The sequence below is a fragment of the Haemophilus sp. HMSC071C11 genome, from assembly GCF_001837655.1.
Lineage (GTDB): Bacteria > Pseudomonadota > Gammaproteobacteria > Enterobacterales > Pasteurellaceae > Haemophilus > Haemophilus influenzae.
Genome location: NZ_KV833444.1, coordinates 1 through 57,671, shown reverse-complemented (window position 1 = coordinate 57,671; position 57,671 = coordinate 1). Strand labels below are relative to the sequence as shown.

At 37.1% G+C, this 57,671-nt stretch carries 50 protein-coding genes, 1 tRNA gene and 2 pseudogenes (1 of these 53 running past the window's edge); 31 read left to right on the top strand and 22 right to left on the bottom strand.

Translation table 11 applies throughout. The annotated features are described in order from the left end of the window. The 4 genes and pseudogenes from rph to HMPREF2644_RS07615 all read left to right on the top strand — a co-directional run. A protein-coding gene (rph, locus tag HMPREF2644_RS07630) for a ribonuclease PH (protein ID WP_005632808.1) crosses the window boundary here: on the top strand, positions 1–374 show its 3' portion. Its footprint begins 343 nt before the window's first position; the window shows 374 of its 717 coding nt (coding positions 344–717); its start codon lies beyond the left edge, outside the window; it ends in the stop codon at positions 372–374. A gap of 23 nt (positions 375–397) precedes the next feature. Further along, positions 398–1,039, top strand: coding sequence for an orotate phosphoribosyltransferase (gene pyrE, locus HMPREF2644_RS07625; protein WP_005644452.1), 642 nt, complete (start codon positions 398–400; stop codon positions 1,037–1,039). Positions 1,040–1,117: 78 nt separating this feature from the next. Beyond that, complete coding sequence (djlA, locus tag HMPREF2644_RS07620) at positions 1,118–1,984, top strand: co-chaperone DjlA (protein ID WP_005686695.1); 867 nt, start codon at positions 1,118–1,120, stop codon at positions 1,982–1,984. After that, positions 1,984–2,411: pseudogene (locus HMPREF2644_RS07615) on the top strand (tRNA-dihydrouridine synthase). Before djlA ends, HMPREF2644_RS07615 begins: the two are co-directional and overlap by 1 nt. A 39-nt stretch (positions 2,412–2,450) precedes the next feature. Here HMPREF2644_RS07615 and rpoH read toward each other — a convergent pair. The 4 genes from rpoH to plsY form a co-directional block, all read right to left on the bottom strand. After that, the gene (gene rpoH / locus HMPREF2644_RS07610) at positions 2,451–3,296 is read right to left on the bottom strand and encodes an RNA polymerase sigma factor RpoH (protein WP_005694033.1); all 846 of its coding nucleotides are present in this window, start codon (positions 3,294–3,296) and stop codon (positions 2,451–2,453) included. Positions 3,297–3,421: 125 nt separating this feature from the next. Further along, a complete protein-coding gene (gene murB / locus HMPREF2644_RS07605) occupies positions 3,422–4,447 on the bottom strand; it encodes a UDP-N-acetylmuramate dehydrogenase (RefSeq protein WP_070828370.1) in 1,026 nt (341 codons plus the stop codon). A 9-nt stretch (positions 4,448–4,456) separates the two neighbouring features. Beyond that, positions 4,457–6,160 (bottom strand): nitrate/nitrite two-component system sensor histidine kinase NarQ, encoded by a 1,704-nt coding sequence (gene narQ / locus HMPREF2644_RS07600; protein ID WP_070828369.1) that lies wholly within the window; start codon positions 6,158–6,160, stop codon positions 4,457–4,459. 41 nt (positions 6,161–6,201) lie between these two features. Then, on the bottom strand, positions 6,202–6,801 hold the full coding sequence (gene plsY, locus HMPREF2644_RS07595; protein ID WP_048951400.1) for a glycerol-3-phosphate 1-O-acyltransferase PlsY: 600 nt from the start codon (positions 6,799–6,801) through the stop codon (positions 6,202–6,204). 82 nt (positions 6,802–6,883) lie between these two features. Here plsY and folB point away from each other — a divergent pair, with 82 nt between their 5' ends. Further along, the gene (folB, locus tag HMPREF2644_RS07590) at positions 6,884–7,240 is read left to right on the top strand and encodes a dihydroneopterin aldolase (protein ID WP_070828368.1); all 357 of its coding nucleotides are present in this window, start codon (positions 6,884–6,886) and stop codon (positions 7,238–7,240) included. A 95-nt stretch (positions 7,241–7,335) separates the two neighbouring features. On the opposite strand, the gene HMPREF2644_RS07585 is transcribed toward folB, so the two are convergent. The 4 genes from HMPREF2644_RS07585 to HMPREF2644_RS07570 all read right to left on the bottom strand — a co-directional run bounded on the left by HMPREF2644_RS07585 (position 7,336) and on the right by HMPREF2644_RS07570 (position 15,372). Further along, positions 7,336–10,080 (bottom strand): filamentous hemagglutinin N-terminal domain-containing protein, encoded by a 2,745-nt coding sequence (locus HMPREF2644_RS07585; RefSeq protein WP_070828367.1) that lies wholly within the window; start codon positions 10,078–10,080, stop codon positions 7,336–7,338. 11 nt (positions 10,081–10,091) lie between these two features. Beyond that, positions 10,092–11,786 carry a heme/hemopexin-binding protein HxuB gene (gene hxuB / locus HMPREF2644_RS07580; protein WP_050397187.1) on the bottom strand — a complete coding sequence of 565 codons (1,695 nt, stop codon included), beginning with the start codon at positions 11,784–11,786 and terminating at the stop codon, positions 10,092–10,094. 75 nt (positions 11,787–11,861) lie between these two features. Beyond that, positions 11,862–14,003 (bottom strand): TonB-dependent hemoglobin/transferrin/lactoferrin family receptor, encoded by a 2,142-nt coding sequence (locus HMPREF2644_RS07575; RefSeq protein ID WP_005656201.1) that lies wholly within the window; start codon positions 14,001–14,003, stop codon positions 11,862–11,864. Positions 14,004–14,328: 325 nt separating this feature from the next. After that, entirely contained in the window at positions 14,329–15,372 is a 1,044-nt protein-coding gene (locus HMPREF2644_RS07570) for a glycosyltransferase family 9 protein (RefSeq protein ID WP_005656199.1), read from the bottom strand. Between the two features lie 76 nt (positions 15,373–15,448). Between HMPREF2644_RS07570 and HMPREF2644_RS07565 the strand changes: the two genes are divergently transcribed. From HMPREF2644_RS07565 to HMPREF2644_RS07550, 4 genes are all read left to right on the top strand, one after another. Continuing rightward, positions 15,449–16,174 carry a 3-deoxy-D-manno-octulosonic acid kinase gene (locus HMPREF2644_RS07565; protein WP_070828366.1) on the top strand — a complete coding sequence of 242 codons (726 nt, stop codon included), beginning with the start codon at positions 15,449–15,451 and terminating at the stop codon, positions 16,172–16,174. Between the two features lie 12 nt (positions 16,175–16,186). Continuing rightward, positions 16,187–16,774: an RdgB/HAM1 family non-canonical purine NTP pyrophosphatase gene (gene rdgB / locus HMPREF2644_RS07560; protein ID WP_005689434.1), complete on the top strand. Its 588-nt coding sequence runs from the start codon at positions 16,187–16,189 to the stop codon at positions 16,772–16,774. 114 nt (positions 16,775–16,888) lie between these two features. Further along, the gene (locus HMPREF2644_RS07555) at positions 16,889–17,785 is read left to right on the top strand and encodes a glycosyltransferase family 8 protein (RefSeq protein ID WP_070828365.1); all 897 of its coding nucleotides are present in this window, start codon (positions 16,889–16,891) and stop codon (positions 17,783–17,785) included. 182 nt (positions 17,786–17,967) lie between these two features. Then, a tRNA-Ser gene (locus HMPREF2644_RS07550) sits at positions 17,968–18,057 on the top strand. Between the two features lie 430 nt (positions 18,058–18,487). Here the strand turns inward: HMPREF2644_RS07550 and hpf are convergent. The 3 genes from hpf to dapA form a co-directional block, all read right to left on the bottom strand. Next, positions 18,488–18,811 (bottom strand): ribosome hibernation-promoting factor, HPF/YfiA family, encoded by a 324-nt coding sequence (gene hpf, locus HMPREF2644_RS07545; protein ID WP_005653397.1) that lies wholly within the window; start codon positions 18,809–18,811, stop codon positions 18,488–18,490. A 189-nt stretch (positions 18,812–19,000) separates the two neighbouring features. Then, positions 19,001–19,630 carry an outer membrane protein assembly factor BamC gene (gene bamC / locus HMPREF2644_RS07540; RefSeq protein WP_070828364.1) on the bottom strand — a complete coding sequence of 210 codons (630 nt, stop codon included), beginning with the start codon at positions 19,628–19,630 and terminating at the stop codon, positions 19,001–19,003. Positions 19,631–19,740: 110 nt separating this feature from the next. Continuing rightward, positions 19,741–20,637, bottom strand: a complete 897-nt coding sequence (dapA, locus tag HMPREF2644_RS07535) for a 4-hydroxy-tetrahydrodipicolinate synthase (protein WP_050846026.1) — start codon at positions 20,635–20,637, stop codon at positions 19,741–19,743. 100 nt (positions 20,638–20,737) lie between these two features. Here dapA and bcp point away from each other — a divergent pair, with 100 nt between their 5' ends. The 4 genes from bcp to HMPREF2644_RS07515 all read left to right on the top strand — a co-directional run bounded on the left by bcp (position 20,738) and on the right by HMPREF2644_RS07515 (position 23,077). After that, complete coding sequence (bcp, locus tag HMPREF2644_RS07530; RefSeq protein ID WP_005668209.1) at positions 20,738–21,205, top strand: thioredoxin-dependent thiol peroxidase; 468 nt, start codon at positions 20,738–20,740, stop codon at positions 21,203–21,205. Between the two features lie 168 nt (positions 21,206–21,373). Then, the gene (gene exbB / locus HMPREF2644_RS07525; protein WP_005648856.1) at positions 21,374–21,826 is read left to right on the top strand and encodes a TonB-system energizer ExbB; all 453 of its coding nucleotides are present in this window, start codon (positions 21,374–21,376) and stop codon (positions 21,824–21,826) included. Between the two features lie 3 nt (positions 21,827–21,829). Further along, on the top strand, positions 21,830–22,273 hold the full coding sequence (gene exbD, locus HMPREF2644_RS07520) for a TonB system transport protein ExbD (protein WP_005694050.1): 444 nt from the start codon (positions 21,830–21,832) through the stop codon (positions 22,271–22,273). A 9-nt stretch (positions 22,274–22,282) separates the two neighbouring features. Further along, positions 22,283–23,077 (top strand): energy transducer TonB, encoded by a 795-nt coding sequence (locus tag HMPREF2644_RS07515; protein WP_005692201.1) that lies wholly within the window; start codon positions 22,283–22,285, stop codon positions 23,075–23,077. 177 nt (positions 23,078–23,254) lie between these two features. On the opposite strand, the gene HMPREF2644_RS07510 is transcribed toward HMPREF2644_RS07515, so the two are convergent. Then, complete coding sequence (locus tag HMPREF2644_RS07510) at positions 23,255–23,761, bottom strand: single-stranded DNA-binding protein (RefSeq protein WP_012054898.1); 507 nt, start codon at positions 23,759–23,761, stop codon at positions 23,255–23,257. Positions 23,762–23,914: 153 nt separating this feature from the next. Between HMPREF2644_RS07510 and uvrA the strand changes: the two genes are divergently transcribed. From uvrA to secF, 10 genes are all read left to right on the top strand, one after another. Further along, positions 23,915–26,746 (top strand): excinuclease ABC subunit UvrA, encoded by a 2,832-nt coding sequence (gene uvrA, locus HMPREF2644_RS07505; protein WP_070828363.1) that lies wholly within the window; start codon positions 23,915–23,917, stop codon positions 26,744–26,746. A gap of 318 nt (positions 26,747–27,064) precedes the next feature. Continuing rightward, a complete protein-coding gene (gene hap, locus HMPREF2644_RS07500) occupies positions 27,065–31,240 on the top strand; it encodes an adhesion and penetration autotransporter Hap (protein ID WP_070828362.1) in 4,176 nt (1,391 codons plus the stop codon). Between the two features lie 142 nt (positions 31,241–31,382). Then, positions 31,383–31,829, top strand: coding sequence for a hypothetical protein (locus HMPREF2644_RS07495; protein ID WP_005660622.1), 447 nt, complete (start codon positions 31,383–31,385; stop codon positions 31,827–31,829). Between the two features lie 123 nt (positions 31,830–31,952). Further along, a complete protein-coding gene (queA, locus tag HMPREF2644_RS07490; RefSeq protein WP_005660620.1) occupies positions 31,953–33,044 on the top strand; it encodes a tRNA preQ1(34) S-adenosylmethionine ribosyltransferase-isomerase QueA in 1,092 nt (363 codons plus the stop codon). Positions 33,045–33,388: 344 nt separating this feature from the next. Next, positions 33,389–34,537, top strand: a complete 1,149-nt coding sequence (gene tgt, locus HMPREF2644_RS07485) for a tRNA guanosine(34) transglycosylase Tgt (RefSeq protein ID WP_005645731.1) — start codon at positions 33,389–33,391, stop codon at positions 34,535–34,537. A gap of 64 nt (positions 34,538–34,601) precedes the next feature. Continuing rightward, a complete protein-coding gene (locus HMPREF2644_RS07480) occupies positions 34,602–35,120 on the top strand; it encodes a hemerythrin domain-containing protein (RefSeq protein ID WP_005656166.1) in 519 nt (172 codons plus the stop codon). Then, positions 35,117–35,338, top strand: coding sequence for a sulfurtransferase TusA family protein (locus HMPREF2644_RS07475; RefSeq protein ID WP_005653410.1), 222 nt, complete (start codon positions 35,117–35,119; stop codon positions 35,336–35,338). The genes HMPREF2644_RS07480 and HMPREF2644_RS07475 overlap by 4 nt, the downstream gene beginning before the upstream one ends. Positions 35,339–35,445: 107 nt before the next feature. Continuing rightward, positions 35,446–35,739 (top strand): preprotein translocase subunit YajC, encoded by a 294-nt coding sequence (yajC, locus tag HMPREF2644_RS07470; protein WP_005645638.1) that lies wholly within the window; start codon positions 35,446–35,448, stop codon positions 35,737–35,739. Between the two features lie 69 nt (positions 35,740–35,808). Beyond that, positions 35,809–37,659, top strand: a complete 1,851-nt coding sequence (secD, locus tag HMPREF2644_RS07465) for a protein translocase subunit SecD (RefSeq protein WP_005653411.1) — start codon at positions 35,809–35,811, stop codon at positions 37,657–37,659. Between the two features lie 10 nt (positions 37,660–37,669). Beyond that, positions 37,670–38,644: a protein translocase subunit SecF gene (gene secF / locus HMPREF2644_RS07460; protein ID WP_005656163.1), complete on the top strand. Its 975-nt coding sequence runs from the start codon at positions 37,670–37,672 to the stop codon at positions 38,642–38,644. A gap of 113 nt (positions 38,645–38,757) precedes the next feature. On the opposite strand, the gene HMPREF2644_RS07455 is transcribed toward secF, so the two are convergent. Continuing rightward, positions 38,758–39,807: an AI-2E family transporter gene (locus HMPREF2644_RS07455; protein WP_005656162.1), complete on the bottom strand. Its 1,050-nt coding sequence runs from the start codon at positions 39,805–39,807 to the stop codon at positions 38,758–38,760. 78 nt (positions 39,808–39,885) lie between these two features. On the opposite strand from HMPREF2644_RS07455, the gene arsC reads away from it, so the two are divergent. The 3 genes and pseudogenes from arsC to HMPREF2644_RS07440 all read left to right on the top strand — a co-directional run bounded on the left by arsC (position 39,886) and on the right by HMPREF2644_RS07440 (position 40,866). Continuing rightward, positions 39,886–40,236: an arsenate reductase (glutaredoxin) gene (arsC, locus tag HMPREF2644_RS07450; protein WP_005648814.1), complete on the top strand. Its 351-nt coding sequence runs from the start codon at positions 39,886–39,888 to the stop codon at positions 40,234–40,236. 67 nt (positions 40,237–40,303) lie between these two features. Next, positions 40,304–40,550 (top strand): annotated as a pseudogene (locus HMPREF2644_RS07445) (alternative ribosome-rescue factor A). 19 nt (positions 40,551–40,569) lie between these two features. Next, positions 40,570–40,866 carry a DUF5377 family protein gene (locus HMPREF2644_RS07440; protein ID WP_005648811.1) on the top strand — a complete coding sequence of 99 codons (297 nt, stop codon included), beginning with the start codon at positions 40,570–40,572 and terminating at the stop codon, positions 40,864–40,866. A gap of 133 nt (positions 40,867–40,999) precedes the next feature. Here HMPREF2644_RS07440 and HMPREF2644_RS09325 read toward each other — a convergent pair whose 3' ends face one another. The 5 genes from HMPREF2644_RS09325 to pnp form a co-directional block, all read right to left on the bottom strand. Then, positions 41,000–41,152 (bottom strand): hypothetical protein, encoded by a 153-nt coding sequence (locus HMPREF2644_RS09325; RefSeq protein WP_005648810.1) that lies wholly within the window; start codon positions 41,150–41,152, stop codon positions 41,000–41,002. Positions 41,153–41,156: 4 nt separating this feature from the next. Further along, positions 41,157–42,605 carry a membrane-bound lytic murein transglycosylase MltF gene (mltF, locus tag HMPREF2644_RS07435; RefSeq protein WP_070828361.1) on the bottom strand — a complete coding sequence of 483 codons (1,449 nt, stop codon included), beginning with the start codon at positions 42,603–42,605 and terminating at the stop codon, positions 41,157–41,159. Positions 42,606–42,722: 117 nt separating this feature from the next. Next, positions 42,723–44,564, bottom strand: a complete 1,842-nt coding sequence (locus HMPREF2644_RS07430) for a DEAD/DEAH box helicase (protein ID WP_070828360.1) — start codon at positions 44,562–44,564, stop codon at positions 42,723–42,725. Positions 44,565–44,683: 119 nt separating this feature from the next. Further along, positions 44,684–45,628, bottom strand: coding sequence for a lipoprotein NlpI (nlpI, locus tag HMPREF2644_RS07425; RefSeq protein WP_005694062.1), 945 nt, complete (start codon positions 45,626–45,628; stop codon positions 44,684–44,686). Between the two features lie 81 nt (positions 45,629–45,709). Continuing rightward, positions 45,710–47,839 carry a polyribonucleotide nucleotidyltransferase gene (gene pnp / locus HMPREF2644_RS07420; protein ID WP_005660601.1) on the bottom strand — a complete coding sequence of 710 codons (2,130 nt, stop codon included), beginning with the start codon at positions 47,837–47,839 and terminating at the stop codon, positions 45,710–45,712. Positions 47,840–48,111: 272 nt separating this feature from the next. Here pnp and HMPREF2644_RS07415 point away from each other — a divergent pair, with 272 nt between their 5' ends. Both HMPREF2644_RS07415 and nanQ read left to right on the top strand, forming a co-directional pair. Next, positions 48,112–48,558, top strand: a complete 447-nt coding sequence (locus HMPREF2644_RS07415; RefSeq protein WP_005660599.1) for a glycosyltransferase family protein — start codon at positions 48,112–48,114, stop codon at positions 48,556–48,558. A 26-nt stretch (positions 48,559–48,584) separates the two neighbouring features. Continuing rightward, on the top strand, positions 48,585–49,052 hold the full coding sequence (gene nanQ / locus HMPREF2644_RS07410) for an N-acetylneuraminate anomerase (RefSeq protein ID WP_005660595.1): 468 nt from the start codon (positions 48,585–48,587) through the stop codon (positions 49,050–49,052). 107 nt (positions 49,053–49,159) lie between these two features. Here nanQ and brnQ read toward each other — a convergent pair whose 3' ends face one another. Then, positions 49,160–50,470, bottom strand: coding sequence for a branched-chain amino acid transport system II carrier protein (brnQ, locus tag HMPREF2644_RS07405; RefSeq protein WP_005648793.1), 1,311 nt, complete (start codon positions 50,468–50,470; stop codon positions 49,160–49,162). A 187-nt stretch (positions 50,471–50,657) separates the two neighbouring features. On the opposite strand from brnQ, the gene nhaA reads away from it, so the two are divergent. Next, on the top strand, positions 50,658–51,860 hold the full coding sequence (gene nhaA / locus HMPREF2644_RS07400) for a Na+/H+ antiporter NhaA (protein ID WP_005660593.1): 1,203 nt from the start codon (positions 50,658–50,660) through the stop codon (positions 51,858–51,860). Positions 51,861–51,898: 38 nt separating this feature from the next. On the opposite strand, the gene HMPREF2644_RS07395 is transcribed toward nhaA, so the two are convergent. Beyond that, entirely contained in the window at positions 51,899–52,360 is a 462-nt protein-coding gene (locus HMPREF2644_RS07395) for an Lrp/AsnC family transcriptional regulator (RefSeq protein ID WP_005648788.1), read from the bottom strand. 119 nt (positions 52,361–52,479) lie between these two features. Between HMPREF2644_RS07395 and rarD the strand changes: the two genes are divergently transcribed. Continuing rightward, on the top strand, positions 52,480–53,370 hold the full coding sequence (rarD, locus tag HMPREF2644_RS07390; protein ID WP_070828359.1) for an EamA family transporter RarD: 891 nt from the start codon (positions 52,480–52,482) through the stop codon (positions 53,368–53,370). Between the two features lie 61 nt (positions 53,371–53,431). Here the strand turns inward: rarD and guaA are convergent, their stop codons facing one another. Together guaA and guaB are read right to left on the bottom strand one after the other, a co-directional pair. Then, entirely contained in the window at positions 53,432–55,003 is a 1,572-nt protein-coding gene (guaA, locus tag HMPREF2644_RS07385) for a glutamine-hydrolyzing GMP synthase (RefSeq protein ID WP_005656137.1), read from the bottom strand. A gap of 109 nt (positions 55,004–55,112) precedes the next feature. Then, on the bottom strand, positions 55,113–56,579 hold the full coding sequence (gene guaB, locus HMPREF2644_RS07380; RefSeq protein ID WP_070828358.1) for an IMP dehydrogenase: 1,467 nt from the start codon (positions 56,577–56,579) through the stop codon (positions 55,113–55,115). Positions 56,580–56,708: 129 nt separating this feature from the next. On the opposite strand from guaB, the gene birA reads away from it, so the two are divergent. Then, positions 56,709–57,614 (top strand): bifunctional biotin--[acetyl-CoA-carboxylase] ligase/biotin operon repressor BirA, encoded by a 906-nt coding sequence (gene birA, locus HMPREF2644_RS07375; RefSeq protein WP_042593485.1) that lies wholly within the window; start codon positions 56,709–56,711, stop codon positions 57,612–57,614. The last annotated feature ends 57 nt before the right edge of the window (positions 57,615–57,671 follow it).

Below are 57,671 nucleotides of genomic sequence, written 5' to 3'. Positions count from 1 at the left end.
ATTGTGATGTTATTCAAGCGGATGGCGGCACACGAACTGCATCCATTACTGGTGCTGCAGTCGCATTATGTGATGCGATCAATGGTTTAATTGAGAATGGCACGTTAAAAACTAATCCAATTAAAGGGCTAGTTTCGGCAATTTCTGTAGGGATTGTTGATGGTCAAGCTGTTTGTGATTTGGAATATGTGGAAGATTCTGCAGCGGAAACCGATATGAATGTTGTGATGATGGAAGATGGTCGAATGATTGAGGTGCAAGGCACTGCAGAAGGCGAGCCATTTAGCCATGAAGAATTATTAACATTATTAGATTTAGCGAAACAAGGCTGTAATCAAATTTTTATCGCTCAACGCGAAGCGTTAGGCTTATAAACACAGTTTATAGGAGTTAAAAAATGGAACAATATAAACGCGATTTTATCGAATTTGCTTTAAGCCGAAATGTATTGAAATTCGGCGAGTTTACTTTGAAATCGGGGCGTAAAAGTCCGTATTTCTTTAATGCAGGTTTGTTCAATACGGGGGCAGATTTAGCGCGTTTAGGCGAGTTCTATGCTGCGGCAATTCAAGCAAGTGCGGTAGATTTTGATGTGGTTTTTGGCCCTGCTTACAAAGGCATTCCAATTGGCACTTCAGTTTCGGTGGCGTTATTTAATCGTTATGGTATTGATAAACCCGTGTGTTTTAATCGCAAAGAAGTGAAAGATCACGGAGAGGGCGGCAATTTAATTGGTAGCCCATTGCAAGGAAAAATTTTGCTTGTGGATGACGTGATTACGGCTGGCACTGCAATTCGTGAATCTATGGAATTAATCAGTGCAAATAAGGCAGAGCTTGCGGCGGTATTGATCGCTCTAAACCGTAAGGAACGAGGAAAAGGCGAGCTTTCTGCAATTCAAGAAGTAGAACGTGATTATCAATGCCAAGTGCTATCAATCATTGATTTAGATGATTTGATGCAATTTATCGAACAAGATCCTCGATATAGTAGCCATTTGCCAGAAATGCGTGCTTATCGTGCCGAATTTGGCGTATAAAACTTGAGAAATAAATTTTTATCATCATTATAAATAACATTATAAAAATAACCGCACTTTGACTTAACAGGGGAAAGAATGGGATTTATTGGGAAAATTATAGGCGTATTTTTAGGTTGGAAAGTTGGTGGATTTTTTGGTGCGATTGCTGGTCTCATTTTAGGCTCTATTGCAGATAAAAAATTGTATGAGCTTGGCTCGGTAAGTTCTAGTTTCTTTAAAAAGAAAACAACACGTCAAGACTTGTTTATGCAAACCACCTTTGCGGTGTTAGGACATTTAAGTAAATCGAAAGGGCGTGTAACAGAAGAAGATATTCAATTAGCTAATCAATTAATGATTCAGCTTAAACTGGATGATGCTGGGCGTAAATTAGCGCAAGATGCGTTTCGTCGTGGTAAAGAATCTGATTTCCCGATTCGTCAAGTTATCCGTGAATTTCGCATTGGTTGTGGGCAACGTGCTGATTTATTGCGAATGTTCTTACAAGTGCAAGTTCAAGCGGCTTTTGCCGATTCAGAACTTCACGAAAATGAGAAAGAAGTGCTTTATGTGATCGCTGAAGAACTTGGGCTTTCTCGTATGCAATTTGAACAAATGATTGCGATGGAAATGGCTGCTCGAGCTTTTACTCAAGGCGGTTTTTATCAGCAATATCAACAAGGTGCATATCAAGGTGGCTACCAATATCAACAACAAAATAGTGGTGGTTACCAACATGCTTCTGGCCCAACTTTAAATGATGCCTATAAAGTATTGGGTGTGACTGAGTCCGACGAGCAAAGCACGGTTAAGCGTGCTTATCGTCGTTTAATGAATGAACATCATCCAGATAAACTTGTGGCGAAAGGTTTACCGCCAGAAATGATGGAAATGGCAAAAGAAAAAACTCAACAGATTCAAGCCGCTTACGATTTAATTTGTAAAGCAAAAGGCTGGAAATAGTGCGTGTTATTCTTGCGCCTATGCAAGGGGTTCTAGATCCCTTTGTACGCCAACTTCTCACCGAAGTGAATGACTACGATTTATGTATAACAGAATTTGTTCGCGTAGTTGATCAATTTCTCCCTGAAAAAGTATTTTATCGTTTATGCCCTGAATTAAAAAATCAGGGCTTTACTTCTTCTGGTACGCCTGTGCGAGTGCAGTTGCTAGGGCAGCATCCAGAATGCCTTGGTATGAGATTCAAAAAATCTTGCAAAAATATGCTAATGTCGAAAATGAATATGACAGCGGTTTTTACCATGTGGCACGAATTAAACAGTGGTTACGTTATTTGAATAAGGAATATGACGAGGCGAACCAAGTGTTTGATAAGATTAAGACCTGCCAAACTGCTGAAGATTTGAAATTACGGTTAAATGAGAAATAAAAAACCTGCTAATCAGCAGGTTTTCTTTTTCTAAATTATTTAAAAATTCACCGCACTTTTTAATTTTTTCAGTGCATTAGTTTCTAATTGACGAATACGTTCCGCAGAGACATTATATTTTGCTGCCAAATCGTGCAATGTGGCTTTGTTATCATCTAACCAACGAGCTTTGATAATATCCTGACTACGTGCATCTAGACTTTGTAACGCTGCACCTAATTGCTCGGTTGCTTGGCTTTCAAAGTTTTCATTTTCAAGCTCTGCTGCGAAATTAGAACTTTTATCTTCCAAATAAAGGGCTGGAGAATAGGTCTCTGTTTCTGCATCATCAGTAGGTAAATCAAAACCGACATCCGCACCGCTCATTCGAGACTCCATTTCGATCACATCTTCTTTGGAAACACCCAATTCATTTGCGACCATATCAACTTCATTTTCATTGAACCAACCTAAACGTTGTTTAGTTTTACGTAGGTTGAAAAATAATTTACGTTGAGCTTTCGTGGTTGCGACTTTTACGATACGCCAGTTACGAAGAACATATTCGTGGATCTCAGCTTTAATCCAATGCACGGCGAATGACACCAAGCGTACACCAACTTCAGGGTTAAAACGTTTGACCGCTTTCATTAAACCGATATTGCCCTCTTGGATTAAGTCAGCTTGTGGCAAACCATAGCCAGAATAGCCACGTGCAACATGGATCACGAAACGAAGATGCGACAAAATGAGTTTTTTCGCTGCATCTAAATCCTCGTGATAATACAAACGTTCTGCCAATTCCTTTTCTTCCTCTGCGGTCAGCATCGGATATTCATTTGCTGCACGAATATAACCTTCGATACTGCCTTGAGGAACTAACATCATTTGTGTTTCTTTATCCATCGTTTCCCTTCTTTATTTTGGCTTTTGCCAATCAATGTACTTAGTTATAGCACAATAAGCTATCTTATTGAACTAATTTGTCAATAAGACAGATTTTATCAATTGAAAGTTCAATTATTATAAAATTACGTGATAATTTGCTCGCTATTTACTTCGCCAGTTGCACTGATAAATCTTACTTCAGGTTGCAAATATACACCGAATTTTTCTGCAACAGTTTGGCGAACGTGATGGGCAAGTTTAACTACGTCTTGTCCTGTTGCCCCACTTTTGTTAATTAACACTAATGCTTGTTTTTTATGAACCGCAGCCCCTCCTATTTGAAAACCTTTAAGATTACATTGATCAATCAGCCAGCCTGCCGCTAATTTCACTGAGCCATCTGCTTGTGGAAAGTGCGGTAGATTTTTGTGATGTTTTTTGATTTCCTCAAAATGTTCTGAACTGACAACTGGATTTTTAAAGAAACTCCCTGCATTACCCGTTTCATTTGGATCAGGTAATTTACTTTGACGGATATGACAGACTTCATCAAAAATTTGTTTAGCCGTGATAGTTTTTGGATCGAAGTCTACAAGCGAACCATATTTTAGAATAGGCTGCCAATCTTTTTTAAGCTTTAATCCAACCGCTGTAATCACGTAACCTTGCTGATAACGATGTTTAAAAGTACTTTCACGATAACCAAATTCGCATTGTTCTGTGTCGAGTCTAAAGGTTTCATTCGTGTTTAAATTAAGTACATCCACATAATCGCACACATCTTTAAATTCAACGCCATAAGCACCGATATTTTGAATAGGCGCAGATCCTGCACAGCCAGGAATTAAAGCCAGATTTTCTAAGCCATAAATACCATTATTAATAGACCATCCCACCAATTTATGCCAATTTTCCCCACCATTGACGTGAAGATAGTGAAAATTTGCATTTTGTTCGTGCGTAATCCCCATTAAACGATTTAAAACCACCACGCCATTAAAATCATCCAGAAACAGAACATTACTGCCTTGACCTAAAAAAAGTACGGGTAAATTTTCTGATTTAGAATACGCCCACACTTGTTGTAACTGTTCGATGCTATGTGCTTCAATAATTTCACGTGCATTAGATTGAATGTGGAAAGTATGAAAAGGCTGTAAATTTTGCATTTTGATGTCCTAAAATAATGTATGCGGCAAAGTGATTTTTACCTGCGTACCACCTTGCTCACGGCGATGAATATGCAATTGTGCATTAAGCTGACGACAGCGTTCCGCCATAATATTTAAGCCGTAATGCCCTTCTGGTTCTTCAAGATTTGGAATGCCAACCCCATCATCTTCAACTAAAATTTCATACTCGCCTTCCGCATTAATTCTTGCGCTAATTTCAATTACCGTGCCTTGAGAATGCTTGATCGCATTGGTGGTGGCTTCACGTACAATTTGCAGAACGTGAACCAGCTGTTGAGGGTTCAAACTTTGCGATGGTAATTGACAATTCACATTCATTTGCATTGTTGTTTGCGAGCGTAATGAATCAATCACTTGTTTTAGTGCAAGCTGTAAATTCGCTTCTTGTATGGTTAAACGGAAAGTGGCTAAAAGCTCACGTAACTGTGCATAACCACCAGAAAGGGCTTGTTCAAAATTGGCAATAATTGCCAAACTCTTTTCTTTTGATTGTTCGTCTTCTTTCTTCAGGTTATGTTTGAGCAAAGTAAGTTGAATTTGTAAAAATGATAAGACTTGAGCCAAAGAATCGTGCAACTCTCGCGCAATAATTGAGCGTTCTTCCATTAATAAAATCTGTTCTTTCTGACGTAAATTTTTATGGAAATAAAGCGCACGAGCAAGCATTTGCGCTAAATTTTGCATAATTCGGGGATCTGGACAAGGTAATCCTGCTTGCCAAGAGAGTACACCTAATTCTTCGTTATCCACAGAAAGGGTTTCGATTTGTAGTTCATTATTAGCATCTTGCTTACCCAATGTAATATCCCAATGTTCAGCCCCCATCACTTCCACTTTAACGAAGTTCAAATGGTCGCTAATAAAAATGTAATTCAAAACTTGATTTAAAATTTTATCGTTAATTGTGTTTGTATTCAGAAGTTGAGCACTTTGATAAAGAGTGCTTAAAGTGCGGTTAGTTTGACGCAACTTTTGCGTTTTTTCGTTTACAGCTTCTTCTAAACGCGAATAAAGCTGTCCCAGTTCTGTGGACATTTGTGTAAATACGCGAGCCAGTGTGCCAAGTTCGTTTTGTTTCCTTGTGTCAAGTGGAATATGATTGAATTGACGCATTTGCACTTGCATACTGGCTTTTGTCATTAAATGCAAAGGTTTCACAACTTCTCGGTTTGTGTACCAAATCACATAAGACACCATCAGCAAAATTAACAACATCGCAAAACCTAATACTGAAACGCCTAAAATCCATTTCTGCTCGCTAAAACGTTGTAATTCAAACACAAAATAATCAACATCTGCCACATAGTCAGTAAGCTGCTTACTATAGTTTTTTACATCCTGTTGGCGCGCATATTTTTCCATGTTCGTCCAACGTTGCAAAATGTTTTGATAGGAATGTTTTAATACATTCGGTGTGAAAAATTGATTTTGAACTTCTAGTAAAGCAGATGAATGAAGGCTTATATGATAACGGCGTAAGTTCGTTTCCACGCTTTCTGGTTGTTCTTGCATTTCATAAAGTAAGCGATAACTTTGCATACGCAAAGAACCTGAAATATTAATGGCTTCGGCATCATATTTATTACTGCTCATAATTGCCAAACTTAGAGAACTAATCACACCAGCAACGATAAGAATGATAAATAAATATTTCGCAATACGGGTGGAAACGGAACCTTTAGTATACACAGGAAACTCCAGTGGAAATTTAGAAAAGTGCGGTAAAATTTTTATTTCTTTTTAAATTTAGCCCAAACTTTATCTTCTTGACCACGCCATAAGCGTTGAATGTTATCGTGATGACGATAAATTAATAGGCAACATACCAAGGCAACAGGAAAAGTAAATTCTGGTTTAAACCACCACACATAAAAAGGCACGACTAACGCCGTAAGTACCGCACTTAACGAAGAATAGCCACTAATAAGAAAAACAAGGATCCAAGTACCAAACATTGAACCTGCAACAGCCCAAGAAATCGGTGCGATTGCTCCAAAGGCAGTTGCAACACCTTTGCCACCTTTAAATTGAAAAAAAATGGGGAAAATATGCCCTAAACAAGCACCAAGTGCGACCATCCCTAATTCAAATTGGGTTAAACCTAAATAATAACCTGCCCATACAGGAATCATCCCTTTTAACATATCAAAAATAAGCACCGCCAAGGCAGACTTACGATTTCCAATACGTAATACATTCGTCGCACCAGGATTGTGTGAACCATTTTGACGAGGATCAGGCAATCCAGTAAGGCGACAAATTAAAATCGCACTGGAAATAGAGCCTAAAAGATAGGCAAAAAGCATATAAAAAAGGGCGAAAAGGCTCATTTTGTACTCCAGCAAGAAAAACTGTTCGTTATTTTACCCAAAGTTGATAGCATACGCCTACAATAATTTTAGAGGAAACCTTATGGATCGTATTTTTATTGAAGAATTGACTGTTTTTGCACAAATCGGTGTATATGATTGGGAACAGCAAATAAAGCAAAAACTCGTGTTTGATTTGGAAATGGCGTGGGATTGTAAACAAGCAGCGGAAACGGATGATGTTGCCTATTGTTTAAATTACGCTGAAGTGAGCCAAGTGATAATTGATTATGTGGAAAGTAAACCTTTCTTGTTGATTGAGCGAGCGGCTTATGAAGTGGCAGAGTTGCTTGAATCACGTTATCAACTTCAAGGATTAAAAATTAAACTGAGCAAACCAAAAGCCGTCGCACAAGCTAGAAATGTTGGCATATTGATTATACGTGGATGTTTAAAATAATGTAGCGACAATGGCTATTAAAAAATCTGACAGGCACGCAATTTAATTGGTGTCTGTCAGATTGGCTTTATGCTTTTACCTTGTGTTCTGAATAGTTATTGTTCAGCTTCTAACTCTCCAACACTCACCTTAGTATTATTACCTTTATCGCCGAATTGTTGTTCTTCGCAACCTTTACCTGCATCACAAACTGCAACAGAAACAAGTTTTTCAACATCTAAGCTACTCACTAAATTTGTATTAATGATTTTTTCGCTTGCGTCCGTAACATTCAATTGCTCAGCAGACAAGTTGGTGGCTCGCACACCGTTAATTTTGTCATAAAGTCTAGCAAAACCACGTTCACTGAGTTTGGTAGAATCGCCTTTAATTTTTGTCTGATTAAAGTTTTTCTCACGAGGAAGTTCAAAGAATGTGAAATCCGAATTTGGTTTTACATCAATTTCTACCCCTTTGGAGCTTAAATAAGCTGTTCCACCGTTAGGTGCTAAGGCAGTAATTTCAGCATTTTCAATGGTTGTTTTAGTATCTGCGTTATCACCAATAGTAAATGCCATATTGGCAATATTAGCATCATTATCAATTGAGCCTGGCGCACCATTAATGATCACTTCTTCCCCAGTTCTTCCTCCAGTGTTAATTGCGGTAATTTTCAAGTCATCTTTGCTGTATTTACCTGCAATTTTTGTATCGCCATCAGTTCTAAAGGTGTAACCCTGATGAGATTTCACAAAAATAGAACTTTTTTCCCCTATTAATTCCCCGATTAAAAACATCGTAGCATAAGGTGCTTTTGGAGATATATCGCTTTTCTCATCGCCCACGATTTTGATATGTGAGTTTACCATTGAGACTTTACCATTCATTCCTAAACGGTTAATTTGAGTTGCAATATCTTGTTTATCAAAGGTAATATCAATCTTGCTATTATCTAACTTAATTTTTTCTGCCAGTAAATGCACAAATCCATTTTTTAGGTTGATATTACTGTTAGAAATATTAATTTCCGTGTCTTTAATCGTTGATCGCCCCGTATTTTTGGTAGCAAACATATCAAAACGATACCAATAGGCTCTGTTCATATCTAACTCTAAATCTTCTGTATATGACTTACGGTAATATTTCCAACGGCGTCTGCCTTGATCTAACTCTGACAACTGTGTACGATGGTCTAAATCTAACACTCCGTATTCATATTTCGAACTCACACCATTTCTATTACGGGATATACCCCCATCAATGTAAAAATTCGTCTGTCCTGTGGCGGTGATGTTATCTAAATTAACATTTTTAAATCCACCCACTAAAATCACTTCATCAACCTGATCAAATACTACATTACGCATATTTACATTAAACTTCTTACGTTGTGAGCGTTCTGTTTTCTGATATCTGTTATCATAGTCATCTTCATTGGCACTACGCCCCAATCCCATCGCTCCGTTACCAAGATTTATTTTGCTGTCAGTAATTGTAATATTTGATTTAAAATCTTCCTCATTCTGCAAACTCGTTACAACAAATAAACGATATTTTGAGTGAATATCCGCATGATCAATATTAATATGACCTTGGTTAGTCAGCTTTAATAGCGAATCTGTACCTCTAAAGGAATCTATATTGATATTGCCTGAAATATTAACCTCATTTCCTTTAAGATTCACTTTTCCATTATTAGCCAGTAATGAACTTAACGCCTCTGTTTGTATAAATGAACCCGTACTCGCATTATTTTTATCTGCAATATCCGCAATACGAATATTTTCAGTGTTTGGCACGTCAATATTAACTTCTGTATTTAATGTTTTATGTTCATCATTATAGTGCGTTCCACTATTTTCACGTCCAAAGTTACCATTGATATTAACGCTTTTACCTTTAAAGTTGATTTGAGGCGAGGTAACTTTTGATCCAGTTTGAGAAGTGATTTTAAGTTTTTTATCTTCATTTGAGGTAACTTCAGTCCCAAAATTGACGATCTCCCCTTTAATATTACTTTTACTATTCAACTGAACATTGTCAGCAGATAACACAATTTTTCCGTTTGTATTTCTGACTTTAGTTGCTTCTAACACTCCATTATTCACAACCAAACTATCTAATGCTTGGTTACGCCCTTTCGCACTTAGCGTAATCTCTCCTGCTTTAATACTCCCTTCATTTTTAACAATACCTTCATTTTTAACAATACCCTGTACTGTATTATCTTCTAATGCCACACTTATACCGCTATCTGATAAGGTAAATGTGAAATTATAGCCTGAGGATAAATACACCTCGCCATTTTTTGCAGCGTTTTTTTCAACGTTAATTTCCCCTTCATTAATAACTTGATCGCCATTAAGTACCACGAAATCTTGCGCCGTAATTTTCCCTTGATTGAGAACTTGACCTTCTTGTGTTAATTTACGGGTAAATTTATTATTGCCATTTTCACTGATTCTCTCTAAATCTTTAGTTGTTGCAAATAAACCAGCGACATTGATTTCTGCCCCTTCGGTAATAATAACCCCATTAGGGTTTGCTAAATAAACCTTACCGTTTGCCTTCAATTTCCCTTGAATTTGACTAGCATTCCCGCCAGTTACACGGTTATATGCCACAGCGCTTGTGCTGGGTTGTTGAAATTCCACTTCTTTATTTTTGCCGATGTCAAAACTCTTCCAGTCTATTTGAGTTGTGGGGGTTTCTTGATTAATCGTCATTTTATTTTCAGTTTGAGTAACACTTGCCCTCCCAACAACTACAGTGCTATTTTGTGGAAAATCCTGTGTAGAGGCATACGCCGCACCACTGCAAGTGGTCAAAATGATAAGAGAAATTACATTTAATTTATACATGACATATCTCCTTAGAAAGTTTTAATCATAGAAAGCCAAAATTGGTGTTTATCGGCATTATTAATATTGTTATCAAGCGGTTTAGCGATACTAGCGTTGATGGCATAGCTGCCTGCATCTGAAAAAGAAAGTCCTGCACCAACGCTTTGTAATTTCACGCTATTTTTCACGCCTTTTTCGAGAAATTGGCCATGTTTATAAGATTTCCCAAAACCATAGTCATAGAACAATGAACTAACTAGGACACTTTGGGAAAAGACTGGTAAATAATGTTTGAATTCTGTTTGTATCACATGCCCTTCATCCACAGAAGCCGCACCAGCTTGATGTCCACGCACGCCAGACAGACCACCAAGCAACATTTTCTGTGAGCTTTCAAGGTTTTTATCAGCAAACTGACCGTTTATACCAATATTGAAAGCAAAAGATTTTGGTAAAATTTGCTCGTGAGACAAGTGGTAGTTATATACCGTAAAATGCGATTTTGGTTGAAAATCCTCTGTCGCATTATGTTTTCTTTCATTAGTTTGATTCGCTAAATTACCGAACAAGGTAGATAATGAAAAATAAGTTGTCCCATCTTTAATAAGATTCCAAGAACCGTCAATCCCTGCAGTTAAACTGTTTATTTTCCGTTTTTGTTTCACAGAAACCGCTTGTTGTTTATCCGTAAGGTTTTGATGATTAAAGCTCACTTTAGTACTTAAACGAAAATTTGGTGTACGGATTGTTGGGTGCAACAAATAAGCCCCTAGGGTATGGGAATGCCCTTGAGATTGTAATGATTTAAAATTACCACCTAATTTGTAGTCGAGATAGTTAGCAGTTACACCAAAACGCGTAGAATAACCATCAATTAAAGAGGAATAATCTATACGAGCATTTTTTAAATTAGCCTGATTAGAACTCAGTAAATCCAGTTTCAATTCATCGCCCCAGCCATTCAAATTACTGACTTTTGTCCCCGCAGCCAAACGGTAACGCCCAGTATACTTGTTGCCTTGGTTATCTACTGAAACATAACCAGAAAAACGTTTTGCATCGTTAATCTTAATCAGTAAATTTGCTTCGCCGACTTTTTTGCCTGCGGAGAGTTGCAAACCAGCATTTACCCCTGGAACATCGTTTATTGTTAAAGCAAATTTTTCTAACTCATCTTTCAAAATAAATTCGGACGTATTCACTGTTGTATTAGAGAGACGGGATACAAATTTATTGCTTAATGCGCTGTGATTTTGCAAGCGTATTTCGCCTACATTACCTTTGAGTAACAAAATTTTTACCGTACCTTGCTCAATTTCCTGCGGTGGTAAAATTGCTTTTGCCACTAAATAATTATTATGACGATAAAATTCGCTGATCTCATTTGCCAAATTACTTAAATCTGACAGCGATACCTCTTTTCCTACATAATTTTTTAAAATATGTGCAAGCTCGTCTGTGACGACTTCTTGATTGTTTCGATCTAAAATCTGTACTTGCGTAAGTGGAAATTTCAGTCCTTGTTTATACTGTGCGGTATAAGGCGATTTTGCTGCTTGATTAAATAATTCGCCACTAGGTTTGGCTTCTGGTTGAATTTGACGCTGTTCTAGTTCACGGTTCAATGATCCAGCATTTGGCACTAATGCCATCACTGAATTACTCAAAACAAAGCCTAAACTGACCGCACTTGCAATAACAGAATAACGAGGTCTCATTTTCATTCCTTATGTCCTATTAATTGATAAAATTACAAAAATTGAGGGAAAACAGCTTTAGGGCGTTTTTCCAAAGTAAATTTAGAAGCTATAAACTGCACTAATTTTCGCATTACGACCAGTGCCTTCCATTAAACTAAATGCTGGTTGATATTTTCTATCAAACAAGTTTTCCAGCGCAAAATCTAAACGCAGGTTTTTCCATTCGCCTTTTAATGGCGCATAGGTAGCACGAAGATCGGTCAGTATATAACTTGGGTAGGTAACAGCGTGATCTTTAGGCACTCGATTTTGGGCAGCGTAATGGGTTATTGTCGCTCCTACAGTGAATTTGTCTTTTACTAAAGCATAATCTGCCCCTACGCCGATTTTGCTTGCGGCAATGTTTGATAAGGCTTCGCCGCTATCTTTATCTCTACCTTTGGTGCTGCCATAATTAGTAAATAGCGTTAAACGTTCTGTTTGGTATTGGGCTTGCAACTCAATACCACTTAAACGGGCATTAGCTATGTTTTGATACTGAGAACGTGTTGGTAATAGCTGCGATGGGCTATTTTCATTCGGGTTATTAAATGTTTTTAAGTTAATTAAATCTTTCACATCATTGCGGAAATAAGTCGCTTCAATTTTGAATTTATCGTCTTGTTTAAACAGGCTATCAAAATGTAGATTTGCGGTAATTTCTTTATTTTTCGCTGTTTCAGGGCGCAAATTTGGGTTTGCTACAAATTTATTTATCTGATTTGCTCCTCGAATATCTGCCCCAAAGTGAGAACCACTCACAAACCGTTCTTGCATAGATGGGGCTCGAAAAGCTTCATTATATTTAGCAGAAAAATCTAACCAATTGGTCACTTTCCAAGTTAATTTTGTGGCAGGCGATAAATGATTATCCTTATATTTTACGGTTTTACTTGAGGTATCGTAGTGGTCATAACGTACACTTGGCGAAACTAGCAATTTTTCCCCAAATAGCGGAATATGAGCGATTAAATAAACGCCTGTAGTGTTTGAATTCGCATTATAGGGGTCCGCTCGAAACTTCGCATCTTTATCGTTTGTGCCTCGTTCGGTACGGATTTTATCTCGCATATAATCCACCCCATAAACAAAGGAAATGTGAGATAATTCGGAAGAATTACGTAAATTTATACCTCGGGTAGTCAATTTAGTCTGATCTTTCACACCACTGACTTTACGCTGTTCTTTCTCAATAGTTTTATTGTTATACAGTGCGATATGCGTATTTAGATAAGAATTATCTGGCGTTAAATAATAGTTAAATACCGTGCTTTGATCAGGAATTTGTTGATCAGTTAAATAACTGACACTGCCAAAACGTGTTTTCACTTTAGAGTAAAACGCTGATGTTTCTGATGATGGTTTTGCTCTCTGTGGTAAACCGTTGTTTGAGCCGTGGAACTCGTTGATTTGATCTATAATTTTTTCATTGGTAAGTTCGTTTTCCACCTCATTATTGCTTGGTGCTGTTTGTTTAAAACGAGTTTCGCGGTGGGATAATTCCACACGGTTCGCATCATTGATTTGCCAACCAAATTTTGCTAAGCCCCCAAACTGTTTATAGGCTGTATTATTCAGCTTGTTGCCTTTACCAGTGCGTAAATTATCCGCATTATTATAGAAAGCACTAATAAGAACATCGAATTTGTCATTTGCCGCAAATACAGAAGCATCCCTTTCCGATAAATTATTAGCAGTTTGATAACCTTGGCGAATTTTAACTCCGAATTTGTCATTATTTTTCAATAAGTCTAAAGCATTTGGCGTACGCATTGCCACAACACCACCCAAAGCACCGCTACCCCATAAGGAGCTACTTGGTCCTTTGATTACTTCAATTTCTTGAATAAGTGACATTGGAAGAAAATAAGAACCTCTATGTGCTAAATCAAAATTTTGTCTCACGCCATCAATGACTTGCACAACACGATTATCACTTACCCCTCGAATATTAGGTTTTTGAGCAATGCTTCTCGAACCGCCTCTAATATCAACATTGGGAATGTCTTCTAACGCTGCTGCAACACTAGTAGCTTGTTTGGAAAGAAGACTATCTTTAGATTGTTTTTCTGGCGTATAAGCAAACCTACTTGGATCTCGTGTCGCAATAACGTTGATAGAGTCTAATTCAATGGATTGTGCTAGCACATTTGCTGTCACTAAGGTTGTAGCAACCGCAAGGGAAAGTTTAGAAAATCGCATCTGTTTTCCTTATTGTAATAATTAAAAATAGGAGAATGGCGATGATAATAATGATAATAATCAATTGGTTTATTTATAATCATTTGCATTTAGTAGCGTAAAATTTAAACTAATTTTGGATTTCAATCTGTACCTGCAAAAATTGGACTAAATAAGCAAGAGATTAAGGTATATATTTTTATGACTAAATATAAACTAATTTAACAACAAGTTATTGATTTTTAACTTAAAAAATAAAGCTCTTACTTTCCAAAAACAACTTTCAAGTTGGCTATATTAAAACGTTTAACTTAACCATCTAACTTTTGAGATGCAGATCATTTTTTCAAAATAATCCCAATTTTTTCATTTGTTCAATGACGGGTTCGACTTGAATCTCTGCCATCAAATTTTTCCCTTTTAGTTTGGTTGCCCAAGGTAGTTCAGAAGACGGTTTGCCAAATTCTTTTTGGGCATTTTCTTCATATACAGATACCACGTTATCTAAATTATTATAAGGTGCAGTCCGCAAAGGATTGTGATAGGCATACAAGCCAATAACGGGTGTTCCTTGTGTTGTCGCAATATGGGCAGGGCCAGAATCTGGCGAAAGTACCAAATCAACCTTAGAAATTAAAGCGGTAAGCTGTTTTAGGTTTGTTTTTCCTGCAATATTGGTTGGCGTGAAATGGCAAAGTGCGGTAATTTTTTCGACTATTTCTAATTCACGTTTGGCTGGCGAACTGCAGAAAATCACATTGACATTATGCTGATGGGCAATATTGGCAACCTCTGCATAACCTTCGATTAGCCAATCTTTTTCTGCTTTGCTAGAACAAGGGGAAATCAATAAATTTTTACGAGAAAAATCAATAAATTGATCGGCAAATTTATAATCATCTTCTGAGATAGCTAATTCCCATTTCGGTTCTGCTTTCGGTACGCCAATATATTCAGCGAAAGCCATAAATCCATCTAATACGTGAGGGGAAAAAGGATCTGCGATACGACGATTTACAAATAGCCATTGTCCTTCGCGAGAACGTTTTTCTCCAAATCCAATTTTGAATTTTGCTTTAATTCCTAAAGAAAGGATTGATGCACGAAATGCTGTTTGCATATTTAATAGCGCATCAAATTGTTTATTTTTTAGTTGTTTCCAGAGTGATAAAATACCTTTCCATCCTGCTTTTTTATCGTAATGAAGGAGCGTGACATTAGGAATGCCCGAAAGCAAACCCATTTCAGTTTTGCCTACAATCCAAGTAATTTCTGTTTGGGGATAATATGCCTGAATGTGCTGAACCACCGCTAAGGCGTGGCAAACATCGCCTACAGCTGACAATCGGAGAATACAAAGAGATTTTGGAGCTTCGGTAAAAAGTGGCATTAACGTTCCTTTATCATTTAATTTGTGCCTATTTTAAAGTAGAATGACCCCATTTTCTATTCATAACAACGTTCTAATGCAGCAATTCCAACAAGATAACCAATATTTTATCTTTAATTTTGACCGCACTTTTGAGCAAGCAACCGAGTTTTTCCAAGCGGAATTTTGGCAAAAACAAGAACGAGTGATAGGAAGTGCAAAAGGTCGAGGCATCACTTATTTCTTGCAAACGGAAGATTGGTTTGGTGTAAATTGTGCGTTGCGTCATTATTATCGCGGTGGACTTTGGGGTAAACTGAACAAAGATCGTTATCGTTTTTCTGCTCTTGAAACTACCCGTAGTTTTGCTGAGTTTCATTTGTTGCAACGTTTGTATGAAGCGGGGTTACCTGTGCCTAAACCCATTGCTGCACGTATTCAAAAAGGCAAGTTAGGTATTTGCTATCAAGCGGATATTTTGACGGAAAAAATCGAAAACGCGCAGGATTTAACCGCACTTTTACAAACACAAACATTGCCAAAAGCAACTTGGATGCAAATTGGTCGTTTGATTCGAAAACTACATGATTTACAGATTTGCCATACAGACTTGAATGCACATAATATTTTGCTTCAACAAACTGAACAAGGGCAAAAATGTTGGTTGCTCGATTTTGATAAGTGCGGCGAAAAATCTGGAGATTTTTGGAAAGTGCAAAATCTGAACCGTTTAAAACGTTCCTTCGAAAAAGAAGTTGGACGAATGAATATTCAATTTACCGAGCAAAACTGGGCTGATTTAACGTCAGCTTATCATCAATAAAAGGACTAATTTATGAAACAAAAAATCGTACTTGCTACAGGCAATAAAGGCAAAGTGAAAGAAATGGCTGATGTTCTATCTGATTTTGGCTTTGAAGTGATTGCACAAACAGATCTAGGCATTGAAAGCCCAGAAGAAACTGGCTTAACTTTCGTTGAGAATGCCTTATTAAAAGCACGCTATGCCTCAGAGAAATCAGGTTTGCCTGCTATTGCGGATGATTCTGGCTTAGTAGTTTCCGCACTTAATGGCGCACCAGGCCTGTATTCTGCACGTTATGCTGGCGAAGAGGGTAATGATGCTAAAAACCGTGAGAAATTATTGGCAGAGCTTGCACATATTGCACAAGATAAACGCCAAGCCAAATTTGTGAGCTGTATCGTGTTTTTACAGCATCCAACAGATCCATCGCCAATTATCGCCGAAGGTGAGTGTCACGGTGTGATTGGTTTTGAAGAAAAAGGCGAAAATGGTTTTGGTTATGACAGTTTATTCTTTAGTCCAGAACAAGGTTGTACATTTGCTGAATTAGAAACAGCTGAGAAGAAAAAAATTTCTCATCGTGCAAAGGCATTGAGCGTTTTAAAAAATAAATTATAAAGTTAATAAAAGTATTTAATCTATTAATAAAAAATAATTGACACGTTAATCAGAAGATAATTTTATGACAGACAGACAGACAGACAGACAGACAGACAGACTGTCAGTCAGACGATGAATATTATATTTTCATCTGACAACTATTATGCACCTTATTTAGCTGTAAGTATTTTTAGCATTATTAAAAACACACCTAAAAAAATAAATTTTTATATTCTTGATATGAAAATAAATCAGGAAAATAAGACCATAATAAATAATTTAGCAAGCGCATACTCTTGTAAAGTATTTTTCTTGCCAGTTTGTGAGTCAGATTTTCAAAACTTTCCAAAAACAATAGATTATATATCTTTAGCTACTTACGCTAGACTAAATTTAACTAAATACATAAAGGATATAGAAAAAGCTATTTATATTGATGTGGACACATTAACAAACTCTTCACTTCAAGAACTTTGGAATATAGATATAACGAACTATTATTTGGCAGCATGTCGAGATACTTTTATTGATGTAAAAAATGAAGCTTATAAAAAAACAATTGGTTTAGAAGGGGATTTTTATTTTAATGCGGGCATATTATTAATTAATTTAAATAAATGGAAAGAAGAAAATATTTTCCAAAAATCAATAAATTGGATGAATAAATACAATAATGTTATGAAATACCAAGATCAAGATATTCTAAATGGTATCTGTAAAGGAAAAGTAAAATTTATTAATAATAGATTTAATTTTACACCAACGGATCGAGATTTGATTAAAAAGAAAAATTTATTATACGTAAAAATGCCAATAGTTATTTCTCATTATTGTGGTCCAAATAAATTTTGGCACAAAAAATGCAGTCACTTAAATTGTCATATAGGAAATTTACTTTTAAAAGAAATGGATAAAGTTATTGATATACCATCATCTTGGTATGATCATTTTGAGAAAATCCCTTTTTTAATTAAAATAAAAAGATTAAGAAAGAGAATAAGAGATAAATTAATATATGGTATCTATTAAAATCAACTGTTTTAATAATTATCAAGGTTACATCTTACTAAATTATTAGTATCTTCTAACTCTGAATTAGCTCAATAGCTTTTATTGCCTATTTTTTAACTAATCTTTTAAAGATTTTTATTTTTTAGAGTAAAAAACTTGACTAAACCAGAGTAAATCTTTATAGTTTGCGAACCTTTTACGGTGAGATGTCCGAGTGGTTGAAGGAGCACGCCTGGAAAGCGTGTATGTGGGAAACTGCATCAAGGGTTCAAATCCCTTTCTCACCGCCATTAATCCCGTCAAATAATATCTATTTCGTTAAAAAATATAAATTTAATCTGTATCTTTCATTAGTCTCTATTTTTATTAAAAGCAATTTAAGAAAAAGTTAATCAAACGCTTAGGAAATTCATACGTATTTGCCGAGCGGTTTTGGTGTGTTTTATAAAATAAAATTTAGCTCTGTAGGGCATTGTTTAAGTTTATGAAGTTATTGAAGATAAAGTTGTCGTTTATGTTCTTGTAGTGGATAAGCGTGAATGTACTGAAGTTTACATCGCCGTGCAGGATAGGTTAAATTAATCTATATTTAATAAAATATTATTAATATTTTGAGTTAATATCATCAATTTTTAGTGATTTAATTGTTTCATCTAAAATTAATCTGACAGACATATCATTTTACAATAAGACTGCCAGATTAGATTTTATCTACAGTATTTAGTTTTCAAAAGAATCTTTTAAACGTTCATCAGCTCGGCGAGATTCACTTTTATGTTGAAGTTTATTAAGCTGACGTTCTAATTTTTCTTCCACTTCATTAATTGCTTTATACATATCATCTGAAGTTGCACTGGCTAATAAATTGCCTAAGGGTGTGCCAATAGAGGCTTCGACACTAAATCCATTAGGTACTTTGTTTAAAACAAAATGTGGGCTAATTAACTGCGTTTGCCACTTACCTAACTTCGCAAGTCTTTCCTCCAAGTGTTCACGAATTGCAGGAGTGATGTCCATTTGTTTACTGGTAATATTAAGTGTCATAGCATTTACCTCTTTGTTGCGTGATTTAAATTCTAGTTAATAACAAAATAGTGTTCTTATTTTAGATTTTCAAGTGTTTTAAAGATAAATATCAGAGTAATTTTCAAAAGGATGATCTATGTCTCATTTTTAAACATTTATTATTTTAGAGAAATTATTATATGACGCCCCCTATTGAATTAAAGTACTTTATAAATCCTGTAATTGTTTGTTATACGCGGTAGTGAGTGTTAAAACAATGCGATTTAAACGTTCCGAAGTATAATATTGTTTATCTGATACATTTGGTGTAAAAATAATACCATCTCGGCGCATATGTAAAATAGATACGGTAAGCGCACTTACATCAGCTGTCATAACTTGTTCTATTTGATATTTTATTTCTATAGATTTATCGCCAATTCGTTCTGTTTTTGCCCAATCAGTTGTTAAAATCGAACCATCTGTTGTTGATGAAATACCCTCATCTTTCAATAAACGCTCAACTTGCTGAAGATTATATAGTTTTGCCTGTTGTTTTGGATAGACAATCAACGAACGTTCGCCATCAAATTTTGTTATTGAATTTTGAATAATAGCGAGAGGGATTAATGGTGGGCGAATATCAATATCTTCCCCTTTTTTCACTTCAATATTAGGTAATGAATAGGCATCATCAGCTTTTGGTAACTGTACCCCTCCAGTAGCCAAAGGGGAAAAATGGGGAATGCTCGTCTCAGATTTTTGAAATGAATCGTTGGTTGCTTTTAAGGTTTCAGGATTAGACGAACAACCAGCTAGAATAATAGCCGTTACTAAATTCAATATTATTTTTTTCATATATTAACCTTAACTAAATTGAAAATTTGATAAATTCTGACCGCACTTTTTGATCATTTTACTGATCTATAATACATAAAAGTGAGGGGTAATTACTTACCCCTTTATTTTTATAACAATCCTGCGATTTTTAGCGCATCTTCTACTTTTGGTTGAATTTCTTCACTAAGTGTTGTAAGTGGCAAGCGTAAATGTGGCGATTTAATTAAGCCTAAGCGATAAGCTGCCCACTTCACTGGAATTGGATTAGATTCAATGAACAGGTCGTGATGTAAACGCATTAAACGAGCATCAATTTCTTCCGCTTTATCAAAATCTCCCGCAAGTGCATAACGGCACATATCAGCCATATCTTTTGCTGCAATGTTATTTGTTACTGATATTACTCCCTCAGCACCTAATTTTATTGCTTCTAAGCCTGTTGCATCATTGCCACTTAAAACAATAAAATTCTTACCTGCAAGCTGCTTAATTTTAACTATTCGGCTAACATCTCCCGTTGCTTCCTTAATGCCTACAATATTTTCAATTTCAGCTAAACGAGCAACTGTTTCTGGTTTCATATCACTGCCTGTGCGAATAGGAACATTATAAAGAATCTGCGGTAAATCAGTACATTCCGCAATGGCTTTAAAATGTTGATACATTCCCTCTTGGGTTGGTTTATTATAATAAGGCACAACAGATAAACATCCTGCTACACCACTGTCTCGTAATAATTTGGTCATTGTAATTGCTTCACTCGTCGCATTTGCACCCGCTCCCGCAATAATAGGAATACGTCCTTTGGCAAATTCAACAGTCTTTTCAATGACTTTTACATTTTCTTCAATACTTAGCGTGGCGGATTCTCCCGTTGTACCCACAGAAACAAGCGCATTAGAACCAGCTTCAATATGATGTTCTACTAATTTTTCTAAACAGGAAAAATCGACTTCGCCATAATGATTCATTGGCGTAACAAGGGCAACTATGCTACCCGAAAATAAAGGATTTTGCGCTGACATATAACCTCCGTCGGTTTTTAATTTTATTATTTGGTTTCACTTGTTATAGTCGCTAAAATAACGTTAATTTGCAAATTTTTTTTCATTAAAGGAGTTTTTTATGAATCCATTATCTGTTGGTAATCAAGCACCTGCTTTTACCTTATTAAATCAACAAGAAAAATTTGTTTCTTTAAATGATTTTCGTGGTAAAAAAGTTTTAATTTATTTTTATCCAAAGGCTCTCACTCCAGGCTGTACCACACAAGCCTGCGGATTGCGCGACAGTAAATCTGAATTAGATGCACTAGGTTTAGTTGTACTTGGTATTAGTCCTGATGCCCCGAAAAAATTAGCTCAATTTATTGAGAAAAAAGAACTTAATTTCACATTGCTTTCTGATCCTGATCATCAAGTTGCGGAGCAATTTGGCGTATGGGGCGAAAAAAAATTTATGGGGAGAACTTACGACGGTATTCATCGAATTAGTTTTTTAATCAATGAAAGCGGAAATATTATGCAAGTATTTGATAAATTTAAGATAAAAGACCATCATCAAATGATCATTGATTATCTTCGTTCCCTATAATATTTCAAAAAATAACCGCACTTTTCCACATAAAGTGCGGTAAAAAATTCAGAAATTTTTAAATTCAAGGTTTACGCATTATTCAGCCTTTGCTAGAATTCCCCGAGTGATTGAAATTCATTCTCAATTATATTCTCAAAAAAATTTCTCAAATAACAAGGAAAAAAAATGGTACAACTTTTTGATTTTTTACAACAGTACAGTGATTATTTTATCATCGGTTTATTATTACTGATGAGCATTATTATGCTTGCGATGGTAATTGAACGTTATCTTTTTTTAAGAAAGGTAAGCGTGGCACATTATTCTACTATTCATGCATTAGATATTGATTTAAACCGTAATATGACAGTGATTTCTACCATCGGTGCAAATGCGCCTTATGTTGGATTACTTGGTACAGTTATCGGGATTTTATTAACTTTCTATCAAATCGGTCACGGCGGTGGCGATATTGATCCAAGTGTAATTATGTTGCACTTATCTTTAGCATTAAAAGCAACTGCATTAGGTATTCTAGTGGCTATTCCCTCTATGGTGTTTTATAACGGTTTGGGGCGTAAAGTTGAAGTTAATCGTTTAAAATGGAAAGTATTAAGCGAACAAAAAGATAAGGAATAATTCGTGAAAAAATTCGATGAAATCAACATTATCCCTTTCATTGATATTATGTTGGTGCTACTTACTGTGGTGCTTATTACTGCATCTTTTATCTCTCAAGGTAAAATTCAAGTAAATGTACCAAAAGCTAGTACAGCGGTCGCATTTAAATCTGACGAGCTAGCTAAATTATTGACAGTGACAGCGGATAAACAACTCTATTTTAATGATAAACCTATTTCTCAAGAAGCTCTAGAGGCAGAAATTGCTCAATGGAATAAAGATCAGAAAGTAACTTTAAAAATTGATGCCGAAGCCTCTTTCCAAGATTTTGTGACGATTACAGATATGCTTTCTAAAAATGAAATCAAAAATGTGGCAATTGTTTCTATGAAAGATAAGGGAAAAAGTGCGGGTAAAAATTCTCAAGAATCTACTCCTTCTCAATCTGTACCAACTACGCCGTAAGGAATAATTATGCAGCAAACAAAACGTTCGCTATTGGGTTTGCTTATTTCTTTGATCGCACACGGTATTGTTATAGGATTTATCTTATGGAATTGGAATGAGCCAAGTGATAGTGCAAATAGCGCACAAGGCGATATATCTACAAGTATTTCTATGGAGCTATTACAGGGCATGGTGTTGGAAGAACCTGCTCCAGAGCCAGAAGATGTACAAAAAGAGCCAGAGCCTGAGCCAGAAAATGTACAAAAAGAGCCAGAACCAGAAAAACAAGAAATTGTAGAAGATCCAACAATAAAACCTGAACCGAAAAAAATCAAAGAACCGGAAAAGGAAAAGCCAAAACCAAAAGAAAAGCCGAAGAAGAAACCTAAAAAAGAGGTTAAACCACAAAAGAAACCAATCAATAAAGAGCTACCAAAAGGCGATGAAAATATTGATTCAAGTGCCAACGTAAATGATAAAGCAAGTACAACAAGTGCAGCTAATAGCAATGCACAGGTAGCAGGAAGTGGAACGGATACGAGTGAAATAGCGGCTTACCGTTCTGCAATCCGCCGTGAAATTGAAAGCCATAAACGTTATCCAACTCGAGCGAAGATAATGCGCAAACAAGGAAAAGTGAGTGTATCTTTTAATGTAGGAGCTGATGGTTCATTAAGTGGTGCTAAGGTTACAAAATCCTCAGGCGATGAAAGTTTAGATAAGGCGGCATTAGACGCTATTAACGTATCTCGCTCTGTTGGAACAAGACCCGCAGGATTTCCTTCGAGTTTAAGTGTGCAAATTAGTTTTACTCTTCAATAAAATGTGATATGGAAGATAAATGGTAGCAATTAATCTTCCCTAAAACTAAAGCTATAAAATTAAGGGCTAAATCTATAATCATAGATTTAGTCCTTTTAATTAGTAAAATAAAAAGAGAAGCTCTCTTTTATTCAGCTTCTCTTTGATTTTTATCATTTACTTTTCAATCTATGTAATTTAGAACGGAATATCGTCATCAAATCCATCCATTGGTGGCTCAGCCTGTGGTGCAGCTTGTTGTGGAGCTGGGCGAGATGATTGATAACTATTACCATTGTTAGTTTGACGAGCTTGGTAAGAAGGTTGTGGTGAAGATCCCATCTCATTAGAGAAACCACCTGCGTTTTGATTACGCCCACCAAGCATTTGCATTACATCGCCTTGAATTTCTGTGGTGTAGCGATCTTGACCGTTTTGATCTTGCCATTTACGTGTTTTTAAACGACCCTCCACATACACTTGAGAGCCTTTGCGTAAATATTCGCCGCAAATCTCTGCTTGACGACGATAGAATACAATGCGGTGCCATTCTGTTACTTCACGGCGTTCGCCAGTATTTCGGTCGTTCCAGCTTTCACTGGTTGCTACGCTGATATTTGCAACGGCATCGCCGTTTGGCATAGTACGAATTTCAGGATCATTACCTAAATGACCTACAATAATGACTTTATTAATTCCAGCCATAAAAAAACCTCATTTTTTATCTAAAAAAGTGCGGTTATTTTGCCTGAAATTTTTTAAAAGATCTATATATTTTAACTGGATATTTGCACAGATATTAAAATATGCGATAATGATCGCAAAATTTACATTTATTTTATACTTTTGAGTTATTTTATGGAAAATATCGATATTCGCGGGGCTAGAACCCATAACCTGAAAAATATTAATTTAACTATTCCACGCAATAAACTTGTGGTAATTACTGGGCTTTCAGGTTCGGGAAAATCCTCTTTAGCCTTTGATACACTTTATGCGGAAGGGCAACGCCGCTATGTTGAATCTCTTTCGGCGTATGCACGTCAATTTTTGTCTTTAATGGAAAAGCCTGATGTGGATTCTATTGAGGGACTTTCCCCTGCAATTTCCATTGAACAAAAATCTACCTCACACAATCCACGTTCTACGGTGGGAACAATTACGGAAATTTACGATTATTTACGTTTATTGTTTGCACGAGTAGGGGAGCCGCGTTGTCCCGATCATAATATTCCATTAACGGCACAAACGATTAGTCAAATGGTGGATAAAGTATTAAGTTTGCCAGAAGACAGCAAGATGATGTTACTTGCGCCAGTTGTCAAAAATCGAAAAGGCGAACATCTCAAGATTTTAGAAAATATTGCTGCGCAAGGTTATATTCGTGCGCGTATTGATGGCGAAATTTGCGATTTATCTGATCCGCCAAAATTAGCCTTACAGAAAAAACATACTATTGAAGTAGTGGTTGATCGTTTTAAAGTGCGGTCAGATTTAGCAACACGTTTAGCCGAATCTTTTGAAACCGCATTAGAGCTTTCTGGTGGCACTGCAATTGTGGCAGATATGGATAATCCGAAAGCAGAAGAATTAGTTTTTTCGGCAAATTTTGCTTGTCCGCATTGTGGTTATTCTGTGCCAGAATTAGAGCCTCGTTTATTTTCCTTTAACAATCCTGCAGGTGCTTGCCCAACTTGTGATGGCTTGGGTGTGCAGCAATATTTTGATGAAGATCGTGTGGTGCAAAATCCAACTATTTCTCTTGCTGGTGGTGCGGTAAAAGGTTGGGATCGTCGTAATTTCTATTATTATCAAATGCTTACATCATTGGCGAAACATTATCATTTTGATGTTGAAGCGCCCTATGAATCTTTGCCAAAGAAAATTCAACACATCATTATGCAGGGTTCAGGAAAAGAGGAAATTGAATTCCAATATATGAATGATCGTGGCGATGTGGTTATTCGCAAGCATCCTTTTGAAGGGATTTTGAATAATATGGCTCGCCGATATAAAGAAACAGAATCGATGTCGGTGCGTGAAGAATTAGCGAAAAATATTAGCAATCGACCTTGTATAGATTGTGGCGGTTCTCGTTTGCGACCCGAAGCACGTAATGTGTATATTGGAAAAACCAATTTGCCGATAATTGCGGAAAAAAGCATTGGCGAAACCCTCGAATTTTTTACCGCACTTTCTCTCACTGGTCAAAAAGCGCAAATTGCGGAAAAAATTCTTAAAGAAATCCGCGAGCGTTTGCAGTTTTTAGTCAATGTTGGTTTGAATTATCTTTCTCTTTCTCGTTCTGCTGAAACTCTTTCAGGCGGTGAAGCTCAACGTATTCGCCTTGCGAGTCAAATTGGTGCGGGACTTGTTGGCGTAATGTATGTATTAGATGAACCCTCTATTGGCTTGCACCAACGTGATAATGAACGCTTACTTAATACGTTAATTCATTTGCGTAATCTTGGTAATACGGTAATTGTCGTGGAGCACGATGAAGACGCGATTCGTGCAGCTGACCATATTATTGATATTGGACCTGGTGCTGGCGTGCATGGCGGACAAGTTATTGCGCAAGGAAATGCCGATGAAATTATGCTCAATCCAAATTCCATCACGGGAAAATTTTTATCGGGCGCAGATAAAATCGAAATCCCGAAAAAACGCACCGCACTTGATAAGAAAAAATGGCTCAAACTTAAAGGAGCATCAGGTAATAACTTAAAAAATGTGAATTTAGATATTCCCGTTGGTTTGTTTACTTGCGTAACTGGTGTGTCTGGTTCGGGAAAATCCACACTTATTAATGACACCTTATTTCCACTTGCGCAAAATGCGTTAAATAGAGCGGAAAAGACGGATTATGCACCTTATCAATCTATCGAGGGATTAGAACATTTCGATAAAGTTATTGATATTAACCAAAGCCCGATTGGACGCACGCCACGTTCAAATCCAGCCACTTATACAGGCTTATTTACCCCAATTCGCGAGCTTTTTGCAGGTGTGCCAGAAGCGCGTGCGCGTGGTTATAATCCTGGGCGTTTTAGCTTTAACGTACGAGGTGGACGCTGTGAAGCCTGTCAGGGCGATGGTGTACTCAAAGTTGAAATGCACTTTTTGCCCGATGTTTATGTTCCTTGCGACCAATGTAAAGGCAAACGCTATAATCGCGAAACCTTAGAAATTCGTTATAAAGGCAAAACAATTCATCAAGTTTTAGATATGACAGTGGAAGAAGCTCGCGAGTTTTTTGATGCGATTCCAATGATTGCAAGAAAATTACAAACCTTGATGGATGTGGGATTATCCTATATTCGATTAGGTCAATCTTCCACAACACTTTCAGGCGGCGAAGCACAACGCGTTAAGCTAGCGACCGAGCTTTCTAAACGTGATACGGGTAAAACTTTGTATATTCTAGATGAACCGACGACTGGTTTGCATTTTGCTGACATTAAGCAATTACTTGAAGTATTGCATCGATTACGCGACCAAGGAAATACTATTGTCGTCATTGAACACAATCTTGATGTGATTAAAACCGCAGACTGGATTGTCGATCTTGGCCCAGAGGGAGGCAGTGGCGGCGGACAAATTATTGCGACGGGTACACCAGAGCAAGTTGCTAAAGTAAAAAGCTCCCACACCGCTTGCTTCCTTAAACTGATTTTAGAAAAACCTTAGAAAAAATGACCGCACTTTCAGAGAAAACTCACATAAAGTGCGGTTATTTTATTAGTGATATTGTTTTAACTTTAGTCGCCTATGTAAATTATATACAATATTACCACATCGCAAGATTAGATTACCCACTAAGTATTAAGCAAAAACCTAGAAATTTTGGCTTAATTACTATATAGTTTTACTCATTTATTTTCTTTTGTGCCTTTTAGTTCGTTTTTTTAGCTAAAATCCCTTAGAAAATCACCGCACTTTTATTGTTCAATAGTCGTTTAACCACGTATTTTTTAATACGAAAAATTACTTAATTAAATAAACATTATGAAAAAAACTGTATTTCGTCTGAATTTTTTAACCGCTTGCATTTCATTAGGGATAGTATCGCAAGCGTGGGCAGGTCATACTTATTTTGGGATTGACTACCAATATTATCGTGATTTTGCTGAGAATAAAGGGAAGTTCACAGTTGGGGCTAAAAATATTGAGGTTTATAACAAAGAAGGGAAAATGATAGGTACGATGATGAAAGATGTGCCTATGCCTGATTTATCTCCCATGGTTCGTGGTGGTTATTCAACATTGATAAGTGAGCAGCATTTAATTAGCGTCGCACATAATGTAGGGTATGATGGCGTTGATTTTGGTATGGAGGGGGGAAATCCAGACCAACATCGTTTTAAATATAAAGTCGTCAAACGTTATAACTATAAAAATGATAGTACGCACCGTTATATGACCGACTATCAACATCCAAGACTTGCTAAATTTGTCACGGAAGTGGCGCCTATTGAAATGGTTTCATATATGAATGGTAATACTTATATTGACTTGGAAAGGTATCCAATTCGGGTCCGTGCTGGTAGTGGTCATCAATATTGGAAAGATGATAAAAACAATACTAAAGCAGACTTAGCCTATGGCGGTGCTTGGCTTACAGGTGGTAATACCTTTATGGATGGTGGTACTGGTAATGGTTACTTATATTTGAATGGAAGAGTACAGACACCTAATAAATATGGTCCACTACCCATTGCAGGTGCGGCAGGGGATAGTGGCTCTCCTTTATTTATTTATGATAAAAAGCAAGAAAAATGGCTTTTAAATGGTGTATTGCGAGAGGGACATCCAACCGCAGCAGTTGGGAATGGTTATCAAATTGCACGAAAAGACTACTTTCAGGAAGTATTTGATAATGATATGGCAGCAAACTTTTTTGATACCAATGCAGAATATACCTTTAAAATTGGAGAAAGTCATAATGGTATAGTAACTACAATTCAAAGTTCATTACCTGTACGTGCAAAACAACCACCACAAACAGTAGGACTATATGATATCAGTAAACCTTATGATTTAAGAGGCGGTAATAAAGGCGATGAATCTCCCTCTTATAAAGGTCCTAATCCATGGTCGCCAGCATTACATCATGGGAAAAGTATTTACTTTGGTGATCAAGGAACAGGAATTTTAACAATTGAAAATAATATAAATCAAGGTGCTGGCGGATTGTACTTTGAAGGTAATTTTGTTGTAAAAGGCAGTCAAAATAATATAACTTGGCAAGGTGCTGGCGTATCTATTGGACAAGATGCAACTGTTGAATGGAAAGTTCACAATCCTGAAAATGATCGCCTATCTAAAATTGGTACAGGCACTTTATTAGTCAATGGTAAGGGAAAGAATTTAGGAAGTTTAAGTGCGGGTAATGGTCGCGTCATTTTAGATCAACAAGCAGATGAAGCGGGTCAAAAACAAGCCTTTAAAGAAGTTGGCATTGTAAGTGGTAGAGCTACCGTTCAACTAAATAGTGCAGATCAAGTTGATCCTAACAATATCTATTTCGGATTTCGTGGTGGTCGCTTAGATCTTAACGGGCATTCATTAACCTTTAAACGTATCCAAAATACGGACGAGGGCGCGATGATTGTTAATCACAATGCCACAACAGAATCTACAGTGACCATTACTGGCAGCGACACCATTAATAACAACACAGGCGATTTAACCAATAAACGTGATATTGCTTTTAATGGTTGGTTTGGTGATAAAGATGATACTAAAAATACTGGCCGTTTGAATGTTAATTACAATCCGCTTAACAAAGATAATCACTTCCTTCTATCAGGTGGAACAAATTTAAAAGGCAATATTACTCAAGAAGGCGGCACTTTAGTGTTTAGTGGTCGCCCAACGCCACACGCTTACAACCATTTAAATCGCCCAAACGAGCTCGGACGACCTCAAGGCGAAGTGGTTATTGATGACGATTGGATCAACCGCACATTTAAAGCTGAAAACTTCCAAATTAAAGGCGGAAGTGCGGTGGTTTCTCGCAATGTTTCTTCAATTGAGGGAAATTGGACAGTCAGCAATAATGCAAATGCCACATTTGGTGTTGTGCCAAATCAGCAAAATACCATTTGCACGCGTTCAGATTGGACAGGATTAACGACTTGTAAAACAGTTAATTTAACCGATAAAAAAGTTATTGATTCCATACCGACAACACAAATTAATGGTTCTATTAATTTAACTGATAATGCAACAGTGAATATTAATGGTTTAGCAAAACTTAATGGTAATGTCACTTTAATAGATCACAGCCAATTTACATTGAGCAACAATGCCACCCAAATAGGCAATATCAAACTTTCAAATCACGCAAATGCAACAGTAGATAATGCCACGTTAAATGGTAATGTGAATTTAACGGATTCTGCTCAATTTTCTTTAAAAAACAGCCATTTTTCGCACCAAATTCAGGGCGACAAAGGCACAACAGTGACGTTGGAAAATGCGACTTGGACAATGCCTAGCGATGCCACATTGCAGAATTTAACGCTAAATAATAGTACTGTTACGTTAAATTCAGCTTATTCAGCTAGCTCAAATAATGCGCCACGTCACCGCCGTTCATTAGAGACGGAAACAACGCCAACATCGGCAGAACATCGTTTCAACACATTGACAGTAAATGGTAAATTGAGCGGGCAAGGCACATTCCAATTTACTTCATCTTTATTTGGCTATAAAAGCGATAAATTAAAATTATCCAATGACGCTGAGGGCGATTACACATTATCTGTTCGCAACACAGGCAAAGAACCCGAAGCCCTTGAGCAATTAACTTTGGTTGAAAGCAAAGATAATCAACCGTTATCAGACAAACTCAAATTTACTTTAGAAAATGACCACGTTGATGCAGGTGCATTACGTTATAAATTAGTGAAGAATAAGGGCGAATTCCGCTTGCATAACCCAATCAAAGAGCAGGAATTGCGCAATGATTTAGTAAGAGCAGAGCAAGCAGAACGAACATTAGAAGCCAAACAAGTTGAACAGACTGCTAAAACACAAACAAGTAAGGCAAGAGTGCGGTCAAGAAGAGCGGTGTTTTCTGATCCCCTGCCTGCTCAAAGCCTGTTAAACGCATTAGAAGCCAAACAAGCTCTGACTACTGAAACACAAACAAGTAAGGCAAAAAAAGTGCGGTCAAAAAGAGCTGCGAGAGAGTTTTCTGATACCCTGCCTGATCAAATATTACAAGCCGCACTTGAGGTTATTGATGCCCAACAGCAAGTGAAAAAAGAACCTCAAACTCAAGAGGAAGAAGAGAAAAGACAACGCAAACAAAAAGAATTGATCAGCCGTTACTCAAATAGTGCGTTATCGGAGTTGTCTGCGACAGTAAATAGTATGCTTTCCGTTCAAGATGAATTGGATCGTCTTTTTGTAGATCAAGCACAATCTGCCGTGTGGACAAATATCGCACAGGATAAAAGACGCTATGATTCTGATGCGTTCCGTGCTTATCAGCAGAAAACGAACTTGCGTCAAATTGGGGTGCAAAAAGCCTTAGATAATGGACGAATTGGGGCGGTTTTCTCGCATAGCCGTTCAGATAATACCTTTGACGAACAGGTTAAAAATCACGCGACATTAGCGATGATGTCTGGTTTTGCCCAATATCAATGGGGCGATTTACAATTTGGTGTAAACGTGGGTGCGGGAATTAGTGCGAGTAAAATGGCTGAAGAACAAAGCCGAAAAATTCATCGAAAAGCGATAAATTATGGTGTGAATGCAAGTTATCAGTTCCGTTTAGGGCAATTGGGTATTCAGCCTTATTTGGGTGTTAATCGATATTTTATTGAACGTGAAAATTATCAATCTGAAGAAGTGAAAGTGCAAACACCGAGCCTTGTATTTAATCGCTATAATGCTGGCATTCGAGTTGATTATACATTTACCCCGACAGATAATATCAGCATTAAGCCTTATTTCTTCGTAAATTATGTTGATGTTTCAAACGCTAACGTACAAACCACTGTAAATCGCACGATGTTGCAACAATCATTTGGGCGTTATTGGCAAAAAGAAGTGGGATTAAAGGCAGAAATTTTACATTTCCAACTTTCCGCTTTTATCTCAAAATCTCAAGGTTCACAACTCGGCAAACAGCAAAATGTGGGCGTGAAATTGGGGTATCGTTGGTAAAAATCAACATAATTTTATCGTTTATTGATAAACAAGGTGGGGCAGATCAAATCCCACCTTTTTTATTCCAATAATGGAACTTTATTTTATTAAAGGTATCTAAGTAGCACCCTATATAGGGATTAATTAAGAGGATTTAATAATGAATTTAACTAAAATTTTACCCACATTTGCTGCTGTAGTCGTATTATCTGCTTGTGCAAAGGATGCACCTGAAATGACAAAATCATCTGCGCAAATAGCTGAAATGCAAACACTTCCAACAATAACTGATAAAACAGTTGTATATTCCTGCAATAAACAAACGGTGACTGCTGTGTATCAATTTGAAAACCAAGAACCAGTTGCCGCAATGGTAAGTGTGGGCGATGGCATTATTGCCAAAGATTTTACTCGTGATAAATCACAAAATGACTTTACAAGTTTCGTTTCTGGGGATTATGTTTGGAATGTAGATAGTGGCTTAACGTTAGATAAATTTGATTCTGTTGTGCCTGTAAATTTAATTCAAAAAGGTAAATCTAGCGATAACATCATCGTTAAAAATTGTGATGTAAACGTAAAAGCAACTAAAAAAGCAAATTTATAATTAATCCCAAATAACCAGCATAATTGCTGGTTATTTTATCTTCCCCGAGGAAAGTTTTTTTCTTGAGATCATTTTCAATTCAAACTAGACTTACCGCCTATTTTATTTAACCTAAATTTTATTATGCGTGTTTCAGACTTTAACTTTGATTTACCCGATGAATTAATTGCTCGTTATCCTAAAACTGATCGTGTTTCTTGTCGTTTATTACAGTTAAATGGTGAAAACGGAGAAATTTTTCACCGCACTTTTTCTGATGTATTAGATTTAATTGATGAAGGCGATTTGTTGATTTTTAATAATACGCGCGTTATTCCTGCAAGAATGTTTGGGCGTAAAGCCAGTGGTGGCAAAATTGAAGTTTTAGTTGAGAGAATGTTAGATGAACATCGTTTCTTAGCGCATATTCGTTCATCGAAATCACCCAAAGAAGGGGCGGAATTATTTTTAGGTGAAGATAAATTAGGCGAAAATAATGGTATTAAAGCAGTAATGAAAGCTCGTCATAGCTCGTTGTTTGAAGTGGAATTAAGTGATAAATCAACCGCTCTTTTAGATGTGTTGCAAATCATTGGGCATATGCCATTACCGCCTTATATTGACCGTCCAGATGAAGAAGCCGATAAAGAATGTTATCAAACGGTTTATAGTAAAGTACCAGGTGCGGTAGCAGCACCAACGGCTGGTTTGCATTTTGATGAAAATTTACTTGAAAAACTCAAAGCAAAAGGCGTGAATTTTGAATTTGTTACATTGCATGTGGGCGCGGGAACATTTCAGCCAGTTCGTGTAGAAAATATTGAAGATCATGTGATGCATGCAGAATATGTAGAAGTTTCTCAAGAAGTTTGCAATGCGATTATCGCAACAAAAAAAGCCGGCAAACGTGTAATTGCAGTGGGAACTACTTCTGTTCGTTCTATTGAAAGTGCGGCACTTTCTGCGGAAGAATTTGGTAATCCAGATTTAATTGAGCCTTATTTTTCTGATACCTCTATTTTTATTTATCCGGGTAAAAAATTCCGAGTGGTGGATTGCTTAATTACTAATTTCCACTTACCTGAAAGCACTTTGATTATGTTAGTTTCAGCTTTTGCTGGTTATAAAAATACCATGAATGCGTATAAGCATGCAGTGCAAGAAAAATATCGTTTCTTTAGTTATGGCGATGCGATGTTTATTAATAAAAATTCTAATGTGAGAGAGTTGGAATAAGTTGTTTGACTTGTAATTAGTCAGCACCTACAATAAAGAACAAGAGATGGCGGTAACCATCTCTTGTCGGCATCAACTACTAATAGCCAGTGCTACTTTTCAATAACAGGCAAAGTAGAATAATGATGACCAACTTAATCATAAATTTAGTCATATTTTTATCCTTAGTATGATTAACAAACTCAGGATCTACGAAATAGCCCGACAGCGGCAACTGGCGGACTATCTTAGTAGATCCGCCTCTGCTCAAAGAGCATTGAAAATATGATATCACAAAGCCTGTATTTTTTAACAGGCTTTTTTGTTCAAAAAAATCTTCGAACTGTTTATTCGTTGGAGCAAAAATGAAGTATGAATTAGATAAAACAAGCGGCAATGCTCGTCGCGGTCGCTTGGTGTTTGAACGTCCACAAGGCACGTTCAGTGTAGAAACCCCTGCGTTTATGCCAGTGGGTACTTATGGCACGGTAAAAGGCATGACACCAGAAGAAGTGCGTGCGACAGGTGCAGAAATTTTACTGGGTAACACCTTCCATTTATGGCTTCGTCCAGGACAGGAAGTGATGCGTAAACACGGTGATTTGCACGATTTTATGCAATGGCATCGCCCGATTTTGACTGACAGTGGCGGTTTCCAAGTATTCAGTTTAGGTAAATTACGTAAAATTACCGAAGAAGGCGTAAAATTCCAAAACCCAATTAACGGTGAGCGAATCTTCCTTTCGCCTGAAAAATCCATGGAAATTCAATATGATTTGGGTTCTGATATCGTAATGATTTTCGATGAATGTACGCCTTATCCAGCGACTTTCGATTATGCGAAAAAATCTATGGAAATGTCACTTCGTTGGGCAAAACGCAGCCGCGATCGCTTTGATGAATTAGGCAATAAAAATGCCCTATTTGGTATTATCCAAGGCGGTGTATTTGAAGAATTACGTAAAGTCTCATTAGAAGGCTTAGTCAATATTGGTTTTGACGGTTATGCGGTGGGCGGTTTAGCGGTAGGCGAACCAAAAGAAGATATGCACCGCATTTTAGAATACATCTGCCCACAAATCCCAGCTGACAAACCACGTTATTTAATGGGCGTGGGTAAACCAGAAGATTTAGTGGAAGGCGTGCGTCGTGGCATTGATATGTTTGACTGCGTAATGCCAACCCGTAACGCACGTAATGGCCATTTATTTGTGACAGACGGCATTGTCAAAATCCGTAATGCAAAATATCGTGATGATACCAGCCCGTTAGATCCTGAATGTGATTGCTACACCTGTAAAAACTACACCAAAGCGTATTTATATCATTTAGATAAATGCGGTGAAATTTTAGGTGCACGCTTAAATACCATTCACAATTTACGCTATTATCAACGTTTAATGGCGGAAATTCGTCAAGCGATTGAAGACGATCGTTTTGATGATTTTGTGGTGGAATTCTATGCTCGCATGGGCAAACCTGTTCCGCCATTACAATTAGCGGATAAATCATAATTGATGAAAGTGCGGTAGAAAAATAAAACGTTTTTTGACCGCACTTTTTAATAAAGGAAATCTTATGCAAATTCTTGAACCTCAACAATTCGCCACATGGAATGAACCTATTGAAATGCTTTATGCTTGTCATAGTAAAGTAAAACGTTTTTGTCGTCAGTTAAGCATTTTGCCTGATTATCTAGAAAAACACGGCTATACTCAGGCTGTGTTAAATGATGTTGAGCAAATTTTAACTTATTTCAATCGTGCCGCACCGTTACATCACGATGATGAAGAATCAGATTTTTTCCCTCAATTAGTCAAAGTGGCTCCGCAAGCACAAACTTCCATTGATGAATTAGAAAAACAGCACGAATATTTGCATGAAAATTGGAATGCATTATCTGTGCAGTTAGAAGAGCTTATTTCTGAACAACGTCAAAATATTGATGAATATTTAATTGAACGCTTTATTCAAGGTTATGATCGTCATATTGCGTTAGAAGAGCCGTTATTTGAAATGGGGCGTGAATGCTTAAGTGCGGATATTTTGACTGAAATGGGCAAGCGCATGAGTGCTCGTCGTCAAGTTAAAGAATGAAATATCAGCTCAATTTAACCGCACTTCGATGCCCCATTCCTCTTTTAAGTGCCAAAAAAGCCTTAAAAAATTTGAATAAAAATGATGAGCTAATGTTGATCTTAAACCTTGAAAGTGCGGTGGAAAATTTTTCTATTTTTGCCGAAGAAAATTCTGTTGCTTTAGTCGAGCAATATTACGCTTCGGAAAAAGAATTTATCGTTATCTTGAAAAAATAAAATTAATCGCCATAACGTAGGATATTGGGCTTAGTTCGCCTTTCCCAATGAAGCAATTTATGGTATTTTACGCAAAATTTTTAACTTAAATTAATAAGGAAAACACAATGGAAGCACAAAGTCCAATGTCCACGCTATTTATTTTCGTGATCTTTGGTTTAATTTTCTACTTTATGATTTATCGCCCGCAAGCTAAACGCAATAAAGAACACAAAAAATTGATGTCTGAGCTTGCAAAAGGTACTGAAGTTTTAACTGCTGGTGGTTTAATAGGCAAAATTACTAAAGTAACCGAAGGTAGTGATAGCATCGTGATTGCGTTAAACGACACGACAGAAATTACGATTAATCGTAACTACATTGTGAGCGTTCTTCCTAAAGGTTCATTAAAATCACTTTAAGAGTAACGTTAAATTATTTTCCAGAGCCACGCATTGTGGCTCTGTGCGTTAGAAAAGAAAAGGAAAACTATGTTAAACCGTTATCCATTATGGAAGAATTTGATGGTTATTTTTATTGTGGCCATCGGGATTTTATATTCTCTTCCAAATATTTATGGTGAAGATCCTGCGGTGCAAATTTCCGGTACGCGCGGTCAAGAAGCAAATACTAGCGTGCTTGGACAAGTTCAAGATGTGCTTAAAACCAATAATCTTCCAACCAAATCTATCGTGCTTGAGAATGGCTCAATTCTAGCTCGTTTTACTAATACCGATGATCAACTTCTTGCTAAAGATAAAATTGCTGAACGTCTTGGCAATAATTACACCACCGCATTAAATCTTGCTCCAGCCACTCCAGCTTGGTTAAGTATGTTTGGTGCGAATCCTATGAAATGGGGATTAGACTTACGCGGTGGGGTTCGTTTTTTGATGGAAGTCGATATGAATGCCGCACTTGTAAAACGCCAAGAGCAATTACAAGACAGTTTGCGTGGCGAACTTCGCAAAGAAAAAATTCAATATACTGCCATTAAAAATACAGAGCATTTTGGTACGTTGATAACCTTAGCTAATGTGAGCCAGCGTGCTAAAGCTGAGCGAATTATTCGCCAATTACATCCAACATTAGACATTACTGAGCCTGATGCTGATAGTATTAATTTAGGGCTATCTACTGCAGCATTAAATGAAGCACGCGACTTAGCCATTGAGCAAAACTTAACGATTTTACGTAAACGTGTTGCTGAATTAGGTGTTGCAGAAGCGGTAATTCAACGTCAAGGTGCTGAACGTATTGTGATTGAATTACCAGGTGTTCAAGACACTGCACGCGCAAAAGAAATTTTAGGGGCAACGGCAACACTTGAGTTTCGTATCGTAAATCAAAATGTTACAGCTGATGCTATTTCTCGTAATATGTTACCAGCTGATTCGGAAGTTAAATATGATCGCCAAGGGCATCCTGTTGCATTATTTAAACGTGCCGTATTAGGTGGGGAGCATATCATTAATTCAAGCTCTGGTTTAGATCAGCATTCAAGCACGCCGCAAGTGAGTGTAACCTTGGATAGCGAAGGTGGCGAGATTATGTCTCAGACCACTAAAAAATATTACAAAAAACCAATGGCAACGCTTTATGTTGAATATAAAGATAATGGCAAAAAAGATGAAAATGGCAAAACCATTTTAGAAAAGCATGAAGAAGTTATTAATGTTGCAACAATTCAAGGTCGTTTTGGTTCTAATTTCCAAATTACTGGTGTTGATAGTATTGCCGAAGCACATAATCTTTCTACCTTGTTGAAATCTGGCGCATTAATTGCACCAATTCAAATTGTTGAAGAACGCACAATTGGCCCATCATTAGGTGCACAAAACGTAGAGCAAGGGATTAATGCGAGTCTTTGGGGATTAGTTGCTGTTATTGCCTTTATGTTGTTTTACTACAAAATGTTTGGTGTGATTGCAAGTTTTGCACTTGTTATTAATATCGTATTACTTGTGGGATTAATGTCTATTTTACCCGGCGCGACACTTTCAATGCCGGGTATTGCGGGTATCGTTTTAACTTTAGGTATGTCAGTAGATGCGAATGTATTGATTTTTGAACGTATTAAAGAAGAAATTCGTAATGGTCGTTCAATTCAGCAAGCCATTAATGAAGGTTATAACGGTGCATTTACTTCTATTTTTGATGCTAACTTAACCACAATCTTAACCGCAATTATTCTATACGCGGTAGGAACAGGCCCAATTCAAGGTTTTGCGATTACGCTTTCACTTGGTGTTGCGATTTCTATGTTTACCGCGATTACTGGAACTCGCGCATTAGTTAATGCCCTTTACGGCGGCAAACAACTTAAAAAATTATTAATTTAGGCGGGAAATGATGAAACTTTTTACAAAAGATAAAGACGGACATTTTATCCGTGAAATCAATGGGATAAAGCTCCCGTTCCCATTGACTGAATTTATGAAAGTGCGTAAATGGGGTTATATATTATCCGCACTTTTAATGGTAATTTCTCTATTTTTTATTATTACCAAAGGATTTAACTGGGGCTTAGATTTTACTGGTGGAGTGGTATTTGATACTCACTTCTCGCAGTCCGCTAACCTTGAACAAATTCGTAGTAAACTTCACGAAAATGGAATTGAAAGTCCAGTTGTTCAAACCACAGGATCGGTTCAGGATGTGATGATTCGTTTACCTGCAAGTAATAATGATTCTACCATTGGTGAACACGTCAAAAGTATGCTACAGAATGTAGATAAAGACATTCAAATTCGCAGTATTGAGTTCGTTGGCCCAAATGTTGGTGAAGAATTAGCACAAGGTGCGGTATATGCGACTTTAGCGACATTAGCAATGGTGCTTATTTATGTGGGGTCACGTTTTGAATGGCGTTTAGGCTTTGGCAGTATCGCTTCTCTTGCGCACGACGTAATTATTACGCTAGGGGTATTCTCTGCATTACAAATTGAAATTGATCTTACTTTTGTCGCAGCGATTTTATCTGTGGTGGGTTACTCCATCAACGATAGTATTGTGGTATTTGACCGAGTTCGTGAAAATTTCCGAAAAATTAGACGATTGGATACGATTGATATTATTGATATTTCTTTAACGCAAACTTTATCAAGAACTATCATTACTTCGGTTACTACATTAGTTGTCGTGATGGCATTGTTCTTCTTTGGTGGTCCTTCCATTCATAACTTTTCACTTGCTTTACTCGTAGGTATTGGATTTGGTACTTATTCCTCGATTTTTGTTGCCATCGCCATTGCATACGATGTTGGTTTACGTCGTGAACATATGATCCCACCTAAAGTAGATAAAGAAATTGATGAATTACCTTAGTTGATTTACTTTTAGAATAAATTAAAAAAATAGTTAATCGAAAATTTACGATTAACTATTTTTTATTTATATAAATCTCTAATTAAATAAAGTACTTAAAATTCAAAGATTATTTAATCTTGAGGTAAGGCATTTATTACGGCCTTTACTAAAGTGGCTAAAGGAATGGCAAAGAATACACCCCAAAATCCCCATAAACCGCCAAAAATTAATACTGAAATGATAATAATTAGTGGATGTAAATTGACGGCTTCAGAAAATAAATAAGGCACAAGGAGATTTCCATCTAAAAGTTGGCTTACAGCAAAAGCAATAATGATGTACCAAAATGTTGGGCTGATTCCAAACTGGAATAAAGCAACCAATGCAACAGGAATCGTGACAATAACTGCGCCAATATAGGGGACGAGAACTGAAAGACCCACCGCAAAAGCCAATAAGAGTGGATAATTTAGCCCGAAAATTAAGAAAATAATATAAGTGATTAAAGTGACAATCAGTATTTCTAATAATTTTCCGTGAATGTAATTAGAAATTTGCTGTTGCATTTCTTTCCATACTTTAAATGCGAGATTTCTATTTTTTGGTAAGAATCGACTTACCCCTTGTAAAAGTTCTGATTTATCTTTCAACATAAAAAACATCATTAATGGCACTAAAAAGGCATAAATCCCTAAAGAAACCAAGTTCATAATAGAGGCTAAAGAAAGTTTTACAGCAGATTCGCCAAAACCAAGGATTTTTTCTCGCACAGAATTGAAAATAGAATCAACCATTGAATAATCAATAAGTTCAGGATAATTTTTGGGTAAATTGAGTAGCCATTCATTAGATTTATTAAACATAGCGGGCAAATCACTTAATAAGGAAATAGTTTGATTCCACAACATTGGCACCAATACCAAAAAGAAAACTGCTGCTAGACCAATAAAACTACCGAAAATAAGAATTGTCGCTAACATTCTTGGGCATTTTAAATATTGATTTAAAAAATTGATTGGCATTTCAAGTAAATAGGATAGTACTAGAGCAATCAACAAAGGCGCAATTAAATCTCCAAAAAAATAAATGGAGATAAAGCCAAATAATAATATTGCTAATAGTCCCATCGCTTGAGGATCACTTAAACGGCGAGAGTACCAGCTTTTTAACATTTCTAGCATAATTTCTTTTCCTATAAGTATTTTTTTGCCATTATAAGTTAAAATTTACAGTGTTTATAGCTACTAAGAGGAAATCCTATGTCTGTTATTATTTATCACAACCCACATTGCTCAAAAAGCCGTGAAACGCTAGCATTATTAGAAAATAAAGGTATTCAGCCGATTATTGAACTGTATTTGCAAAAGCAGTATTCCGTTAATGAATTACAAAGCATTGCCAAAAAATTAGGAATTGATGATGTTCGCCAAATGATGCGCACGAAAGATGAACTATATAAAAGCTTAAATTTAGATAATTTAGATCTTTCTCAAGCAGAATTATTTAAAGCGATGAGTGAACATTCAGCACTTATTGAACGCCCAATTGTTATTAATGGCGATAAAGCTAAAATCGGGCGTCCGCCAGAAACTGTACTTGAGATTTTGTAATTTAAACGTTTGCATGTATAATACACCAGCCGTGGAAATCCTTCCGCGGCTTTTTTAAGGAAAATTTATGAGAAAGAAACAAAAAAGTGCGGTTGAAAATGAAACCGTTTATTTGCACACTCGAGGCGTGATAAAAGATAATGCAGTGATGGCATTGCTAGGCGATAAATTATTTCGTCAGCGTGTTGAGAAAAAACGTAAAGGGAAAGGCAGTTACCAACGTAAGGCGAAACACCCAGGGAAAATATTTGAAAAGCCCGATTATAAATTTTTTTGATTACAGAAACTTTATAATCGGGTTTTTCTTAGGTTAAAAATAGCAAGGAGTAAAATATGTCAAAACAGCCTCAAATTCTACTTAATAATACGTGGAATGTGCGTATTAGTGATCCCGGAGAGGAGGGGGCCAAAAGCCATTTCTTTGAAACGATTTATTTAACTCTAACAGCTTATTTTGAAGAAAATAACATACGCTATGAATTTGTGCGTAAAGTGGAGGATCAAATAAAAATTCAGCGTTCTTTTACAGAGTTAAATGAATTGTTCAAATTTTTAGGGGATTATTTTGATCCCGTCTCGATTGGTCTAGTCGGTGTGAAAATTGGAAACTTAGGGATAAAATTAGAATAAAATATTGATTAATCTATAAAATTTCACACTATATTTTACGATTATTGTAAAACAAAGATCGCACTTTAATGATATAAATTACATAAAAAAGTGCGGTTATTTTTTCTTTATTTTGATAAGAAAAATAGATTACTTAGCAACAAATTTCTTGTACGACAAATTGTAATGAATGTCTCGAAAATTGTTGTTGTTTGCGGTGTTTTAAACGTCTTAAACGTAGATTACGTGATAAAGAACTTTGTTGTAAATTAGCTTTCTTTTTAAGAAAAGTTTTACGTTTTAACATTTTATTAATCCTTATTTTCTTTTATTTCTTCTAAATTTTTAACCGCACTTTCGTTGTTGGCATTATCATTCGTTGTTTGATTTTCTTGGACTCGATGATAATTTACGATGCTATTCATATAGCGGCGAATATTTTCTACATATTGATAGGCTTCATAGCCTCTTGCATAGCCGTATTTCAGTTGGGAATAATAGCGTTTTTCTGCTAATAAAGGCAGATTTTTTTTCACATTGAGCCAATTATCTGGATTTCCTCCAAGATTTTGAGTTAAACGGCGTGCATCAATTAAGTGACCGAGTCCTATGTTATAGTCAACTAAGGCAAACCAAATTCTTTCTTCCTTTTCAATGCTTTCAGGAAGCTGACTAATCAACCAGTGTAAATATTCTGAACCAGCTTTAATACTTTGTTCAGGATCTGTTCTATCACTGATTTTCATATGTTGTGCGGTATTTTTGGTGAGCATCATTATGCCACGTACTCCAGTTGGCGATGTTGCGTCAGGATTCCAATGAGATTCTTGATAAGCCACTGCTGCGAGTAGTCGCCAATCTAATTCACCTTTGTATTTTTCAAAGAGCGGTGAGAATTGTGGCAGGGTATTTTCAATTGCGTTCATATAAGAGCGCGTATCCACGTAATCAAATTGTGAAATATGTCCTAAATATTTTTCTTTTAAATTATCTAAAAGTCCCGTTTCTTCGGCATTATTCATAAAATTGAGTAAAGCCGTTTGTAGATCGCGGTAGGGGCTATTGGGTAAATACCAGTGAACGTTTGCTTCATCAGTAATATCAAAGGCAATGGCTAATTCTGGTTTGATTTGTTGAATTGCAGCAATATCAATAGAATTTGCAATAACGTAAGGAATTTTGCCTTCAGCCAGTTGTAGTAATAGTTCTTCTTGAGTAAGTGCTTGATTTCTTTTCCAAGTTAATTGTGGATATTGTTTTTGTAATTCTTTTAGCGTTTCTTCTAATGCTAAATTATTTGAGATATAAATATCTTTCTTTACGTTACCTAAATTTTTAGGACGATTTTCATTTTTTCGATAAGCTAATTGCCATGAAGCAGAATGATATGCAGGACCTATTTGGAAACGTTCTGCATTTTTAGGATGGTATAAAAGGTGGGCGGCAGCTAAATCAATATTGTGTTTATCAAGTTCATCAAATAACTGCTCTTGATTATCGAAAATTTTCATTTCGAGTTCTACGCCTAAAGTATCAGCAAATGCTTTGGCTAATTCATATTCAAAGCCTCGTTCGCTATCTTTATTAATAAAATAAGAAATCTGGTTATTTATTGTTCCTACATAAAGTGATCCCCTAGCTTGAATTGCAGTATAATGATTTTCTTCAGTATGACGTAAAAATTGCCATGGGAACACCATATCAATAGCCCAAAATAATAACGCTAGAGCAGTAATAATACGTAAAAAAAGACCTTTCAATGATTTTTCCTATATAAAAAAGTTATGGGATTGTAGCCAAAACTTTCACTATAGGCAATAAAAAGCCCCTTGAGGTTCAAGGGGCTAAGTGTATGTAAAATATCAGACGATTTATTTTTAGAATGATGATCTACGATCACGGCGTGGTTTGTCGCTAAAAGTGCGGTTACTTTTTTCATTAAATTTACGATTGCCACGATTATCATTGCCTCGTTCACGTCCGCGCTCTCCACGGAAATCGCCACCACGACCTTTACGTTTACCGTTAAAATCATCACCGCCACGGGAATTATCGGATTTTACTGCGCCTAAGAAAGACATTTGCATTTGTTTATTCAATACGCGTGTTTTTCCGAATTGTTGCAATAATTCTTTCGGCATACCTTGTGGCAATTCAACGGTAGTGTAATCATCATAAAGTTTAATATGACCAATATAACGGCTGTTAATATCGCCTTCATTAGCAATTGCACCAACGATATGGCGAACTTCTACACCATCTGCACGACCGACTTCGATACGATATAAATCCATTGGTCGTGGATTTCCGTAGCCTTTACGTTCGCCACGACGTTCAGCTGAACGTGGATTTTCACGGCGATCACCGCATTCATTACGTTCACGACGACGTTTTTCCATTGGCGGATCAGGTGGAAGAATTAATTTTTGTTTACCTTGTAACAACATTAACATTGCTGCAGCAATATCTTCTTGATCCTGATCGGCTGTGAATAAGTCTTCTAATAAACTACGATATTGTTCTAAATCGTGATGCTCGAGTTGTTTCGTAATTTTGGCGACAAATTTTTTGCGGCGGCATTCTTGTAACACAAGATGATTTGGCAATTCTACTTCATTGATACCTTTTTTCATTAGGTGTTCAATATTACGAAGTAAACGACGCTCGCGAGGTTCAACAAATAATAAAGCACGACCAGAACGACCAGCACGACCAGTACGCCCAATTCGGTGTACATAAGATTCTGCATCAAGCGGAATGTCGTAGTTCACCACAAGGCTGATACGTTCAATATCAATACCGCGTGCAGCCACATCGGTTGCCACAACAATATCTAAACTGCCGTTACGTAAGCGATCGAGGGTTTGTTCGCGTAATTGTTGTGTCATATCGCCATTAAGTGCGGCAGAACGGAAACCATTTTTTTCAAGTAGTTCTGTAATGTCTAAAGTACCAGTTTTAGTGCGAGCAAAAATAATCGCTGCATCAAAATCTTCCACTTCTAAGAAACGAAGAAGAGCTTCGTTTTTACGCACGCCGTGTACATACCAACAACTTTGGTCGATATCTGGGGCATTTTCGTTATTCACTTTGATCTTCACTTCTTGTGGATCATTCATAAAACGTTTCGTAATACGACGGATCGGTTCAGGCATTGTTGCAGAGAATAACGCAGTTTGATGATTTTCTGGTAATTCTGCCATGACGGTTTCTACATCATCAATGAAACCCATGCGTAGCATTTCATCGGCTTCATCTAATACGATAAAACGAAGTTCAGAAAGATTTAATGTTCTGCGACGAATATGGTCAAGAATACGGCCTGGTGTACCCACAACCACTTGTGCGCCTTGTTTTAATGCACGAAGTTGGATGTCATAACGTTGGCCACCATATAAGGTAACAATGCGAGTGCCCTGTGCATATTTAACAAATAGTTCGCACGCATCGGCAACTTGAATAGCAAGTTCGCGTGTAGGTGCCATCACTAACATTTGTGGATGTTTTTCACTTGGATCGATTTGCGCGAGTAAAGGCAGTGCAAAGGCAGCGGTTTTACCACTACCCGTTTGTGCCATACCTAGCACATCATTGCCATTGAGCAAATGTGGGATACAAGATTGTTGAATTGGAGAAGGTGTTTCAAAACCTAAGTCAGAAACAGCTTTTAAGATGAACTCAGGTAAGCCTAAGTCATTAAAAGTAATTTTGTCAGTCATTAAAATACTCGAATATAAATAAGGAAAGCTCAACGGGCTTTCGGTTTATTAAGTTGAGCAGAGCGAATGAATTTTTCTATTCGTTCTACTGCAAAGAGCGGTAAGTTTTGGATTGATTTTTAGAAAACAATCGCTTTTGTTACCGCACTTTTCTCTTCTTTTTCGTCTTCTGTTTGAACCGGTTTTAATTTCATGAGTTCAAACGCGGCAAAACGATACTCAACAAAGTTATAAACCTGATTTGCCATGGCTAGTTTAAATAAAGCTGCTGCTTCATCTACTAGCCCTACATTGAGTTTTTGTTTTGCTAGATAAAAATAGGTTTCTGTGAGAATTTCAGCATATTGTTGTGAATTTTCGGCAAATTCACTTGCACGTTGTTGTAATTCTTCTACAGAGATGTGTCCTAAGTAATATTGAACGATGTGTGTACCCCAGAAGTCCTCTGATAGCCCTTTTGCTCGTTCAACAAGGTTTGTTTGGGCTTCTTGTGGTTTTAATTTTTGTTCGTTCAAATATAGCCATAAGACACGATAGGGATCTTTTTTATCGGCTTGGTAGAACTGTAAGAAATCTTGCTGAGCAAGATGGTAGCGCCCTACATAATAAAAATTTAAACCACGATTAAGGTGGGTATAGTCATAACCTGAATCTAATTCAAACACCGTATTGAAAGCATCCAATGCGCCGTCATAATCTTCTTCAAGCAATAAATAAAGCCCTAAGTAATTGTACACAGATGCCATTTTCGGCTGTAATGCAAGGGCTTGAGTAAGATCATAACGAGCAAGTCCCCATAATCCAAGAGAATCATAGAGTACGCCACGTTCAAAATGTAGCGATGCACGTTCTTCATTACTCATTTTTCCAACCAGTAGTACTTGGCTTAATCGCACGATCATCACTTCTTGTTCAAAGTGAGTATTCGGGTTTTGTTCAGCCAACACGACATGATTTTTAGACACAAAACCGCCCCTAGACTGAACACAGCCAGCAAGGAGTAAGATCGCACATAAGCTAAATAAATAGACTATAAAATGGCGAGATAAGCGAAAACACCGCATTTGCTTTCTTTATGCCTAAAAGTTGGAAAACAACAAAACTTGGCAGCGAATGCTACCAAGTTTTGATTCTATATTCCAAGATTATTCCTGTTCTTCGACAGGATCTTCTTGGTTAATTTCAGTTTCTTGTTTTGGAGCCAAGTCTTTCATTGTTAAACGAATACGACCTTGACGATCGATTTCAACAACTTTTACGTTTACTTCTTGACCCACTTGAAGGTAATCGCTAACTTTTTCTACACGCTCTTCAGCAATTTGAGAAATATGAACCAAACCTTCTTTATTTCCAACGATTGCGACGAATGCACCAAAATCAGCAAGACGAGTGACTTTACCTTTGTAAATTGCGCCAGCTTCAACTTCTGCAACGATTTCCTCAATACGTCCCATTACGTTTTTCGCTGCATTGCTATCTACTGCAGCAATTTTCACTGTACCATCGTCATCAATATCAATTGATGTACCAGTTTCTTCAGTTAGTGAACGGATTGTTGCACCACCTTTACCAATCACATCTTTGATTTTCTTAGGATCGATTTTCATTGTATAGATGCGCGGTGCGTAATCTGAAATATCCGCACGTGGAGCTGGGATTGCTTGTTCCATGACACCAAGAATGTGCATACGTGCACTTTTCGCTTGGTTTAATGCAATTTGCATAATTTCAGGGGTGATACCTTCAATTTTGATATCCATTTGAAGGGCGGTTACACCTTCGCGTGTACCAGCTACTTTAAAGTCCATATCGCCTAAATGGTCTTCATCACCTAAGATATCTGAAAGCACCACGAATTTCTCTTCTTCTTTCACTAAACCCATTGCGATACCTGCAACAGCAGCTTTGATTGGAACGCCTGCATCCATTAATGCTAAAGACGCACCACATACAGATGCCATAGAAGAAGAACCGTTAGATTCAGTGATTTCAGATACTACACGCACAACATACGGGAATTCTGCAAGGCTTGGCATAACAGCCGCTACACCACGTTTTGCTAAACGACCGTGACCGATCTCACGACGTTTTGGCGAGCCGATCATACCTGTTTCGCCTACAGAATATGGAGGGAAATTATAATGGAATAAGAAGTGATCTTGACGTTCACCCGTTAATTCATCAATGATTTGTGCATCACGTTCGGTACCTAAGGTTGCAACAGCTAATGCTTGCGTTTCGCCACGAGTAAAAATCGCAGAACCGTGAGTACGTGGTAATACACCAGTGCAAATATCTAATGCACGAACAGTATCAACGGTACGACCATCAATACGTGGTTCGCCTGCAATGATACGACCACGCACGATTTGGCTTTCAAGTGCGGTAAAAATATCCACGATTTTACTTTCGCTGATTTCTTCATCTTCAGCTGTGATTTGCGCAATTACATCCGCTTTAATCGCATCGATCTGTTCGTAACGAGCTTGTTTTTCAGTAATGCGGTATGCATCGCCTAAACGTGCTTCAGCAATCGCTTTTACTTTGTTGATTAAATCTGTGTTTGGTTGTGGAGCAACCCAATCCCAACGTGGTTTGCCCGCTTCTTTTGCAAATTCTTTGACTGCTTCAATCACAACTTGTTGTTGTTGATGACCGAATACGACTGCCGCTAACATTTGTTCTTCAGTTAAAATATCAGCTTCAGATTCAACCATTAATACGGCTTTGTCAGTACCTGCAACCACTAAGTCCAAACGGCTTTGTTTTTGTTCAGCCATAGTTGGGTTTAATACGAATTGGTTGTCGATAAAACCAACACGCGCTGCACCGATAGGACCATTGAAAGGCACGCCAGATAAGGTTAATGCTGCAGAAGCACCGATCATTGCCACTAAGTCAGGGCTGATTTGTGGGTTTACAGAAACCACAGTTGCCACAACTTGGATTTCATTGAAGAAACCTTCTGGGAATAATGGACGAATTGGACGGTCAATTAAACGTGCAATTAAAGTTTCGCCTTCAGATGGACGACCTTCACGCTTGAAGAAACCACCTGGGATTTTACCCGCTGCATAAGTACGCTCTTGGTAGTTTACGGTTAATGGGAAGAAGTCTTGACCTTCTTTCACATCTTTTTTAGCAACAACAGTCACGAATACCGTGGTATCGTCCATGCTTGCCATAACCGCAGCCGTTGCTTGACGTGCAATCGCGCCAGTTTCTAGAGTAACGGTATGCTGACCGTATTTAAATTGTTTAACAATTGGATTCACAATGTTTTCCTTAAAATTTATATTAAAAACAATGCCTTATTTCCCAGATTGCGACTAGCAAAAGAAATCTTTCGAAAAAATGACCGCACTTTGGGCGTTTAAAAATTTCTTTTGATAGCCGCACGCTAATGTAGAAAATAAAGCCCGTGCATTATACAGGATGTTTGGCTTTAATGGCTAACTTTATTTCACATTACCAACTTCTTATCATTGTTTCGACAGTATTTTCCTCCTAAAAATTGATTGTTCTCTCTGAAATTAGGTTCTTTTATATGAAATATAATGTAATGATGGCTAGTGATGCTAATTATCTTCCTTATGTAGAAATCACACTGAAATCTTTATTAATGCACAATGAAAATCTCTCTGTTTTTATTTTACATACAGGAGATATTTCTGAATCGTGGCAAAATGATCTTCAACTTTATTTTGCTAAACGCTATTCAACATTACAATTAGTTCATATGATTTCAATTAATACTCTTGATATTTCTCTTGTTATTTTTCATTTTACAGGTCCTCATAAGCCTCTTGATAATATTTTTTCTGAAAATGCTTGTGTTAATGCCGTAATTTCATTGTTTAGACTTTATGCGTCAATAAGTTGGCAAATATTTGCTCTCTTTCACTCGGTACTACAAGAGCTAATTGGATTAATCAAGAGAGATGATGTAATCGGTGGCTTTATTTCATTTAACCGACTTGGTATCATAGTGTAACTTTTATCCACTATAAGGAAAATTCTATGATTATTAGCAGTTTAACCAACCCAAATTTTAAAGTTGGTTTGCCAAAAGTGATTGCTGAAGTATGTGATTATTTAAATACGTTAGATTTGAATGCGTTAGAGAATGGTCGCCATGATATTAACGATCAAATTTATATGAACGTAATGGAACCAGAAACTGCAGAACCAAGCAGTAAAAAAGCAGAATTACATCATGAATACTTAGATGTACAAGTGCTTATTCGTGGCACGGAAAATATCGAAGTGGGCGCAACCTATCCGAATTTATCTAAGTATGAAGATTACAACGAAGCGGATGATTATCAACTTTGTGCAGATATTGATGATAAATTCACCGTCACAATGAAACCAAAAATGTTCGCTGTATTCTATCCTTATGAACCGCACAAGCCTTGCTGTGTAGTGAATGGAAAAACAGAAAAAATTAAAAAATTAGTCGTAAAAGTACCTGTTAAATTAATTTAATTTTTGAAAAAGTGCGGTTAGAAATTTATCAGCCCTGTGCCTTATATCTCCGCCCTGAAGGACGGAGTTTTACGGCACAGGGCTGATAAATAAAACACTTTGTGAGATTAAGAATGGGTTTTATGCAATGCTTTTCCAATAAAAATGCTTGCAACTAACATTACTAAAGTCGGAACCAACCAAGCCATTCCTTCAGATGAAAGAGGGAAGTGTTTCAATAATGAATTGATGCTTTCTGGTAACATTTTAACGTTATTTAAGCTGTCACATAAACTAAAACAAACCGTAACGAGCAATGTACTATTGTATGTAAATTTTATTGATGGAAGTTTTTTTCGTAAGAATTGCAATAAAACAAGCACAATAGCTACTGGGTAAATTAATAACAAAGCTGGGATCGTTATGCGAAGTAGATCCGTTAAACCATATTGTGAAACAGTGATTGTCATTGCGGTAAAAAGTGCGGCCCAGAATGGATAAGAAAAACGCACAGAGAATTTTGAAAAATAATCAGCAGATGCGCTAGTTACACCAACAAGTGTTGTTAAGCTCGCTAATACAATAATACCCGCCATAATCCAAGTCCCAGCTGAACCGAATAAGACATTTACATAACGAGAGAAAATTTGTCCACCATTCGTTGCCCCTTCTGCAACTGCAGCACTAGTTGCACCTAGATAGAAAAGCGAAAAATATAAACTGGCGAGTAAAATGACAGAAACAAATCCGGCTGAAATGGTGTATTTCACAATATCTTTGGTTTTTGTCACATTTTTCGCTGATAATGCTCGGGCGACAATTCCACCGAAAGCGATGGCTGCAAGTACATCCATGGTTTGATAACCACTGGTTAAGCCGATTAATAAAGAATGGCTATTTTCATAAGCATTACTTGGTGCTTGAATTTCAGATAAAGGCGAAATAAATACGGTAATTGCCACAGCAATAAGTAACACTAATAAAGCTGGTGTCATAAATTTACCCACGCTTGAAATGATCGTATTTGGGCTAATCATAAAGCCCATCGCGATTAAGTTAAAAATTAGTGAGAATACAAAACGAACATTCGCATTATTTTCTGTTAAGCCTAAAGGCAACCACGCCATTTCATAAGCAACATTAGTGATGCGGGGCATTGCAAAGGTAGAGCCAATGGTTAAATAAAGTATAACGAGGAAACCTGTGCCAGCCCATTTTGGTAAATCTTTAGTAAGTTCTTCGCCACGACCTAAAATCGCTACCACAACAAGCGTAATAAATGGCATTAAAACGCCAGTTAAAACAAAGCCTAAGGAAGCACTCGTCCAATGTTGTCCTGAGGAAAATCCTTCCATAGGCGGAAAAATGATATTACCCGCACCTAAAAATAAGGCGAAGATCATCATTCCTAAAATAATAATATCTTTGCGTGAAAACATAGTTTTTGATTCTAAAAATAAAAGGTCCGCATTCTACTACAAAGTAGATAAAATCTCTATTGCGTAAAATTAAAAATGTGAATTTTGTCACAATATATGGCATTTTATCGACAATTCGCTAAAAATCCCGACAAAATCTACCGCACTTTTTCCTTTAACTTCGAAAATATGCTAGGATGCTTCCTTTGTGAATTTTTTGCTATGTATTTTTAAAGGGGTTTATGTGATAAAACTGATCCAACGTTTTTTTAAATTAGAATCTGCTGGCGGTATATTATTGCTTTTTTCAGCTGTTGTTGCGATGTTGCTGGCTAATTCGCCGTTAAGCAACCAATATAATGATTTTTTAAATTTGCCTGTAAGTTTACAAATTGGTAGTTTCTCAATTAATAAAACCTTAATTCACTGGATTAACGATGGTTTTATGGCGGTGTTTTTTGTATTAGTGGGAATGGAAGTCAAAAAAGAATTATTTGAAGGCGCGCTTTCTACCTATCAGCAAGCTATTTTCCCTGCTATTGCAGCTATTGGCGGAATGGTTATACCGGCTGTAGTTTATTGGTTTATCGCTAAACAAGATCCAAGTTTAGCTAATGGCTGGGCAATTCCAATGGCAACAGACATTGCTTTTGCACTGGGAATTATGGCGTTATTGAGTAAACAAGTGCCACTTCCACTGAAAATATTTTTACTTGCCCTTGCTATTATTGATGACCTCGGTGCGATAGTTGTTATTGCATTATTTTTCTCGCACGGATTGAGTGTACAAGCACTAATTTTTTCTGCCGTGGCAATTATTGTGCTGATATTACTAAATCGTTTCAAAGTTTCCGCACTTTGCGCTTATATGGTCGTAGGTGCAATTTTATGGGCTTCCGTATTAAAGTCTGGTGTGCATGCTACTTTAGCAGGCGTTATTATTGGTTTTAGCATTCCATTGAAAGGTAAAAAAGGAGAACGCCCATTAGATGATTTCGAGCATATTTTATCCTCTTGGTCATCTTTCGTTATTTTACCACTTTTCGCATTTGCCAATGCTGGTGTGAGTTTTGCTGGCATAGATGTGAATATGATTTCGTCGCCATTATTATTGGCTATAGCAAGCGGTTTAATTATTGGTAAACCAGTCGGTATATTTGGATTTAGTTATCTTTCTGTTAAATTGGGATTAGCTAAATTACCAGATGGAATTAATTTTAAACAAATTTTTGCTGTTGCGGTTTTATGTGGAATCGGTTTTACGATGTCAATGTTCTTAGCAAGCCTTGCGTTTGATGCTAATGCGGGGGAAAGTGTCAATACTCTTTCTCGTTTAGGTATTCTACTTGGATCAACTGTTTCGGCAATACTTGGTTATTTATTCTTAAAACAGACGACAAAACTAAGTTAATCATACACAAAGTGCGGTAAAAATTTACCGCACTTGTTCTATAAGATAATTCCACTATCTGCTTTGGTAAAATTCATTACAAATAAACTTTTATAAGTTCTTACATGAAATTCACCCGTCAATACTCGGCGTGTGAATGCGTGATAGCTTTCCATATCTTTTGCATGGAGTAGCAACATAAAATCATAGTCCCCTGAGATTTCGTAACAGCTTACCACTTCGTCTTCTTGACGCATTTTCCGTTCAAATTGCTCTTGATAATAAGAATGTTGATTATCCATTTCGACCATGACAAATACGCTAATCGTACGCCCAACGGCTTTTGGGGAAACAACTGCAACTCGTTTTGTAATAACGCCTGAATCAGTTAATGATTGCACACGTCGTTGACAGGTTGCAACGGAACTATTCACTTTCTCTGACAGTTCTTTTAACGGAATCATGGCATCTTGTTGTAATACATTCAAAATATGACGATCTAATTTATCCAGTGTTTGCATAAGATAATTTCTCAAAAATGTAACTATCGAGAAAAATATTATCACAATAAAAAATAAAGTTGAGATTTTTTATTGTCTTGGGATTTTATAATAATCACATTGATGAGATGAGGTTCAAAATGAAAGTAGTTACTCAAGGTGTATTATTGTGCATTTTTTCACAATGTTTATTTGGCATATTGTATTTATTTAGTATATGGCTCCAACCACTTAGCGGAACGGATGTTTTTGCGTGGCGTATGCTGACCATGATCTTTGGGTTACTTTTAATTTTATTCCCGACTATTGGCTGCCGCTCTCTTTTGCCTCTTATTACGACAACTTTAGGAAAAAGTTGGACGCGTTGGGTTTTATTTTTACTGGGGACACTAGATGCGGGAAGTCAATTCTGGCTCTTTATGTGGGCGCCGCTAAATGGCGAAGGGATAAATATTGCAATGGGATATTTTCTTTTTCCGCTGATTATGGCTGTTTTAGGATGGGCTTGGTTAAAAGAACGCTTATCATTTATTCAGAAAATCGCGCTTTTACTGGCTGCCTGCGGTGTTGCACATGAATTATGGCACACTCAAAGTTTTTCATGGACAAGCTTGTGGGTTTGTACGGTTTATCCATTTTATTATCTAAGCCGTAAATGGATGAAAATCCCTGCTCTACAAGGAATTACATTGGATATTATTTTAATTTCGATTCCTTGTTTTATTTATATTCTTTCTCAAAGCGATACGCTTTCTTTGGTTACGCAAGAATATCGTTATTGGTTATTGCTACCAGCACTTGGTATTGTGAGTGCGATTTCGCTTTCAGCCAACTTAAAATCAAGCCAACAAATTCCAGTTAGTATTTTTGCGGTGTTGAGTTATATTGAACCCATATTGCTTTTTTTAATAGCTGTCTTTGTGCTAGATAATCAAATAACCACAAGCGACTATTTTACTTATGTGCCTATTTGGTTAAGTCTCATTGTGATTGGCATAGAAGGGCTTTTAAACAAAAATAAAGTGCGGTGAAAATTAACCGCACTTATTAAAGTTACTGAAATAATTAGAAATTATCTGAAATAGAGATTTTCTATTCCCACTCGATTGTCGCTGGTGGTTTTCCGCTGATGTCATATACGACGCGGGAAATGCCATTCACTTCGTTGATGATACGGTTAGACACTTTGCCTAATAAATCATAAGGCAAATGTGCCCAATGAGCGGTCATAAAATCGATGGTTTCTACCGCGCGTAGGGAAATAACCCAATCGTATTTACGGCCATCGCCCATTACGCCTACAGATTTCACTGGTAAGAATACGCTGAAGGCTTGGCTGGTTTTTTCATACCAACCGCTGTTGCGTAATTCTTCGATAAAGATCGCATCCGCACGGCGTAATAAATCGCAGTATTCTTTTTTCACTTCGCCTAATACACGCACACCTAAGCCTGGGCCAGGGAATGGGTGGCGGTTGATCATTTCAGCTGGTAAGCCTAATGCCAAACCGATTTTACGCACTTCATCTTTAAATAATTCACGTAAAGGTTCAACTAAGCCAAGTTTCATATAGTCTGGTAAGCCACCTACGTTGTGGTGTGATTTAATCACATGTGCTTTACCAGTTTTGCTTGCTGCAGATTCGATCACATCAGGGTAGATCGTACCTTGGGCTAACCATTTCACATTAGTGAGTTTTTTCGATTCATCATCAAATACATCAACAAATACTTTACCGATAATTTTACGTTTCGCTTCAGGATCAGATACGCCAGCAAGTTCGCCTAAGAAACGGCTTTCAGCATCAACACGAGTGATGTTTAAACCGAATTTATCGCCAAACATTTCCATGACTTGATCGCCTTCGTGTAAGCGAAGCAAACCGTTATCTACGAATACGCAGTGTAAGTTTTTGCCGATAGCACGGTGTAAAAGTAATGCAACCACAGAAGAGTCCACACCACCAGATAAGCCTAAAATCACTTCATCATCGCCCACTTGCTCTTTAATGCGAGCAACGGCATCTTCGATAATGTTTTCTGCTGTCCATTTGGTTTCGCAACCACAGATGTTTACTACGAAGTTGGTTAATAATTCCAAGCCTTTTTTAGTATGCGTTACTTCAGGGTGGAACTGCACACCGTAGAAACGACGGCTTTCGTCTGACATTGCTGCGATAGGGCAGGTTAGCGTTGTGCCAGTTACTTTGAAGTTTTCTGGTAAGCGCGTTACCTTATCGCCGTGGCTCATCCAAACGTCTAATTTTGGCTCAGAAGCGGTTAAATTATCGTTAAGATTTGCAAAAAGTGCGGTGGAATTTTCAAGAGAAACGGAAGCATAGCCGAACTCTCTGTGATCAGACGTTTCGGTTAAGCCGCCAAGTTGCATCGCCATAGTTTGCATTCCATAGCAAACGCCTAATACTGGTACACCAGCATTAAATACATATTCAGGTGCACGCGGGCTATTTTCTTCAGTTGTGCTTTCAGGACCGCCAGAAAGAATGATACCCGTTGGAGCAAATTCACGGATTTGTTGTTCGGTTACATCCCAAGCCCAAAGTTCGCAGTACACACCGATTTCACGCACACGACGTGCAATCAGTTGAGTATATTGTGAACCGAAGTCGAGGATCAGGATTTTGTGATTGTGGATATTTGTCATTTATAATGCTCTTATTATTGATAGTGTAAGCGGTTTATATTATTTAAAACTTTGCAAAAACCAACCGCACTTTAAACAGCAAAAGGCAGGCTAAAGCCCACCTTAAAGATTAGCCCATACGATAGTTCGGTGCTTCTTTAGTAATAGCAACATCATGAACGTGGCTTTCTTTAATGCCTGCACCGCTAATGCGAACAAATTCTGCTTTGGTGCGTAGTTCATCAATCGTTGCACAGCCAGTTAAGCCCATACAGGAACGTAAGCCACCCATTTGTTGGTGGATGATTTCTTTTAAGTAACCTTTGTATGGAATACGGCCTTCGATACCTTCTGGTACGAGTTTATCTGCCGCGTTATCCGATTGGAAATAACGGTCTGATGAACCTTTCGCCATGGCACCTAATGAACCCATACCACGGTAAGATTTAAATGCACGACCTTGATAAAGTTCGATTTCACCTGGAGCCTCTTCTGTACCCGCGAACATCGAGCCAACCATTACACAGTTTGCACCTGCAGCGATGGCTTTTGCAATATCGCCAGAGAAGCGGATACCACCGTCAGCAATAACTGGAATACCACGATCTTTTAATGCCGCCGCTGCATCTGCGATAGCCGTGATTTGTGGAACACCTACGCCAGTTACAATACGAGTTGTACAAATTGAACCAGGACCAATACCTACTTTTACAGCACTTGCGCCTGCGTCTGCTAATGCAATTGCGCCTTCAGCCGTTGCTACGTTACCTGCAACGATAGGCAAATTTGGATATTTTGCACGAGTTTCACGAACGCGTTGTAATACGCCTTCTGAGTGACCGTGAGAAGAATCAATTAATAGTACATCTACGCCTGCTTTCACTAATGCATCAATACGTTCTTCGTTGCCAGCACCTGCACCTACAGCCGCACCGACACGTAAACGACCAAATTCATCTTTACACGCATTTGGTTTTTGTTCTGCTTTTTGGAAGTCTTTAACGGTAATCATACCTTTAAGTTTGAAACTATCATTAACCACTAATACTTTTTCAACACGGTGTTGATGCATTAATTCCAAAATTTCTTCGCGACTCACCCCTTCTTTTACGGTAACCAAGTCTTCTTTTTTTGTCATTACTTGTGAAACAGTTTTGCTTAAATCTTTTACGAAACGTGTATCACGGCCAGTAATGATACCGATTAAGTTATTTTCCCCATCTACAACAGGGTAGCCCGCAAATCCGTTTTTCTTCACCATTTCAGCAAGTTCGGCAAGCGTTAAATTTGGTAAAACAGTTACTGGTTCAGAAACGATACCACTTTCGAATTTTTTTACTTTACGAACACGATCTGCTTGGCGTTCGATCGTCATATTTTTATGAATAAAGCCAATACCGCCTTCTTGTGCTAAAGAGATCGCAAGTTTGGTTTCAGTTACGGTATCCATTGCTGCTGAAAGCATTGGGATATTTAAACGAATTTCTTTAGTGAGTTTGGTTGAAAGATTGGCTGTATTTGGAAGCACAGTTGAGTGAGCTGGGACAAGTAGAACATCGTCAAAAGTAAGGGCTTCTTGTTTAATGCGTAATGACATTGCAATATTCTCGCTAAGTTGAAGTTAAAAAATATTGCAACGAGATTATACAGATTTCACTTTATTTTGAAAACGAAATTTTAGGATTTATGCTATGATTTTCATACTATTTGCCATAAGGGATGAATGATGAATTTTACGTTATTGACATATTTAGCGGATTGTCAGACAAAAGTGCGGTCTGAATTGGAAAAATTTTCTAAAAATCTAGAGGAAGATATTCAACAATTACGTGAAATTGGTTTGGATATTCTCGTTGATGGACAAGATTATCGCTTAGTGCCAATGCTTCCTTTATTAAATCCTCAGCAAATTTCAACCGCACTTTTTCCTTATGGCATCCATTATCAGCCGATAATTTCCTCTACAAATGAATGGATACTACAAAATATTCTTTCATTAAAAAAAGGCGATCTTTGTGTGGCTGAATATCAAACTGCAGGGCGCGGTCGGCGTGGTCGCCAATGGTTATCGCCTTTTGCTGGGCAAATCATGTTTAGTTTTTATTGGACGTTTGATCCTAAAAAATCAATTGAGGGGTTAAGTTTAGTCATCGGTTTGGCGATTGCGGAAGTGCTAAATGTACAAGTGAAATGGCCAAATGATATTTTGTTTGATGAAAGAAAGTTAGGTGGCATTTTAGTTGAAATTGCTAATCATAAAAATGGCATGCTCAATTTAGTGATTGGCATAGGTATTAATGTGTCGTTGTCAAAACAAACAGAAATTAGTCAGCCTTATGCGGAAGTGTGTGAAATTGATCCTGATGTAGAGCGACAAACTTTATTACCCAAACTTATACAACATTTATATACACGTTTAAATATCTTTGAGCAAAATGGTATTGATGAGGAATTTGAACAAGCATGGCAATCATATAATGCGTTTTCAAATAGTGAAGTAAATGTGCTTACTGAGCAAGGCGTTATTTCAGGTATTGAACAAGGCATAGATGAACGCGGTTATTTAAAAGTATTATGTGGCAATAAAATTCAGATGTTTAATGGTGGAGAAGTTTCATTACGTAAGAAATAATAGCAATAAAAGTTTGACCATTCTAACCGCACTTTTTAATAAAATGTTTATATTTCC

Bases quoted from the DNA above. Each gene is read 5' to 3' on its own strand.
- pyrE (WP_005644452.1), top strand. From the start codon at position 398: ATGGAACAATATAAACGCGATTTTATCGAATTTGCTTTAAGCCGAAAT.
- djlA (WP_005686695.1), top strand. From the start codon at position 1,118: ATGGGATTTATTGGGAAAATTATAGGCGTATTTTTAGGTTGGAAAGTT.
- rpoH (WP_005694033.1), bottom strand. From the start codon at position 3,296: ATGGATAAAGAAACACAAATGATGTTAGTTCCTCAAGGCAGTATCGAA.
- murB (WP_070828370.1), bottom strand. From the start codon at position 4,447: ATGCAAAATTTACAGCCTTTTCATACTTTCCACATTCAATCTAATGCA.
- plsY (WP_048951400.1), bottom strand. From the start codon at position 6,801: ATGAGCCTTTTCGCCCTTTTTTATATGCTTTTTGCCTATCTTTTAGGC.
- folB (WP_070828368.1), top strand. From the start codon at position 6,884: ATGGATCGTATTTTTATTGAAGAATTGACTGTTTTTGCACAAATCGGT.
- HMPREF2644_RS07585 (WP_070828367.1), bottom strand. From the start codon at position 10,080: ATGTATAAATTAAATGTAATTTCTCTTATCATTTTGACCACTTGCAGT.
- hxuB (WP_050397187.1), bottom strand. From the start codon at position 11,786: ATGAAAATGAGACCTCGTTATTCTGTTATTGCAAGTGCGGTCAGTTTA.
- HMPREF2644_RS07575 (WP_005656201.1), bottom strand. From the start codon at position 14,003: ATGCGATTTTCTAAACTTTCCCTTGCGGTTGCTACAACCTTAGTGACA.
- HMPREF2644_RS07570 (WP_005656199.1), bottom strand. From the start codon at position 15,372: ATGCCACTTTTTACCGAAGCTCCAAAATCTCTTTGTATTCTCCGATTG.
- HMPREF2644_RS07565 (WP_070828366.1), top strand. From the start codon at position 15,449: ATGCAGCAATTCCAACAAGATAACCAATATTTTATCTTTAATTTTGAC.
- rdgB (WP_005689434.1), top strand. From the start codon at position 16,187: ATGAAACAAAAAATCGTACTTGCTACAGGCAATAAAGGCAAAGTGAAA.
- HMPREF2644_RS07555 (WP_070828365.1), top strand. From the start codon at position 16,889: ATGAATATTATATTTTCATCTGACAACTATTATGCACCTTATTTAGCT.
- hpf (WP_005653397.1), bottom strand. From the start codon at position 18,811: ATGACACTTAATATTACCAGTAAACAAATGGACATCACTCCTGCAATT.
- bamC (WP_070828364.1), bottom strand. From the start codon at position 19,630: ATGAAAAAAATAATATTGAATTTAGTAACGGCTATTATTCTAGCTGGT.
- dapA (WP_050846026.1), bottom strand. From the start codon at position 20,637: ATGTCAGCGCAAAATCCTTTATTTTCGGGTAGCATAGTTGCCCTTGTT.
- bcp (WP_005668209.1), top strand. From the start codon at position 20,738: ATGAATCCATTATCTGTTGGTAATCAAGCACCTGCTTTTACCTTATTA.
- exbB (WP_005648856.1), top strand. From the start codon at position 21,374: ATGGTACAACTTTTTGATTTTTTACAACAGTACAGTGATTATTTTATC.
- HMPREF2644_RS07515 (WP_005692201.1), top strand. From the start codon at position 22,283: ATGCAGCAAACAAAACGTTCGCTATTGGGTTTGCTTATTTCTTTGATC.
- HMPREF2644_RS07510 (WP_012054898.1), bottom strand. From the start codon at position 23,761: ATGGCTGGAATTAATAAAGTCATTATTGTAGGTCATTTAGGTAATGAT.
- uvrA (WP_070828363.1), top strand. From the start codon at position 23,915: ATGGAAAATATCGATATTCGCGGGGCTAGAACCCATAACCTGAAAAAT.
- hap (WP_070828362.1), top strand. From the start codon at position 27,065: ATGAAAAAAACTGTATTTCGTCTGAATTTTTTAACCGCTTGCATTTCA.
- HMPREF2644_RS07495 (WP_005660622.1), top strand. From the start codon at position 31,383: ATGAATTTAACTAAAATTTTACCCACATTTGCTGCTGTAGTCGTATTA.
- queA (WP_005660620.1), top strand. From the start codon at position 31,953: ATGCGTGTTTCAGACTTTAACTTTGATTTACCCGATGAATTAATTGCT.
- tgt (WP_005645731.1), top strand. From the start codon at position 33,389: ATGAAGTATGAATTAGATAAAACAAGCGGCAATGCTCGTCGCGGTCGC.
- HMPREF2644_RS07480 (WP_005656166.1), top strand. From the start codon at position 34,602: ATGCAAATTCTTGAACCTCAACAATTCGCCACATGGAATGAACCTATT.
- HMPREF2644_RS07475 (WP_005653410.1), top strand. From the start codon at position 35,117: ATGAAATATCAGCTCAATTTAACCGCACTTCGATGCCCCATTCCTCTT.
- yajC (WP_005645638.1), top strand. From the start codon at position 35,446: ATGGAAGCACAAAGTCCAATGTCCACGCTATTTATTTTCGTGATCTTT.
- secD (WP_005653411.1), top strand. From the start codon at position 35,809: ATGTTAAACCGTTATCCATTATGGAAGAATTTGATGGTTATTTTTATT.
- secF (WP_005656163.1), top strand. From the start codon at position 37,670: ATGAAACTTTTTACAAAAGATAAAGACGGACATTTTATCCGTGAAATC.
- HMPREF2644_RS07455 (WP_005656162.1), bottom strand. From the start codon at position 39,807: ATGCTAGAAATGTTAAAAAGCTGGTACTCTCGCCGTTTAAGTGATCCT.
- arsC (WP_005648814.1), top strand. From the start codon at position 39,886: ATGTCTGTTATTATTTATCACAACCCACATTGCTCAAAAAGCCGTGAA.
- HMPREF2644_RS07440 (WP_005648811.1), top strand. From the start codon at position 40,570: ATGTCAAAACAGCCTCAAATTCTACTTAATAATACGTGGAATGTGCGT.
- HMPREF2644_RS09325 (WP_005648810.1), bottom strand. From the start codon at position 41,152: ATGTTAAAACGTAAAACTTTTCTTAAAAAGAAAGCTAATTTACAACAA.
- HMPREF2644_RS07430 (WP_070828360.1), bottom strand. From the start codon at position 44,564: ATGACTGACAAAATTACTTTTAATGACTTAGGCTTACCTGAGTTCATC.
- nlpI (WP_005694062.1), bottom strand. From the start codon at position 45,628: ATGCGGTGTTTTCGCTTATCTCGCCATTTTATAGTCTATTTATTTAGC.
- HMPREF2644_RS07415 (WP_005660599.1), top strand. From the start codon at position 48,112: ATGAAATATAATGTAATGATGGCTAGTGATGCTAATTATCTTCCTTAT.
- nanQ (WP_005660595.1), top strand. From the start codon at position 48,585: ATGATTATTAGCAGTTTAACCAACCCAAATTTTAAAGTTGGTTTGCCA.
- brnQ (WP_005648793.1), bottom strand. From the start codon at position 50,470: ATGTTTTCACGCAAAGATATTATTATTTTAGGAATGATGATCTTCGCC.
- HMPREF2644_RS07395 (WP_005648788.1), bottom strand. From the start codon at position 52,360: ATGCAAACACTGGATAAATTAGATCGTCATATTTTGAATGTATTACAA.
- rarD (WP_070828359.1), top strand. From the start codon at position 52,480: ATGAAAGTAGTTACTCAAGGTGTATTATTGTGCATTTTTTCACAATGT.
- guaA (WP_005656137.1), bottom strand. From the start codon at position 55,003: ATGACAAATATCCACAATCACAAAATCCTGATCCTCGACTTCGGTTCA.
- guaB (WP_070828358.1), bottom strand. From the start codon at position 56,579: ATGTCATTACGCATTAAACAAGAAGCCCTTACTTTTGACGATGTTCTA.
- birA (WP_042593485.1), top strand. From the start codon at position 56,709: ATGAATTTTACGTTATTGACATATTTAGCGGATTGTCAGACAAAAGTG.